The sequence below is a fragment of the Cellulomonas sp. ES6 genome (assembly GCF_030053835.1).
Classification (GTDB): domain Bacteria; phylum Actinomycetota; class Actinomycetes; order Actinomycetales; family Cellulomonadaceae; genus Cellulomonas.
In genome coordinates this window covers 2,331,152-2,388,822 of sequence record NZ_CP125655.1, presented here as the reverse complement: position 1 = coordinate 2,388,822, position 57,671 = coordinate 2,331,152, and the positions used below count along the sequence as shown (strand labels likewise).

Genomic DNA, 57,671 nt, shown 5'->3' with positions numbered 1-57,671 from the left:
GACCGCTGAGATGGCCGCGATCCTCGGCCGCTACGGCGACTGATCCTCGGCCCTAGGACGGCGCCCGCGCCTACGATCGGCTTTTTCGTCGGTCTCAGCAGCATCGGCGGCCGAATAGGTGAGGTCGCGCCGGGCCGCACTTTCACCCGCCACCGCGCGGGAGAATTCCTCAGCTGTCCGGCGGGGTGACCGAGGAGAGGGATACTCGTCGACCCGATCGACCGCTGGAGCCATCGTGACCGTCATCGCCCAGAAGCCGGCAGCCGCCGCTGTCACGCCGGCTCGCCCCTCCTCGCCCCGGCTCCCCGGGCTCCGCTGGATGCACACGGGTGTGGCGGTCGTGGCCCTGTGCGTGGTCGCCGGCACCTCGAGCGCCTCCGCCGTCGGGTGGGCTGCTGTCGCGGTGGGCGCGGTCGCCGTCGTCGTCCTGGCGGTGCTCCAGCAGCGCCGCGTCGCCGAGTCCCTCGAGCGCGTGCGCACCCTCGCCGCCGCGGCGTGCACCGGCGACCTCACCCGGGTCGCCGAGCTGCGGGCCGAGGGCGACCCCCTGGGTCTGGCCCCGCTCCTCGGTGCCGCGTTCGACCGTCTCGGCGGGTCGCTCGGCACCATCGCTCCCGAGGCCAAGCTCCTGACGATCGCCGGCGAGGAGCTCGGCATCATCGGCGAGACGATCAGCGACGGCGCGCGGGGCACGAGCGAGCAGGCCAGCACCATCGAGGCGTCCGCGCAGGGCGTGTCCCAGAGCATCGAGCTGGTCGCCGCCGCCAGCGAGCAGCTGCGCGCCTCGATCACGGAGATCGCCGGAACCACGTCGGCCGCCTCGCAGGTCGCGCGACGGGCGGTGGAGTCCGTCACGACCGCCGCGTCGACCATCACCACGCTCGGCGACTCGACCGCCCGGATCAGCGACATCATCCAGACCATCACCTCGATCGCCGGGCAGACCAACCTCCTCGCGCTCAACGCGACCATCGAGGCGGCCCGGGCCGGCGACGCCGGCAAGGGGTTCGCGGTGGTGGCCTCCGAGGTGAAGAGCCTGGCGCAGGAGACGGCGCGCGCCACCGAGGAGATCACCGAGATGCTCAGCCGGATCCAGGAGAACTCCGCCCAGGCGGTCACCGCCATCCAGGAGGTCAGCGGGATCATCGAGCAGATCTCCGAGTCCCAGCTGACGATCTCCTCCGCCGTCGAGGAGCAGAGCCAGACCACGCAGCAGGTCAGCCAGACCACGCAAGGGGTCTCGGTCGAGGTCAGCCAGATCGCGTCCGCGATCACGAAGGTCGTCGACCTGGCCCGCTCCAACGCCGAGGCGGCCGAGCACAGCCGGGTCGCCGTCGGCGAGATCGCGCGCATGGGAACCGCGATGACGCGGGAGACGGCGGACCTGCGGCTCCCCACCACGGGCGGCGAGGGCTACTTCGACATCTCCTGGGACCGGACGCTCAACCGGCTCTCCGACGTCTGCGTCGGGCTGTGGAGCGACGCCACCTGCGACGACTACGTCAGCACCCTCTCGGCCGCGTACCGGGAGAACCGGCCCGGCTGGACGTTCCTCGTCGACTTCAGCGCCCACCCCGCGCAGGCGGAGCGGGTCCAGCGCACCCACGAGGCGATGATGGCCGAGGCCGTGCGCAACGGGCTGACCTGGTGCGCCTTCATCGCCTCGAACCCCCTCGTGGCCATCCAGATGCAGCGGCTGTCGACGAAGACCGGGTTCCCGGTCACGTACGTCGCGACACGCGAGCAGGCGCTGGCCGTCCTCGCGGAGCACAGCAGGCACTGAGCCCGCCCGCCGACCGGTCTCACCACTCACCCCGATTCATCCGGAGTCATGGGTTGAACTTCAGTTTCGTGATGTCGACTCGGGGAGTCTTCACGTCGCTGGTCCTTGCACAAAGCCCCCGTCCAGCAGTTCGACCCGAGTGGACGACGGCGCTCGAGTTACGGTGCGCTCGGACGATAGCCCCGTGCGTGCCACTCGCCCGTTGACCTGTCGCGGCTCGTACCACCCCGACCGCGCGACCCGCTCGTCAAACCCTCCGGGCGGACGCAGACCGTCGGTCCCGGACAGGTTCGCTCGGGCCGACAGTGACAATCAAAGCCGACCTTCGGCCATCATGCGTCCCCGCCTCGTCAGCCGAAGCCACAAACCGTCTCCCATCGGCGCCCAACCGAAGCGTTCCAGTTCGCTCGTCGCTCGATCAGTCCATTCGGAGCGCGGGGGACTCCAGTCCTCGAAGCCGCTCGCTCCGAGTCTGCCCGGCACCATGAGGTCATCGGTGAAGAGCCGACTCAATACGCTTCGCGTCAGCCTTCTCGTGCTGGCGTCGATCAACCCGTGCGTCGAGTACCAGACGACCTCCTGCAGCGAGACCCAGTCAATGAGGCCCTGCTCCAGGAGATCAGCAACGGCTCGGTTCTCCTCTACCACGGGGCACCCGGCCAAGATGACCACAGCCCGCTATCGACTCGGATCACGTCAGTCACAGCGAGCGGCCCGACGACCACGGGTCAGCCCGGCGAAGGACAGGACTCAGGAGATCCCGCAGCTCCGAGCCTGGCCGCCCCGAGTCGGGAATCATAGGGACCCCGCTCACCGCGATGACACCTCGGACATCGTCGGGACCACGTTCGAAAGCGGACGCCGGCCAGTGCAGCACCGAACGGCACGCATGTGGACTCGACTCCCTGTGTGTCACGAGCCAGCGAATCGATTCGGCCATGGCGAGGTGCGGGAGCACGTTCCCCCCGTTCTCCTCAAGGTGCTCGTCGAGCAATGGAGTGAGGTGCCCGTCGTCATGACCCTCGTAGGCCACAAGCCTTCGGCGAGTTGCCCAGTCGACTCACACTCCAGAGACATTCCCGGAATGTCGGGAACTCGTGATGTCGATCGCCGGCACGGCGGAGCATGGGGACCGCCGAGGTACCTCCGTGACGGTGCGTGCAGGAGCACGACTGCTCACCGCGTCACAACGTAACCGGCGCTCCGGAGCAGGTCGGCGAGCCAAGCCAGCGCGAACGAAGTCGACCTCGCTGGGTCCTCGACGATCTGCTCGAGGTTCTCCACGCATGCGCTCAGCTGCCCGATCGTGAACGTCGAGGGCTCGGTGTAGGCGTCGTGGATCTGCTCCGGGGCGATGGCCCAGAAGAGATCTCTCTCCAAGAGGACCACGTCGCCCTCGACGCTCTCCAGATGGTCGAGCAGGATCTCGCTGGCGCGGCGCAGCAGATCCACGGATACCCGAACGCGCTCTGACATCAGTCACCTCCGAGGGCGTAGGCGGCGGTCTCGGAGCCGCCGCTGGCTCCGTGAGCACCAGCGGGCTGGGCATCCGAGTCCGGTGTTGAGGCCACGACAGCACCTGTGAACGGCGAGACCGAGGAGAGCCGAGCAACCGCTGCCTCCCGGAGGCCCTGCCGCCCACCACTCATTGGCGGCAGCCGCGTGCCGTACCGGACTCCAGAAGGGGAGCGAGAGAGGCGATTGCTCGCCGCGAGGATCACGATCCCTACGACGCGGCCCTCGGCGCCGAGGTCGAGGTTGATCATCCCCTTGTACGGCGAGCGGCTCGACGGCCACCGTCTCAGCGACTGCGCAAGTCCCTGGCTCGCGGGCGAGGTAGCGCAGTAGGGCGGAGGTACTGACGAACACAGATGGACGACGTTCAAGCCCGCTACCGCTCACGGGCGAGCCACGCAATCTCGCCTATGCTGGGATCACGGCCAAGCTGCCTCCAGTCGCGGAGCGCGCGCTCAATTCCCGACCGCACCGGCCACGGCGAAAAGGCGCCGGAGCCGTCTCCCAACTCACCGATGCGCACAGCTGAATGCGATAGCCCCTGGAGAACCGCTCGGGCAATCTCCCGAACAAGATCGTCGTCCGCCGGATTCAACCTGCGGCGAATATCCCATGGGATCACCCAGAGCCCGACGCAGTCTTCGTCGAGTTCTCGACTTATACTCTCCCCCACCGCAACGGCGATCGCCGCTTCATCCGGACTCATGGGTTGAACTTCAGTTTCGTGATGTCGACTCCCGAAATGTTTGCGTCGATCGTCGCCTCCATGTTCGGGCTACGCGACATGGTGGTCCGAAGTTGCACATAGCCCCGGCCATGTCGGCCCGGGTTGCGGCTTCTGCAGCAGTACAGCAGCCTCGCCTCGAGGTAGATCTCCCCCACGACGCGAGTCTGCGCCTTGACGTGAACCCCGCACGCACGACGTCGCGGTGTCCGGTGACGACAACCGGGCGGGGGCGTCGTAGACGTGGACCGCGGTGCTGTAGGCGTAGGTGGGTGTCGTCCCCGACGCCGGCACCGCACCCAGCAGGCTGTCCAAGACGGCCGGGACCACGGTCAGCAAAGCGGCGGCCAGACCGGGAGCCGAGCCGTGCCTGGCTGGGTCATCACCGCCGCACCATCACGGCTCGGCCAACGCTAGGAGATCCGGGCTGAGGAACCGACTCGCGTCGAGGACCTCGATCCCCACCAACCGACCCTCGGCATCAAAGTCGAGGTTGATCATGCCGTCGGTCTCGCGAGGATCAACAGGAACGGTCCGGGCGACGCCCCCTGCACGAACTTCGGCGGCCAGATAGATGTAGGCGGCGTCGACTCCGGCGTCATAGGTGACCCTCATGGTGTAGCCGCCTTCAGGTTGTCGATGTAGTTCGGACTGGCACCCCGGATCACTGTCGTGACCTCACCGTTCACGGAGCCAAGGAAGATCCGGGAGGCTGGATCGTAGAAGCCAGTCTTCCAGGCGCCTTTGTGGAAGTACGGGAAGGGCTGATGCGCCAACGTCGCCTCAGCGGCATCGCTAGAGATGCCTCGCTGCGTCATCCGCAACGCGGCGTGCTCAGACACCCCAAGCGATGTCGAGCCCGCTCGCAGGGACATAGTCGCTTCGCCCGCTGAGTTCACCGTGAACCTCGCCGCACCAGTCTCTGCGATTGTCCTTGACCCTACCCCCGCCGCCCGCGTCGCAGCCCCGGCGCCCCGGGCCCCTGCGGACAGCGCGGCCCGGCCCCCCGACGCCAGACCACCGACCCCCCAGGTGACGAGCGCCGGCCCGACGACCTCCCCCACGTCGTACGCCGGGCTGTACATGTCCTCCCCGTACGGGACGGGGATCAGTCGCAGGCGCGGTAGGGTCACCACCGGCCGCGGGAGCATCCGCTGACCCCATGAGAGAAGCGCCGACCACGTCTGGTACTGCATGGTCAGGAGCCCGTTGGCCGCGCCCGCCAAGAACGCCACCCGACCCTCAGGGCGCGTCACGTTCGACACCACGCGCTGCGCAACCGTCGCCGCCCCCGAGCCGGACCCCCCGCCCCCGGTCGCCTTCCGCGCCGCGGCAGCCGCCCGCGGCGAACCCCACTTCCCGTCGATCATCGGGATCAGCCCCGTGGGGTCCCACTTCGCGACCGGGTTGTTGTCCGCGTAGGAGTACGCCGCCCACTGCTGCGGCGAGGCCAGGTCCATCACCGGGTCCACCGAGACGAACCGCCCGATCGACGCGTCGTAGTACCGCGCGCCGACCTGCGTCAGCCCCGTGCTGTCCAGCACCTTGTCGAGGAAGCCGCGGTCCCCGGGCCACGTGCCGGCCGCCGCACCGCGCGCGTTGCCGTACGGGTCGGTGCGGCGCTGCGTGATGACCTTGGTGGTGTTGGCGATCGCCATCGTCGCCGTCTGGTGCGGGTCCGCGACCATCGAGCTGACCGTCGAACCCGACTTCCCGGTCCGCATCGCCACGACCTGGCCGTTGAAGCTGTAGTACCGGGTGCTGGTGACCGCGTTGGTCGACGTGGTCAGCCGCAGCTCCTGACCACCGGGCAGGTACACGGTGGTGACGCCACCCTGCCGGCGGATCAGACGCTCGCCGTCGGCCGTGTAGAGCGCCGACATCACCGTCGTCGACCCCTGCTTGACCGAGGTGAGCCGGCCTTCGGCGTCCCAGGCGAGGGTCTGCGACGTGGCACCGGCGACGGCGCGCGTGGTCGTGCTGCCGACGGCGTCGTAGGCGTAGGTGCTGGTCGCCGCACCCTGCGCACCGGACCGCGTGACCTTCGTGACCCCGTGCGGCCGGGCCGTCCCGGCCGCCGGGTACGTGTACGCCCACGTCGTGCTGCCTGCCGCGGCGTGCACGGTCTCGCTGGACCGGTTGCCGGCCGCGTCCAGCGCGTAGTCCTTCCAGTACGGCGCGGGGCCGCCGAGTGCGGCGGCGCTACGGGCGGCGCCGCAGTCCGCCGAGGCGGGGGTCCAGGCGGACGTGAGCTGGCGCAGGCCGTCGTACGCGAAGCACTGCGCGTCCACGGGCTTGCCCGTCGGCCGATCCACGATCGACGTCGGGTTGCCGGTGGCGTCGTACGTGTACGTGAGGTCCATGTCGATGCCGGCGACGCCCTCGCGCTCGACCCACGTCTTCTCCAGCCGACGCGTGCCCTCCTGGTACTGGTGGTTGACGAAGAACGCGTACGTGTTGCCGAGGTCCTGCCGCAGGGTCTCACCGGTGACGTCGTAGACCGTGTCCGCGACGTAGACGCCCCACCCGAGGCCACCCGCCATCCACTCGGCGCGCGAGAGCGCGTCGTAGCGGGTCGTGACGGTCTCCGCCCCGAGCCCTCCCGCGGCGGGCAGCTTCACGGTCTTGACCTGGCCGTCAGCCGTGTAGGTGGAGGACGTCGTGTACGTGCCGGCGAGAGCACCCTCCGCACTCGGCAGCGTCACCGACGTGCCGAGGGGCCGACCCCCGTCGTCGTAGCCCGTCACCGCCGAGACGTACGCGGCGCTCCCGGAGTAGCGCGTCGACGACGTCAGCAGCCCCTTCTGGAGGGTGTCGTACGTCCAGCGGGCCCGCACCGTGCCCGTCGCCGAGCCCTCGCGGAGCTCGGTCTGCCGGCCGAGCTGGTCCCGGACTGTGAAGAGCGTGGTCCCGCGGGCGTCCGTGGTCGACCGGACGAGGCCGGCGTCGTCGTACGTGCTCGTCGTCGTGCCCTTGTCCGGGTCCGTCGCCGACACCTGCCTGCCCCGCAGGTCGTAGGAGTACGTCCACGTGTTGCCGACGGCGTCCTTCGCGGAGGTCCGGTTGCCGGCCTTGTCGTAGCCGTAGGTCGCCGCCCGGTACGTGCCGGACGGACCGGCCCCGAGGTACTGCCGGAGCTCGGTGACCCGGCCGCGCGCGTCGCTGATCGTCGTCTGGGGGGTGCCCCCCTCGGGCGGGTCGACGCTGACCCTGTCACCGCCGTACGTCGTGGTGGTGCGCCAGCGCTCCTGCTCCCCGACGTCGGTGATCTCGACGGTCGTCCTGCCGACGCCGTCGTACACGTACCGCGTGCGCGACGGGACGGCCGTCGCGGAGACGGCGAGGGTCGAGCTCGGCGACCCGCTCGCGAACCAGGCGCCGTGGGTCTTCGCGACGAGACCCCGGCTGTCGTAGAACGACTCCGTGACGATGCGGCCCGGCGTGTCCCGTGCGGCCGACGGCACCTGCTTCTGCCGCGGCCGGAGCATGCCGTCGTAGAGCTCGACGCTGGTGAGGTACGTCTCGGCCGCCGTCAGCGTCTTCGTCGAGACGGCGTTCGGCGCGCTCTGCGAGATCGCGTACTCGTAGCTGACGTGCGGGGTGGCCGAACCCTGCGCGCGACCCGGCTTCCAGACGGCCGTGGTGCGGCCGAGCGCGTCGAGGGTCGCCGAGGTGACCTTGCCGTTGGGGTCCGTCACCGTGGTCGTCGCGCCCCAGGCCGGGTCGATCTGCGTCGTCGTGACACCCGCGGTCACCGGGCCCGAACCGTCCGGGTCGGGCGCCGTGACCGACGTCCCGGTCACCACGCCACCCGTCCCCGTGTAGGCGGTGGACGTGGCGCGCCCCATCGCGTCCGTGACGACCGTCGGGCGACCGAGCGCGTCGTAGGTCGTCGTGGAGGTCGTGGCGTACGTGGGCGTCGTGCCGGAGTAGGAGGCGACGACCTGGGTGGCTGACGGCAGCCCTCGCGTCGGGGTCGCCCCGAAAGCGGCGCCGTCGTACGAGGTCCGCTGGTCGGCGATCACGTCACGCGGTCGGACCGGCGTGGTCGCGCAGGGCACCGCGACGGTCTCGGACCGCCGCACCGTCCCGACCACGTGCGCCCCGGTGTTGCGCACGTACTCGACGCGGGTGCACCGGTCGTCGGCGGCGCTCGCGACGTCGCCCTGGTCGTCGACCTGCGTGACCATCCCGTAGGTCCCGTCGTACGAGGTGACGGTCCGGGTGGTGCGCCGGCCGCCCGGCAGCGCCGGTGCCGTGGTGCGGGACTCCACCGTCCCCGCCCGCACGAACGCGGCACGCCGACCGTCCGCCGCGACCGCGGTCGACCCCGAGACCCACGGCGTCGTGACCGTCGCGGAGACCTCCGTCCCGTCCAGGCCGTCGTAGACGACCTCCTCGCGGACGAAGCCGTTGAGGCGCTCGACGTCCGCGACGCCGTCGACGGTGACGGACCGCGTGCCGCCTCCGGCGAGCCTGTCCCCGTCCATGCCGCGGAAGTAGCGCGTGCGCTCGTGCGACCGCTGCTCGGAGGGGGACCCGGCGATCAGGTCGACGGTGGCGTAGCCGCGGAACTCGCTCCACGTGCGGCTGGCCGGCGGGGTGAACGGGCTGTCGTCGTAGTGCCAGGCGGGCTCACCCACGTACCGGTACGACGTCTCGACCGCCATGCTGACGGGGTCGTTCGGGTTCTGGAGGACGCTCTCCACGACGTACTTGTGGAAGTACTCCTGGATCTCCGGTCCGGTGCCCTCGGGGTGCCAGGTCACCGGGAAGCACCGGCGGGTGTTGCTGTCCGGCGAGGCCGGCACGTCGCCCGGCGCGCAGTCCTGGGGCGCGTAGTTCACGGAGACGGTCTCGCCGAACTCGGACCTGATCGCCGTCACGCGGTAGCGGTTCATCGGCGGCCCCGCGTCGCCCGTGGCGTCGACGCGGTTCGCCATCTGCATCCCGCGGAAGGTCACCTCCGGCAGGGTGATCGTGGACCCCACCAGCCCCCGGTGCGTGATCCCGTCCAGCCACAGCGCGGACTTGGTGCGGTCGCCTGTGTCCGGGAAGGTGTGGCGCAGCCCCCAGGAGTCGACGTCCTGGTAGGAGGCCCCGACCCGGACCTGCGTCGTCACCGTGACGAGCCGCTTGCGGGTGAAGAAGGTCGGCGACGTCTGTTCCGGGCAGCTCGACGTCGACGTGCAGATCAGGTCCGCCGGCACGTCGGGCCACGAGGACGCGGTCGCCGCCGTCAGCGCGCTCGGGTCGCAGGAGACTCCGTCGGTCGGCAAGCACCGTTCGCCGACGGTGAAGAGCACCCTCGCCGGAGCGGGCGACGACGACTCCGATCCCGCTCGCTGGCCGTACTCGATGCGGCTGAGGTACCCGCCGCGGACGTACGACGACACGGCCTGGTTGTTGTTCCTGCCGTAGGAGTTCGTCTCCTTCTCGTACACGTAGGTGGAGGTGTTCCCCGACGGGTCGACGACGTGGTCCAGGTTCCACCGCCACGCCTGCTGACACACCGACGCCGCGTAGCTCCCCGCGTAGCAGGGGTCACCCGGGTGGTTGCCGAACACCGGGACCGACCAGGCCGAGCTCAGCTGGGTCGCGTCCGACGCCGCGCGCTTGCCGCGCCCGAAGTAGTACTGCGTGCCGTCGGTCGTCGTCAGGCGCCAGTACTCACCGTCGTCGTCGTCGTTCCAGCCGCCGGTCAGGTGCTCGATGCGGGAGCCCTCATCGGTCTCGGCCCGCCACGCGCCCGTCGAGGCGTCCCTGACGAGCTCGGTGGCCGACCCGCCGAACACGAGCGTGGCGTTGTCGCTGAACCAGCAGAGGTCACCTGTCCGATGTGCCGCGTTCGTGGCCGAACCGCCCCTGTCCTCGGAGCACGGCTGGTACTTGCGCTCCACGTAGCCGGCGTCCAGGTCCCACCCGTCCCCGATCCAGGACGTCTGGTTGTTCGTCGACGCCACCCGACCGTCGAGCGAGCCCGACGAGTACGAGAGGGCCAGGTCAGGCTGCGGTCCCCCGGACGTCGGAGGCACGCGCATCGGGTACGACCAGCTGAAGGCACCGGTCTGACCGGAGACCTGCCAGGTGGCGGACGGGGACAGCGGCGTGGCCGACCAGTTCCCCGTCGAACCCGAGGACCCTGCTGTCACCGCCATGAGCCGAGCGCCCGTCGCGGCGACGGAGGCCGTGAGGGTGCCCTGCTCGACGTCGTTCGTCGCCTCCACCGGGACCCGGGTGCGACACCCGTCCGCCTCCGGGTCGTCCGCCGTGCAGTCCGGGAGCTCGACGAGCTGGACCCGCTCCGCCCAGTCCCCGCCGAAGGCGTCCGCGAACGCCGCGTAGTCGACGGTCAGCTCGACGGGCGCGCCGTCGGCCTCCGGCTCTGCGGTCAGGTCGAGGACCACGCCCTCGACGCCGAGGTCCCGGGCCGCTTCCCGGTCGAGGACCTCGACGGAGACCTCCGGCGGAGCCGGGGCCCCGCCGTCCGTCGCAGGAGCAGGCTCCGACGCGGGGTCGTCCACCCCGCCGACCACAGGGCTCTGCTCGGTCCCGCTCCCGACGGCACCCTCGTCGGTGTCGCTGCCGGTCACGGTGCCGCCCCCAGCGTCCCCACCCGCTGCGACGGGCTCCTCGGGCCTGGCGTCGGCCTCCACGCCCGGCTCCGGTGGAGCGCCCTCGGCCCACGCCAGGTCCACGACGGCACCATCGGCCGCCGGCGAGTCCCCGGCCAGCGTCGTCGTCGCGTCCTCGGGCCAGGCCCCGGCACCGAGGTCGGACAGCGGCATCTCGGGCAGCGGTTCGACCTCGACCCGGCCGTCCACGGTCGGCAAGGGCTCGGTCACGTCGAGCTCCTGCGCGACCTCCTCGCCGTGCGCCCGGCGCTCACCGTCCGAGGGCAACCTGTCGGATGCACGCGCCACATCCGGCGCCAGCACCACGAGCGAGGCCACCAGGGCCGCGGTCACTGTCCCGGCGACTCCACGCCGCACCCTGCCCCAGCTGCTCATCGTGCGCTCCCCTGCTGCGTCGGTGGTGAGTTCAGCCGGCCGGCTGGTTGCAGGCGCGGTTCACGGTCGTGTCGTCGACGGCGCCGGTCCAGGACCGCACCTCGCTCACTGCCCCGGTCCACGCCGCGACGCCCGCGGACCTGGTCCCGCCGAGCCGGAACGTCCCGGTCGCGGACCAGGCCGAGGCGTGCGGGACCGTGACGGGGCCGATGGGCTCGAGGTCGCCCGGCTCGTCGCCGACCGTGCAGACGAACAGGCGCAGGGCGTCCGCCCCGGCGTCGTGGACCCCGGTGACGAGCGTCCACTGCCCGGCCTCGACCGGGATGGTCGAGACCGCGGCGTCGAGCGCCGGCGTCGCCGCGTCCGTCCGCGGCATGGCGAACGACCAGCAGCTCCCGGGCCCGGAGGCGCAGGGCCGATAGCCCAGGTCGAACCCGGCCGTCGTCGTGCCGTCCTGGCTCAGCACCGAGGCGGCTCCCGAGGCCGTGTCAGCCCGCACCAGGGCGGAGACGGCGAAGCTCGCCGACGTCTGCACGGGGATGCGGACGCTCGTTCCGACCGTGCCCGTCCCTCCGAGCAGCAGGGCGCGGTCCGCCGGGTCGGAGCCGGCCTCCGCGTAGGAGCCGTCGACCCGAGTGGGCGCCGGGCTCAGGGTCAGCGGGAACGCGTCGCCCGTGGGGCTCAGGCTCGCGGCGCTCGTGCCCGTCGTCTCGTCGAGCGTCCAGATCGTGCTCGCCGGGAACGCCACAGTGAAGGTGTAGCTCTGCCGCGGGCTGGTCCAGCCCGCGCGGTCGACCGACTGGACGTAGAGGGTCTGCGAACCCGCGGCGGTCGGCGTGAAGGAGACCGTGGGGCTCGCCACCTTGGTCGAGCGGTCCAGGGCTGTCGAGTTGAAGGAGTACTTGTAGGACACGACGTCGGACGAGCCGCCGTTCGCGAAGGTGAAGGTGCCGGCGACACCCACTCCCCCGGCGGGGACGCCCGTCGCGTAGATCGACGACGTGACCTTCGGGGCAGCCGGCGCGACCGTGTCGATCTCCACCTCGCACGCGACGTGGGTACCACCCCGGACGCCGGGGTCCACGCCGTTGACCTGGACGCGGTACTTCTTCCCGTGCTGCATCCCGCCCAACCGGACGGACTGACCGGCCCCGGATGCCTGAGCCGCCGGGCGCGAGTGCCAGAGGATGGGCGTGCTCGTGCCGGCCGCGTAGACGTCGACGTTCGCCCGGACCGGGTCGCCGTCAGGGTCGGACAGGACGGCGTACAGGACCGGGTTCACCACCCGCAGCACCGGCCGCGACGATCCCGTCACGCAGGACGCCGCGGGGTCCGAGAAGCGCACGCCGGTGGGCGTCTTCGGCGCACGGTTGAAGCTGATCGACAGTCCCGCGTCGTTCCGGAACCGCTTCCAGTAGGCCATGCTCCCCTCGTCGACAGCGAGGCCCATCGTGAGCTGTGAGGAGTTCGCGTTGGCGACCGCCCTGCCCGCCTCGAGCGCGGAGAACTCCAGCCAGCGGACCGGTTGCCCGGCGCACGACGACTTGTGCGCCACCGTCAACGTGCTCTGCGGGATCCACGTCGGGCCGCCCGGCCACGGCGTCGACGAGCTCCAGTTGTCGACGCGGTACGCCGTCACCGGCCGGGCCGTGCAGTCGTACGAGTGCGTACCGACCACCGCGAAGGTCGCCCCGGTGACGTCGGCGACGTCCATCGCGCCGATCGACGACAGGCCGCCGAACTTCCACAGGATCCTGCTGCGGAACGTCGTGCTGCACGTCGTCGAGGTCGCCCGGCTGCACAGCCCGACGCCCTCGTCGGGGTTGAACCGGTAGGACTGGCCGTACACGTCGCGCACGGCGGTCCACTCGTTCAGAGAGCCGCTGATCGCCGGGTCGATGTACAGCGGCCAGACCGTCGCGTCGTCCGCGATCATGTCCGCGTCCGGCGTGATCGTCACGCCCTGAGGGTCCAGCTCCACCGGGAGCTGGCTCACCTCGCTCGCGAGCGAGGGCGCCCGCTCGAGGTCGACCTCGTCCCCGCTCGCACCTGTCTCCGGCATCGTGACCGCGTCGGTTCCGGGTCCCGCGAGCGACCTCCGGATCGCGGTGGGCGCCGGCAGTCGCGAGTCCCACATCGCGGGGGTGGGGCTCGAGAAGATGCGCTCGCCGCTCTCGTCCACCGCGACGAAGCCGCCGGCGTCCTCCTCCAGCGCCAGGCTCGCCGAGGTCTCGACGGGGAAGCTCAGCTGGGCCAGGCGGGGGTCGGCGGCAGCTGCGGCGTCCTCGACGCGCAGCACCTCGGAGAAGCCCGTTCCGTCGTCGTTGACGGTCACCACGAGGTCCACGCCGGGCAGCACCTCGCCGTAGGTGATCTGGTCGCCGTCCACGGCGGGCCGGGGCAGGTCGAACGGCACGTCGAAGTCGAGCGTGTGGCCGTCACGCTCGATCCGCGCCAACGGGGCGCCCGGCGTCCCGTCGCTGAACTCCATCGGGCGGACCGGGCTCGCCACCGTCAGCACCCCGTCACCCTCCACGACGCGGGTGTCGATCTCCGTCCACTCCCCGGCCACCTGCGTGCGGACCGCCGTCGCGGAGATGTCCAGCCGCCAGGTGCCGTCCGCCTGCGCGTAGAGCGTGTTCCACTCCGTCCGGGCGTCGAGCACCTCGACCTCCGTGTCGCACGACTCCGCGACGACGCGCGCCTCGTCGGTGTCCGCGGCCGCTTCGACGCACGGCACCTCGGTGGTCGGGCCCGTGCCCCCGGTGGCTACCGCGACCCCTGACGAGACGGACAGGGCGGTGATCACGGCGACGCTGGCAACCGCGATGCGCGACGACGACACAGCTCGAGACACGCTCGGACTCCCCTTGTGAACCCGTCGCTGCGCACGGCGGGACCCCAGCGACGAACGCGGACGCGCTCGTCCAGGCGGCCCTCCGACCTTCCCGGGACACCCGTGTCCCGGCGGCGAGGACGGAAGGAGAGCGGCGCGCTCGCACCATAACGACCGGGCGGGCGGCACCGGACAGGACGTGTCACGCTCCGTGCGAACCCGACCTGCGGCCGTTCCTCCGGTCGGTGCGCGAGAGCGCGTGCACCGCCGGTGCGGGCCGGCGGGCCGCTACGGCACGGGCTGCTGTCGCCGCTTCCTCACGCCTGCATGTCGACGAACCGCGAGTAGTGCCCCTGGAACGCCACCGTGATCGTGTCCGTCGGCCCGTTGCGGTGCTTCGCCACGATGAGGTCCGCCTCGCCGGCGCGGGGCGACTCGCGCTCGTACGCGTCCTCGCGGTGCAGCAGGATCACCATGTCGGCGTCCTGCTCGATGGAGCCGGACTCACGCAGGTCGCTCATCTGCGGCTTCTTGTCGGTGCGCTGCTCGGGGCCACGGTTGAGCTGGGACAGCGCGATGACGGGGACCTCGAGCTCCTTGGCGAGCAGCTTGAGCGCGCGGGAGAACTCGGAGACCTCCTGCTGGCGGGACTCGACGCGCTTGCCGGAGGACATGAGCTGCAGGTAGTCGATGAGCACGAGCTTGAGGTCGTGCTTCTGCTTGAGGCGCCGGCACTTGGCGCGGATCTCCATGAGCGACATGTTCGGCGAGTCGTCGATGAACAGCGGCGCCTCGGTGAGCTTGCCCTGGATGGCGGCGAGCTTCTGCCAGTCGTCGTCGCCCATCTGGCCGGTGCGCATCTTCTGCAGCGGTACGCGGGCCTCGGCGGACAGCAGGCGCATCGTGATCTCGGAGCGGCTCATCTCCAGGGAGAACACGACGGACGCCTGGTGGTTCTTGATGGACGCCGCGCGGGCGAAGTCGAGCGCGAGGGTCGACTTGCCGATGGCGGGTCGGGCGGCGATGACGATCATCTGCCCGGGGTGCAGGCCGTTGGTGAGGCGGTCGAGGTCGGCGAAGCCGGTGGGGACGCCGACCATGCCCTCGCCGCGGTGCCCGGCGGACTCGATCTCGTCGAGGGTGCCGGCGACGACCTCGCCGAGGCGGTGGTAGTCCTCGGTGGTGCGGCGCTCGGTGACGGCGTAGACCTCGGCCTGCGCGTTGTTGACGATGTCGTCGACGTCGCCGCCGTCGGTGGCGTACCCGAGCTGCACGATGCGGGTGCCGGCCTCGACGAGGCGGCGCAGGACGGCGCGCTCCCGGACGATGCGGGCGTAGTACCCGGCGTTCGCCGCGGTGGGCACCATCGAGATGAGGGTGTGCAGGTACGGCACGCCGCCGATGCGCCCGATCTCGCCGCGCTTGGTGAGCTCGTCGGCGACGGTGACGGCGTCGGCGGGCTCGCCGCGGCCGTACAGGTCGATGATCGCGTCGTAGATCGCCTCGTGGGCCGGGCGGTAGAAGTCGTTGCCGCGGATCTGCTCGACGACGTCGGCGATGGCGTCCTTCGAGATCATCATGCCGCCGAGCACGGACTGCTCGGCGTCGAGGTCCTGCGGGGGTGTCCGGTCGAACGCCGCGCGGCCGCCCGCGGGCGCCCCGTACTCCAGGTCCTCGATGGTCACGCGCCCCGCCCCGCCTTCATGTCGTCGCCCACGCCCCGCCGAACTCCCGTTCTACCGCCTGCCACCGACACCCCCGGCAGGACGGCGGACACCCGGACGGTTCGCGCGCCGACGCGAGGCTAGGCGCGACCGGAGGGGAGCGGCAAGCGAGTCGTCCACAGGGGGTGTGGGCGAGGGTGTGGAAGGCTGTGGACACGCACCGGGTGACTGTCCACAGGTCGTGGACACAGGTGTGGATGAGGCCGGACAGGCCCGCGACCAGGACGTTCTCACCGGCGCAAACGCCGTGAACCGATGTGGACAGGACGAAGTTGGGCCGGATTTCACGCCTCGGACACATGCTGTCCACCGTCGACCGTCAGATCCTCGCGCTCGCCGTGCCGGCGCTGGGGGCGCTCGTCGCCGAGCCGCTGTTCGTGCTCGTCGACTCGGCGATCGTCGGACGGCTGGGGACGACCGAGCTCGCGGGCCTCTCGCTGGCGTCGACGCTGCTGGTCACCGTCGTGGGGCTGTGCGTGTTCCTGGCGTACGCGACGACGGCGGTCGTCGCCCGGCGGCTCGGCGCCGGCGACCGCGCGGGGGCGCTGCAGGTCGGCGTCGACGGGCTGTGGCTCGGCGGCGGCCTGGGCGTGGTGCTCGCGGCGGCGGTGCTCGTCCTCGCGCCGTGGGCGGTCGGCGCGCTCGGTGCCACGGGGGACGTCGCCGACCAGGCCGTGGCGTACCTGCGCGCCTCCGCGCCCGGCCTCCCCGGGATGCTGCTCGTCCTCGCCGCGACCGGCGCCCTGCGCGGGCTGCAGGACACCCGCACGCCGCTCGTGGTGGCCGGCACCGGGGCAGCCGTCAACGCCGTGCTGAACGCCGTGCTCGTCTACGGGGCCGGGCTGGGCATCGCGGGGTCGGGGCTCGGCACGGCGATCACCCAGCTCGCGATGGGCGCCGCCCTCGTGCTCGTCGTCGTCCGCGGCGCCCGGGCCGCCGGGGCGTCCCTGCGGCCCGCGGCGGGCGGCATCCTCGCCGGCGCCCGCACCGGCACGCCGCTGCTGCTGCGCACGCTGTCGCTGCGCGCGGCGATCCTGCTGACCGTCTGGGTGGCGACCGGCCTCGGCCCCGTGGCGCTGGCCGGGCACCAGGTGGTCAACGCCGTGTGGGGGTTCGTGGCGTTCGCGCTCGACGCGCTGGCCATCGCCGCCCAGGCGCTCGTCGGGCACGCGCTCGGGGCCGCGGACGTGCCGCTCGTGCGGTCCCTGCTGCGCCGCACGCTGCAGTGGGGCGTCGGCGCCGGGGTGGTGCTCGGCGCCGTCACCGGGGGGCTGGGGTGGTGGCTGTCCGCGGCGTTCACGTCGGACCCCGAGGTGCGGCACGCGGTGACGGTCGCGCTGGTCGTCGCCGCGGTGCTCATGCCGATGGCCGGCTGGGTGTTCGTGCTGGACGGTGTGCTGATCGGGGCGGGCGACGGCCGGTTCCTCGCGGGGGCCGGGCTGGTGACGCTCGCGGTCTACGTCCCGGTCGCGCTGGCCGTCCGGGCGTGGGCGCCGGAGGGCTGGGCGGGGCTCGCGTGGCTGTGGGCGGCGTTCGCCGGGGTGTTCATGCTGGCGCGGGCGGTGACCACCGGGCTGCGCGCCCGCGGCGAGCGGTGGATGGTCACCGGGGCGTGACGTCGGGCCCGTCGGGCTCGTCGGGCCTGTGCGCCTCGGGTCCGGCCGGCGCGGCGGGTCCGCCGGACGCGGCCGCCCCCGGCGCCGCCGAGCGGATGCTCAGGACCATGAAGACGATCCCGACGGGCAGGAACGCGAACGCCGACGCCCGCATGGAGTCGTTCGCCAGGCCGGCGAGCCCGAGGACCAGGAACACGATCCCGATCGGCAGGAACGCGGCGTTCGGGTTGCCCGAGTCCTCGTCGTCGCCCGCCGGCGCGGGCGGGGGTGGCTGCTCGCTCATCCCGCGACGCTACCGAGCGCGCCGGGCCCCGACCTCCCCCGCGGGACGGATCCCGTCCGCCCCCGGACGCACGCACGCCCCGCCCCGGCGGACCGGGACGGGGCGTGCGGGTGGTGCTGGGTCAGGCCGCGACGACCTTGACGGTCAGCTTCGCGGAGACCTCGGCGTGCAGGCGGACCTGCACCTCGTACTCGCCGGTCGCCTTGATCGGCTGCGCGACCTCGACCTTGCGGCGGTCGATCGACGGGCCGCCGGCGGCCTTCACCGCGTCGGCGATCTCGGCGGTCGTGATGGCGCCGAACAGGCGGCCGGACTCGCCGGCCTTCGCCGTCACGGTCACCGGGTTGCCCTGGAGGGAGTCACGCACGGCGCGCGCCTCCTCGAGGGTCTCGATCTCGCGGGCCTTGCGGGCACGGCGGATCTGCGTGATCTCCTTCTCGGCGCCCTTCGACCAGGTGGTCGCGAGGCCGCGGGGGACCAGGTAGTTCCGGGCGTACCCGTCCTTGACGTCGACGACGTCACCGGGAGCGCCGAGACCCGTGACCTCGTGGGTCAGGATGAGCTTGGCCATCTTCGTGCTCCTTCTCAGCGCGCCGACGACGAGTACGGCAGGAGCGCCATCTCGCGGGCGTTCTTGACGGCCCGCGCGATCGCGCGCTGCTCCTGGACGGACACGCCGGTCACGCGGCGGGCGCGGATCTTCCCGCGGTCGGAGATGAACTTCCGCAGCAGGGCGGTGTCCTTGTAGTCGACCGACTCGATCTTCGCCGCCTTGAGCGGGTTCTGCTTCTTCTTGGGCTTCCGGACAACGGCCTTGGCCATCGTGGTGCTCCTCTTCTACGTCTGGAGCCCGGGGCGTTGCCATGCCCCGGGATGGGGTGTGCTGTGCGGGCACGGACGGGCGTGGGCCCGCCGGTGCCTCAGAGGTCGATCAGAACGGGGGCTCGTCGGAGTAGCCGCCCGCGCCGCCGCCCGCGGGCGTGGCCCACGGGTCGTCCTGCGCGGCCTGGCCGCCGCCGTTGAAGCCGCCGCCCTGGTTGAAGCCGCCACCGCCGCCACCGCCGCCGCTGAAGCCGCCGCCACCGCCGGACCGCTGGGTCCGGGTGACCTTGGCCGAGGCGTAGCGGAGCGACGGGCCGACCTCGTCGACCTGCAGCTCGTAGACCGTGCGCTTCTCGCCCTCGCGGGTCTCGTACGACCGCTGGACCAGCCGGCCGCTGACGATGACGCGGGTGCCCTTGGTGAGCGACTCGGCGACGTTCTCCGCCGCCTCCCGCCAGATCGAGCAGCGGAGGAACAGCGTGTCGCCGTCCTTCCACTCGTTGCTCTGGCGGTCGAACGTGCGCGGCGTGGACGCCACGGTGAAGTTCGCGACCGCGGCCCCGGACGGGGTGAACCGCAGCTCGGGGTCGGCGGTCAGGTTCCCGATCACCGTGATGGTGGTGTCACCAGCCATGCCAGCTCCTCGTTCTCGTCGAATGCTCGTCTCGGGCGGTGCCGCCCCTGCTCGGGGACGGTACGCGCGCGGTCTGACAGCTCTCAGGCGTCCTGGCGGAGCACCTTCGTGCGGAGGACGGCCTCGTTGAGGCCGAGCTGGCGGTCCAGCTCCTTGGCGGTGTCCGGCGTCGAGGAGAAGTCGACGACGGCGTAGATGCCCTCGGACTTCTTCTTGATGTCGTACGCCAGGCGGCGACGGCCCCAGATGTCCACCTTGTCGACGGAGCCACCGTCGGTCTTGACGACCGACAGGTACTTGTCGAGGGACGGAGCGACCGTGCGCTCCTCGATGTCGGGGTCGAGGATGATCATGATCTCGTACTGACGCAGGCTCATACCCACCTCCTCTGGTCTCGGCGGCCACGGTCGTTCCGTGGCAGGAGGGTGTCGTGCGTCGCTGCGTCCGCACCGGCGTCGATCGGCGACGCCGGGTGGGCACAGCAGCGCACCAGTCTACCGGTTCCCGAGGGCCGCGCGGTACGGCCCCGGGGGTGGTCAGCCGCCGGCGGGATCGCCCGCGGCGTCGCCGGCAGGCGGTTCGCTCGGCTCGGGGTCGTTGCCGGGCGGCGGCTCCTGCGTCGCGGGCGGCTCCTGCGGCTTCGGCCCCTTCGACACGCGCAGCGTCACGGTCGACCCGGGCGCCACCTGGGCGCCCGGTCCCGGGCTCGCCGCGAGGACGGTGCCGACCGGGGACGCGTCGAACACCTCCTTGACCGCCGGCACGAGACCCGCGTTCACGATCGCGGCCTGCGCGTCGCCGGACAGCATGCCGACGAGGCCGTCGGGCACCGGCACAGTCGAGGGCTGCTCCGGCTCGGGTGCCTGCGTCTCGACCGGCGCCTCCGTGGTCGGCGGCGCGGTGGGGAGGCGGTCGGCGTTGACGTTCGCCCGCGGGGGGAACGGCGTCGGCGTCGAGTAGTTGTCGAGCTGGAGCACCGGCGTCATGTAGTCGGCCCACAGCGCGGCCGGCCACGTGGACCCCGTCACCTGCGTCACGCCGCCCCACGGCGTGATCTCGGCGACGTCCTTGCCGTTCTCCCCGACCTGGCTGAGCGCCACGGCGGTGGACAGCTGCGGCGTGAAGCCGACGAACCACGCCGACTTGTTGTCGCTCGAGGTGCCCGTCTTGCCCGCGATGTCGCGGCCGATCGGCTTGATGTACGTCGACCCCGAGCCGGCCTGGACCACCTGGGTCATCGCGTAGGTGGTGTCGGCCATGACGCCGGCGTCGAACGGCTGCGTCGGCTGGGTCTGGCCCGAGTACGCGACGTCGCCGTCCGGGTAGGTGGCCTCCGCGACCATGTAGGGCTTGTGGTAGGTGCCCTGCGAGGCGATGGTCGCGTACGCGGACGCCATGTCGAGCGGGCTGACGTCGTCGGTGCCGAGCACGTTCGACGGCAGCGCGTTGACGGGCGAGGTGACGCCGGCGCGCTCGGCGACGTCGGCGGTCTTCTCCGGCCCGATCTCGAGGTTGAGCTGGGCGTACACGGTGTTCACCGACTGCTCCGTGGCCTTGACCAGGTCGATCGTGCCGAAGTCCTGGAAGCCGAAGTTGTTGACCTTCCAGCCGTCGAACTCCTGCGGCGAGTAGCCCTGGTAGGTGTCGGTGAGCGCCTTGCCGTTCTCCAGGGCCGCGATCAGCGTGAACGGCTTGAACGTGGAGCCGGCCTGGGCCTTGCCGCGGGTGGCGCGGTTGATCTGGTCGGCCAGGAAGTCCGGGCCGCCGTACATCGAGACGATCGCGCCGGTGGTCGGGTCCACCGACACGATGCCGACCTTGAGCGCGTCGGCGGGCCTCTCGCCGTCGGAGAGCCCGCCGCTGCGGAGCTTCTCGACCGACGCGACGGCCTGGTCCTGCACCGGCCGCTGGATCGTCGTCGTGATGCGCAGGCCGCGGCGCTGCAGCATCTCCTCGGTGATCGAGCCCGTGGCGGTGAGCTCCTGCGTCACGTACTCGAGCAGGTACCCGTTGGGGCCGGCGAGCCGGTCGCTGCGCTCGTAGGGGATCGTCTCGGGGAACGTCAGCGCGTCGCGGTCGGCCTCGGTGACGTAGCCGTCGCGCTCCATGCCGTCGAGGACGTAGTTCCAGCGCTGCTCGGCCTTCTCGGGGCTGACGGCGGGGTCCCAGTTGTTCGGTGACGGGATGAGCCCGGCGAGCATCGCGGACTGCGAGAGGTCGAGCTCGGCGGCGGGCTTGCCGAAGTACACCTGGGCGGCGGCGTCGATGCCGTAGGCGTTGCGGCCGAAGTAGATCGTGTTGAGGTAGCGGCCGAGGATCTGCTCCTTGGTCTCCGTCTGCGCGATCTTGATCGCCAGCAGGGCCTCCTTGGCCTTGCCGAGGTAGTCCGTCGTCGTCTGGCCGACGTAGTAGCGCTCGACGTACTGCTGGGTCAGCGTCGAGGCGCCCTGCGTCTCGCCGCCGGTCACGTTGTTGATGAGGGCGCGCGCCATGCCGCGCAGGTCGATGCCCTGGTTCTCGAAGAACGTCTTGTCCTCGGCGGAGACCACGGCCTGCCCGATGTACTCCGGGAGGTCCTCGTAGTCGACGAGGTTCCGGTTCGGCCCCTGGTACGTCCCGAGCTCGGTGCCGTCGGAGTAGTAGACGGTCGAGGCCTGCTCCTCGGCGAAGTCGTCCGGGGCGGGCACGTCGGTGAGCGCGTAGGCCGCGACCGCGAGGCCGAGGCACAGGAAGACGAGGGCGAGGATGCTGCCGACCACGAACCGCCACGAGGGCAGCCAGCGGTGCAGGCCGCGGTAGCCCCGGCGCGGGTAGTCGATGATCCGCCGCCGGCCGCCGCCCCGGGCGGTGCCGGTGGCCGCGGTCCGGGACGCACCGCCGCGCGGCGACGTCCGCGCGGGGGCGGTCGAGGACCGTCGGGTCGAGCCTGCCAACGCACTGCCTTCCTGTGGACCGGTGAGGGGGCGTCGAGCGGCAGGAGCCGGCCGGGCCCGGATCAGTATGCGCGAGCCGGTGGGGTCGGCCCTGGGCGGGGTCCCCCGGGCCCGCGGACCTTCACGTGATCGCCACGAGGCCTGCCGCTGGGCTTCCCGACCCGACGAGGATCCTCGCAGCACCGGCCCCGCGGAGCACGTGAGCCGCGCGGGAACCACCGCATCGGGGGTCCCCGACGCGCCGGCCGTGACGTCGCTCTTGCCCGGATCGCCCGGATCGCCCTAGGCTCCCCGATGTATCAGTTCGATACATCGTCGTGCGAACGAGCGGGAGGAGGGTCCGGTGCGCGCCAAGTCCGACGTGCTCGAGTCCGCGATCCTCGGCCTGCTCCACGACTCCCCGATGCACGGGTACGAGCTGCGCAAGCGGCTCAACCTGCTGCTCGGCTCGTTCCGCGCGCTGTCCTACGGGTCGCTCTACCCGGCGCTCAAGTCGCTCGTCGCGCGCGGCCTCATCGCGGGGTCCGACCCGCAGCAGGCACCCGCGCACGGCCTCGCCGGCAAGCGCGCCCGGATCGTCTACCAGCTCACCGCCGAGGGCAAGGAGCAGTTCCAGCACGTGCTGGCCTCCTCCGGCCCGGCCGCGTGGGAGGACGAGAACTTCGGCTTCCGGTTCGCGTTCTTCGGGCAGACCGACGCCGAGACGCGGCTGCGGATCCTCGAGGGCCGGCGCACCCGGCTCACCGAGCGGCTGGAGACGATCCGCGAGTCCGTCACCCGGACCCGCGTCCGCATGGACGAGTACACCCTCGAGCTCCAGCGCCACGGGCTCGAGCAGGTCGAGCGCGAGGTGCGCTGGCTCGACGACCTCATCGACCACGAGCGCAGCAACCGCGGCGCCCGTCCCCAGGGCGACGGCCACCCGGCCGCCACCCGCACGAACGCTGTCGAGGATGACTCCATCGTCGCGGCACAACCCCCTCAGAAGGAGCGAGGATGACTGCCATCCGCGTTGCGATCGCGGGCGTGGGTAACTGCGCCTCGTCGCTGGTCCAGGGCGTGCACTACTACGCCGACGCCGAGCCGGGCACCAAGGTGCCGGGCCTCATGCACGTGCAGTTCGGGGACTACCACGTCTCCGACCTGGAGTTCGTGCTCGCGTTCGACGTCGACGCCAAGAAGGTCGGGTTCGACCTGTCCGAGGCGATCGTCGCGTCCGAGAACAACACCATCAAGATCGCCGACGTCCCGCCGCTCGGCGTGACCGTCCAGCGCGGCCCGACCCTCGACGGCATCGGCAAGTACTACGCCCAGACCATCGAGGAGTCCGACGCGGAGGCCGTGGACGTCGTCCAGGCGCTCAAGGACGCGAAGGTCGACGTGCTCGTCTCCTACCTGCCGGTGGGCTCCGAGGAGGCCGACAAGTTCTACGCCCAGGCCGCCATCGACGCGGGCGTCGCCTTCGTCAACGCGCTGCCCGTGTTCATCGCGTCCGACCCCGAGTGGGCCGCGAAGTTCGAGGCGGCCGGCGTGCCGATCGTCGGCGACGACATCAAGTCCCAGGTCGGCGCGACCATCACGCACCGCGTGCTCGCCCGCCTGTTCGAGGACCGCGGCGTCATCCTGGACCGCACGTACCAGCTGAACGTCGGCGGCAACATGGACTTCAAGAACATGCTCGAGCGCGAGCGCCTGGAGTCCAAGAAGATCTCCAAGACGCAGGCCGTCACCTCGAACCTCGAGGACGGGCCGCTGGCCGGCAAGAAGGACGACCGCAACGTCCACATCGGCCCGTCGGACTACGTCGCCTGGCTCGACGACCGCAAGTGGGCGTACGTGCGCCTCGAGGGTCGCGCGTTCGGCGAGGTGCCCCTGAACCTCGAGTACAAGCTCGAGGTCTGGGACTCCCCGAACTCGGCCGGCATCATCATCGACGCGGTCCGCGCCGCGAAGATCGCGAAGGACCGCGGCATCGGCGGCCCGATCCTGTCGGCGTCGACCTACTTCATGAAGTCCCCGCCGGTCCAGCACGAGGACCAGTACGGCCGGGAGCTCGTGGAGAAGTTCATCCGCGGCGAGATCGAGCGCTGACCCGGAGCGCAGCGCAGGAGCAGCGCGACCACGCGGTCGAGCGCTGACCCGGGACGAGGGGCCCGGCACCACATCGGTGCCGGGCCCCTCGCGCGTCCCCGGGGACGACGCGTCGTCAGGACGCTGCGATCTCCGCCCGCAGCGCCCCGAGCAGCGTCTCCAGGTCGTCCGCGAGCGCCTCCGCCTGCGCCTGCGTGGCGGTCGCGGACAGCGTCCACACCGTCGCGGGCGCGCCGTCGGCGCCGGGCCGGGCGACGAACTCCTGCACCTGGGTGAGCCGCACCGGCTCCCCGTCGATCGTCGTGGTGAAGCGCACCTCCTGCGCGAGCGCGGGCGTCGTGGCGTCCCCGGCCTGCTCGCGCCGGTGCAGCGCGACGTCCTGCTCGGTGGCCTGGATCGCCCGGAGCGCCTCGGCGCCGAGCGTGAGCACCAGCCCCGGGTCGGAGGACCGCTGCACCCCGACGGTGACGTTCGCGGTGAAGCCGGCGTCCGGCACGTCGTGGGCGGCGGCGAACGCGATGCCCGGTGTGCCGAGTCGGTCCGGCGGGATGGTGCGCCACCCGTCGGGCAGCGTGCCGGCGTCCTGGGGGTCGGTGGTCATGGGTCTCCTCGGTCGGCTGGCCGCGTCCGAGTCTAGGAGGACGCCCGTTAGCCTGGCCGGGTGCAGGTGGTCTCCGATCTGAAGCAGCTGTGGCCCCTGGTCGACTTCCGGCGGCTGCTCGCGGTGCGCCTGGTGAGCCAGTGCTCGGACGGCCTGTTCCAGGCGGGCCTCGCGACGCTGTTCTTCTTCTCGCCCGAGAATGCGACCACCGCGACCGGGGTGGCCGCGGCCTTCGCGGTGCTGCTGCTGCCGTTCACGGTGGTGGGGCCGTGGGCCGGCGTGCTGCTCGACCGGTGGCGCCGGCGGCAGGTGCTGCTGGTCGGCAACCTCGTCCGCACGGGCCTGACGCTGCTGACGGCGCTGGTGATGGCGACGGCCGGCGTCGGGCCTGCGGTGTACGTGCTGGCGCTCGTGACGCTGTCGGTCAACCGGTTCCTGCTGTCGGCGCTGTCGGCGTCCCAGCCGCGGGTCGTCGCGGGGCCGCTGCTGCTGACGGCGAACTCGATCACCCCGACGCTCGGGACGGTGTCGTCCGGCCTCGGCTGGGGCCTCGGCTTCCTGCTCGGCCTGGTCCTGCCCGGGGGCACCGCCCGCGACGTGGCGTCGCTGGTCGCGGCCGCGGCTCTCATGACGACGGCCTCCCTGGTCGCGACCCGGCTCGGCAAGGACCTGCTCGGCCCGGACGCCCGGGCCGACGCGTCCGAGGTGCGCCGGGCGCTGGGCACCCTGGCCCGCGGCCTCGTCGGCGGGGCCCGCTACCTGGTCCGGCGCGGCACGCCCGCCCGGGCGCTCGGCGTCATGGCCGTGCACCGGTTCCTGTACGGGGCCGTGTTCATCGCGAGCCTGCTGATCTCGCGCAACCTGCTGTCCGACCCCGCCGACGCGCGGGCCGGGCTGGTCACCTTCAGCACCGTCGCCGCGGCGACCGGGGTCGGCTTCGCCCTGGCGATCGTCGCGACGCCGATCGTCTCGCCCCTCGTCGGGCCGCAGGGCTGGATCTCGATCTGCCTGGTGCTGGCCGCCGCGACGCAGGCGCTCCTCGCGGTCACCGTCGCGTTCCCGGCGGTCCTCGCCGGGTCGTTCGTGCTGGGCCTGGCGGCGCAGGGCGCCAAGATCGCGGTCGACACGATCGTGCAGCGGGACACCGCGGACGAGTTCCGCGGCCGGGCGTTCGCGCTGTACGACGTCCTCTACAACGCGGCGTTCGTCGGCGCGGCGGCGCTGGCGGCGGTCGCGCTGCCGGACACCGGGTGGTCGCGCGGGGTGTTCGCCCTGATCGCGCTGGCCTACCTGGCGACGGCCGCGGTGTACCGGACGCGCACGACGGTCCCGGAGCCGGTGCCGGCCGCGGCCTGACGGCGGCTGCCCGGCGGAGGTCGGGCAGCGGCGGGCCGGCGGCGGCGGCCAGGCGACTGCCGGCGGTCAGCCCTGGCGCCCCGCCCACCAGGCGAACAGCTCCTCGCGGGCCGCCTCCTCGCCGAGCGGGCCGCGCTCCATGCGCAGCTCCAGCAGGTACCGGTACGCCTCCCCGACGACGCGGCCCGGCCCGACGCCGAGCGCCGCCATGATCTGCGTGCCGTCGAGGTCCGGGCGGATCGCCGCCAGCTCCTCCTGCTCCCGCAGCTCCGCGATCCGGCGCTCGAGGTCGTCGTACGCCTCGGACAGCCGGCGGGCCTTGCGGACGTTGCGGGTCGTGCAGTCCGAGCGGGTCAGCCGGTGCAGGCGCTCGAGCAGCGGCCCGGCGTCCGTCACGTAGCGGCGGACCGCCGAGTCCGTCCAGGCGCCGTCGCCGTAGCCGTGGAACCGCAGGTGCAGCTCGGTGAGCCGGGCCACCGCCTGCACGGTCGCCTTGTCGAAGTGCAGCGCGCGCAGCCGCTTCGCGACGAGCTTCGCCCCGACGACCTCGTGGTGGTGGAACGACACCCCGCCGCCGGACTCGAACCGCCGGGTCGCCGGCTTGCCGATGTCGTGCAGCAGCGCGGCGAGCCGCAGCACCAGGTCCGGGCCGGGGACGGCGCCGTCCGGGCCGGTCTCCAGGGCGATCGCCTTGTCCAGCACCGTGAGGGAGTGCTCGTACACGTCCTTGTGGCGGTGGTGCTCGTCGATCTCCAGCCGCAGCGCCGGCAGCTCCGGCAGCACCTGCTGCGCGAGACCGGTGTCGACCAGCACCCGCAGGCCCGGCCGCGGCTGCGGCGACAGCAGCAGCTTGACCAGCTCGTCGCGGACGCGCTCGGCCGAGACGATGGAGAGCCGCTCCGCCATGTCCGTGGCGGCCGCGAGCGCCGCCGGGTCGACCGCGAACCCGAGCTGCGCGGCGAACCGGGCGGCGCGCATCATGCGCAGCGGGTCGTCGTCGAACGACTGCCGCGGGTCGACCGGGGTCCGGAGCACGCCGCGCGCCAGGTCCTGCAGGCCGTCGAACGGATCGACGAACGCCAGGCCGGGCAGGCGGATCGCCATCGCGTTGACGGTGAAGTCGCGGCGCGACAGGTCGCCCTCGAGCGTGTCGCCGAAGACGACCTCCGGCTTGCGGGACGTCGGGTCGTAGGCGTCGGTCCGGTAGGTCGTGACCTCGACGACCACGTCCGGTGCCCCGCGGCGCCCGTGCCGGCGGGCGCCGATCGTGCCGAACGCGCGCCCGATGTCCCAGTGCGCGTCCGCCCAGCCGGCCAGCAGCCGCTCCGTCTCGTCGGGCGTCGCCGAGGTCGCGAAGTCGAGGTCGGCGCTCGGCCTGCCGAGGAAGGCGTCGCGCACCGGACCGCCGACCAGGGCCAGCTCGTGACCCGCGGCGCGGAACAGCTCGCCCAGCTCCAGGGCCGCCGGGGCGAGCCCGGCGATCACCCCGAGCGCGCGCTTCTGCAGCGCGACCAGCGCCTCGGGGTCGGCGGTGCCCGCGGCGGCGGGGCGGGGGGTCAGGTCCTCGGACGGCACGACGCCCAAGCCTGCCAGATCGGCGCGGCGGCGGCCCCCGTCCACAGGTCCTCCACGTACGCGCGGCCGGTCGCAGGGGCGGAGTCGTTACAGTGGCCTGCATGCCCGAGCCCGCGAGCGCCCTGCCACCGGAGGGTGTGCCCGCACCGCCCGGGGGCCACGCGCTGCGGATCGACCCGCGGACGACCCGGGTCCGGCACACCCAGCTGCCCGTCGTCGAGGAGACCTCGGCGGGCGGCCTCGTGGTGCGCCTGGAGGGCGGCGTCCACGTCGCGGCGGTCATCGCGCGCCGCAACCGCGCGGGCCGGCTCGAGTGGTGCCTGCCGAAGGGCCACCTCGAGGGCGAGGAGACGCCGGAGGAGGCAGCGGTCCGCGAGATCGCGGAGGAGACCGGCATCGTCGGGCGGATCGTCCGGCGGCTCGGCGTCATCGACTACTGGTTCACAGGCGACGACCGGCGGGTGCACAAGATGGTGCACCACTACCTGCTCGGCGCGGTCGGCGGTGAGCTGACGGTCGAGGGCGACCCCGACGGGGAGGCCGAGGACGTGGCCTGGGTGCCGGTCCTCGAGCTGCCGGCGCGGCTGGCCTACCCCAACGAGCGGCGGCTGGCCGAGACCGCGCACGTGGTCCTGGTCGGCCAGGCATGAGGCTGCGGGGCACCGGGCGCCGGGCGCGCAGCGTCGCCGCCGCCCTGGTCGCGTCCGCCGTGCTCGCGCTGCCGGCCCTGTCCGCGGCCCCCGCCGTCGCCGCGCCGGGGACCGGTGCCGCCCCGGCCGCGTCCGTGCCCGCCGCCCCCGCCACGGACGACCTGCCCGTGTCCGTCTCCGTGACCGACGTGGCGCCGCAGGTGCTCGAGCCCGGCGAGGACCTCACCGTGACCGCCCGGCTCCGGAACGAGGGCGACGAGGTCGTCGAGCGTCCCCGCGCGTCCGTCCGCATCTACCGGTACCGGATGTCCTCGCGCGACGAGCTGACGCGCTGGGCCGCGAGCGGCGCGTCCAGCCCCGTCGGCGACGTGGCCGCGACCACCGTGCTCGACGACCCCCTCGAGCCCGGGCAGCAGGTGACCGTCGAGGTCACGGTGCCGGCCTCCGCGATCGGGCTGCTCCGCACCGCCGACGCCTGGGGTCCGCGCGGCATCGCGCTCGACGTGTCCGACGGCTCCTCCCGCGTCGGCATCGAGCGCACCTTCCTGCTCTGGCAGTCCGCGCAGGACGTGCCCGCGACGCGGCTCGGCGTGCTCGCACCGGTCGTGGGGCCGGCGACCGACCCGGCGAGCGCGGCGGTGGCGGCGGACGAGGGCGACGACGCGGGCGACGGGGGCGACGAGCCCGGCGCCACGGGCCCGCCCGAGGCGACCGGCTCCCCCAGCCCGACCGCCACGGCGACGGGTGGCGCGGGGACCGGGTCGGGCGCCGACGACGCGGGTGGTTCCGACGTCGCCGGCGACGCCGACGACGCGCTCACCTCCCTGACGTCGGCGGGAGGGCGGCTGAGCCGGCTGCTCCAGGCCACCGGCGAGCACTCCTCGGTCACCTGGGCCGTCGACCCGGCGCTCGTGGACGCCGCCGCCGCCGGGTCGCGGGCGGACCGGGCGTGGCTCTCCGCCCTCGAGGACGCGTCGGGGTCGCGGGAGGTGCTGCGGCTGCCGTGGGCCGACCCCGACCTGGCGGCGATCGCCCACGCGGGGGACCGGGACCCGGACACGGACCTGCTGCGCATCGCCCAGGACGTCACCGGGTCCACCGCGGACAGCCCGCTGTGGTCGGACGCCGAGCCCGTGCTGCTCGCCGCCGACGACGTCCCGGATCTCGCGACCGCCGACCGGGCGGCGGGCTCGGCGCCGGGCGTGCCGCTCGTCGTCGGGTCGTCCGCGCTGCCGCCCCTCGGCCTCGCGCCCGTCGGCGCGCGGGCCTCCGTGACGACCGCGAGCGGCGCGGTCTCCGCGCTGGTCCCCGACGCGACCCTCAGCGCCCTGCTCACCACCCCCTCCGCGGTGCAGCCGGGCGCGACGGCCGCGACCACCGCGCAGCGCGCCCTCGCCGAGACGGCCGTGCTCGCCCGCACCGGCGACGACGCGGGCGTCGACGTGCTCGCCACGCTGCCGCGCGACTGGGAGCCCTCCGCGACGCTCACCTCCGCGGCGCTCGACGCACTCGAGGCCGCCGAGTGGGTCGACACCGTCGGCGTGGGCGAGCTCGCGGCGGGCACCGACACCGCGTCCGAGCGCGGGGACCTGCCGGCGACGAGCCGTACCGGCACCGAGCTGACGCCCGCGTGGGTCAACGCGCTGGCCGCCGACTGGCGCGCCGCCGGCGAGTTCGCCAGCGTGGTGGAGGACCCCGCCGCCCTGCTCACCGGGCTGGACGCCGCGCTCGTCGCACCGCTCGCCGTCGCCTGGCGCGACGACCCGGACGGGCGCGCCACCGCCGTCGCGGACGCCCGGCGCGAGGCCACCGACCGGCAGTCCGGTCTGGTCGCGGTGCTCAACGAGCAGTTCACCGTCATCTCGTCGTCCGCGCAGATCACCGTCGCCGTGCGCAACGAGCTCGACCAGGCCGCCCGGGTGCGCGTCGAGCTGCGCCCCCACAAGGGCTGCCTCGACACCGCGCGGTCCGACCTCACGACCGTCCCGCCAGAGCAGGAGACCTCCGTCGTCCTGACGCTGCGGGCCAGCGCGAACTGCGACGTGGAGGTCGACGTCAGCCTGGTGTCCGCGGGCGGGCGCGAGCTCGCGACGCCCGTGCAGTTCTCCGCGCGCGTCGCCCCGACCATCGAGAGCGTCGGCAGCTGGGTGGTCGGCGTGCTGCTCGCGGTGGCGCTCGCCTTCGGCATCTGGCGCACGGTGCGCCGCGGGCAGACCGCGCGGCGCGGCGCGCGCGTCGTGCCGGAGCCCGTGCCCGGGACGCCCGGCACCCCGCACGACGGCGGACCCGACGACGTACCCGACCGACCCGGACGACAGGACCCGTCATGACCACCCCGGCCCCCGGGGCCGCAGGGGCCGACCCGGACGGCACCGCCGCCGGCGGCACCTCCGCCACCGATCCCGCAGCCGGCGACCCGGCCGCGGACGCCCCCCCGCTGCCGGCCCGCAGCGGCCTCGGCCGCTCGTCGCTCATCATGGCGTCCGGCACGGCGGCGTCCCGCGTGCTCGGCTTCCTCAACACCGCCCTGCTGGGCTGGGCGATCGGCCTGACGGGCAGCGTGGCGAACGCCTTCTCCGTCGCCAACAAGCTGCCGAACACCCTGTACCTGCTCATCGCGGGCGGCGTGCTCAACGCGGTGCTCGTGCCGCAGGTGGTGCGGGCCTACCGCCGGCCGGACGGGCACCACTACGTCGACCGGCTGCTGACCGTCGGCATCGTCGGTCTCGGCGGGCTCACGATCGTGCTCACCGCCGCCGCCCCGCTGTGGGTGCTGCTGTACTCCGAGTTCCCCGACCCGCGCGTCACGGCCGTCGCCACGACGATGGCGTTCTGGTGCATCCCGCAGGTCTTCTTCTACGGGCTGTACTCGCTGCTGGGCCAGGTGCTCAACGCGCGCGGCTCGTTCGGGCCCTACATGTGGGCGCCCGTGGTGAACAACGTCGTGTTCATCGCCGGCCTGCTCCTGCTGGTCCGCACGTACGGCCCGGTCGACGAGCACACGCCCGTCCGGGAGTGGACGGGAGCCCAGACCGCGGTGCTGGGCGGGGCGGCGACCGTCGGCATCGTGGCGCAGGCGCTCGTGCTGCTCGTGCCGCTGTACCGCAGCGGGTTCCGCTACCGGCCGCGCTGGGGCCTGCGCGGCTCCGGGCTCGGCTCGGCCGGTCGCGTCGCGAGCTGGACGTTCCTCGGCCTGCTCATCGGCCAGGTCGGCGTCTGGCGCATCAGCGTCGTCGCCTCGTCGGTGACCGGGGAGGGCCTGGCCGGCAACGCGGTGTACGACCGGGCGTTCCTGCTGTTCATGCTGCCGCACTCCCTCGTCACGGTGACGCTCGCGACCGCGCTGTTCACGCGGCTGTCCGGGCGGGCGGCCGCCGGCGACGCCGCGGGGGTCCGCGCGGACCTGTCGCTCGGCCTGCGCACCGTGGGCGTGTTCACGGTGCTCGCGACGACCGGGATCACCGTGCTGGCGGTCCCCCTCGTCCGCGCGATGTTCCCCACGCAGACCGACACCGCTGTCCACTCGCTCGCCGTCGTCGTGGTCGTGCTGCTGCTCGGGCTCGTCCCGTTCGGGATCTGGTCGCTGTGCCAGCGCGTGTACTACGCCTACGAGGACGCGCGCGGGATGATCCCCGTCCAGGTCGTCATGGCCGTCGTCGTCGTCGGGGGCACCGAGCTGGGGCGGGCGCTGCTCCCCGACCGGTACTGGGTCGCCGCGGCGTGCGCGTCCATGGCGCTGTCGTACCTGGTGGGCGCCGCCGCCGCGCTCGTCTCGGTCCGGCGACGGCTCGGCGGGCTCGACGGCCGGCGCGTCCTGGTGCTGCACCTCAAGGCCGGTGCGGGCGCGGTGCTCGCGGCCGCGGCGGGGCTCGGGCTGCTGGCCGCGCTCGGCCCGGTGCAGTCCCTCCGGGACGCCGTGGTCGCGTGCGTCGCCGGCGCGGTGCTGATCACCGCGGTGTACGTCGGCACGCTCGCGCTGCTGCGGGTCGGCGAGCTGGGGGTGCTGCTGCGGCCGGTGCTCCGCGTGGTGCGCCGCGGGCGCTGACCCGGCCCGTCCGCCCGTCCCCGCCGCCCACCCGACCGCCTGGGGACGACGCCGTCCCCAGGGACCCCCGCGGATCCGCCGCCGCACGGGCGGCCCGTCTAGCATGACGGGGAGCCCGCGCCGGTGACGGCACGGACGACCGGCGGCGGACCCGCCGACCCGACGACCGGACGGAGGACCAGGTGGCGCAGTCCCGACCCGGGGACCCCGGACGTCCCGGCGACCCCGTGGGCCGGTTCGGGAGCACCGTCGCCGGGCGGTACCGGCTGGACGAGCCCCGCCACGGGAACCTGCCCGGCGCCGAGCGCTGGACCGCCACCGACCAGATCCTCGCCCGGCGGGTCACCGTGACCCTCGTGACCGGGCCGCGCGCGGCCGCCGTGCTCGACGCCGCGCGGCGGGCCGCCCTCGTCGTCGACCCGCGCCTGGCGCGCATCCTCGACGTCGGGACCGCCGACGGCACGGGCTACGTCGTCACGGAGGCGGTCGACGGACGCAGCCTCGCGGCGCTCGCCGCCCGCGCCCCCCTCGCCCCCGACCAGGCGCGCGCGGTCGTCGGCGAGGCGGCCGCCGCCCTCGAGGTCGCGCGCCGGAGGGGCGTCCACCACCTCGCGCTGCGCCCCGAGTCCGTGGTGCTCACCTCCGGCAGCCGCGTCGTGGTCGAGGGGCTGGCGGTCGACGGCGAGCTGCTCGACGCGGCGGGCGGCGGCGCGCACGCCATGAGCCGCACCGACACCGTCGGGCTGGTCCGGGTGCTCTACGCCGCCCTCACCGGCCGGTGGCCCGCCGCCACCACCACGGCGGCCGTGCCCACGTTCGACGAGTGGGCCGCCGGGGAGGCCGACGCGCCCTCCGTCCCCGTCGACCACGACCTGCCGGCCGCGCCCGACCACGACGGCTCCCCCGCGGCGCCCGCCGACCTGGTGCCCGGTGTGCCCGCGGACCTCGACACGCTCTGCGTCGTGACGCTCGGGCCGCACGACGACGGGCCGCACAGCCCCGGCGAGCTCGTCCGCGAGCTCGAGCCGTGGCGTGCCGTGCGCGCCGACGAGGTGTTCCGCGCCGCGGACTCCGCGCGCTGGCCCTCCCTGACCGACTCCCCCGCACCACCGCGCCCGGACGGTGGCACGCCCACCGGCACGACCACCGCACCTCCGACGGGAAGCAGCCCGATGAGCGACGACCAGCAGCGCACCAGCCCGACCGCGGATGGCGACAACCCGGCCGAGGGGGCGCCCGCGGCGTCGACCGGGGCGGGCCGGACGGCCGGGGCCGGCGCCGGTGGGGTCGCGGCTGCGGGCGGGGCCGGCGCTGCCGCCGCAGCCGGTGCGGGCGCAGCCGCGACCGGGACCGGCGACGCCGTGGGCGCGGGCGCGGCCGGAGCCGGAGCCGGAGCCGGGGCTGGTGCGGCCGGAGCCGGCGCGGGCGCGGCCGGTGCCGGCGCGTCGGCCGGTGCGGCCGCGTCGGCGGGCGCCGGCGTGGCGCGCCAGTCCGTTCGTTCCGCGTTCGGTGCGGCCCAGGGGCCGGGCACCCGGCGCCCCGGGACGCCGCCGCCCGCCGTCCCCGTCGGCTCGCGCGCGTCCGGGCCCACCTCCGAGGTCCCGTCGGACGCCGGCGGGACGAACCCGCCGTCCGTCCCGCCGGCCCGCTCCGGGTCGGCGGCCGAGCCCGCGCCGGCGTCCGGGCCGGAGATGCCGCCGGCCATCCCGCCCGCCGGTCGCGGCACCGCGTCCGCCGACCGCGACGCGGCGTCCACCGCGACCCGTCCCACGAGCACCCCCCCGGAGCGCACCGGCTCCGCGACGGCTGCCGGGGACCGCGAGGCCGGCCGCGAGCAGGGCGACCAGCGCGACGACCGCCCCGCCGCGGGGGACGCGGCCGTCGCCGGGCTCGCGGCAGCCGCGGCGGCCGCCTCGCCGCGACCGGCGTCGGCGGCACCTGCTGCCGGCACCGCGAGCAAGGCCGACGCCGGCGGCACCTCCGGGGCGGCAACCCCCGCCACCCCCGCCACCCCGGTCCGCCGGGCCACCTCGGCGTTCGCGACGGTGACCCCCGACCCGCAGCCGGCGCCCGACACCCCCGCGGCCCGTGCCCCCGAGCCGGAGCCCCTCGACGCCGCGGACGCCCCCGGCGGCCCGGGAGCAGGCCACCCGGACTGGGACCTGCCGTTCGCCGCCGACGAGCCCGCCCGCGGACCGGGCCAGCGGCGGTTCGACCCGACGCGCTGGGTGCTCGGGCTGGTCGCCATCGGCGTGGTCGTCGGCGTCGTGATCGCCATCGGCAACGTGCTGCGCCCCTGGGACGGCGGCGGGGACGACTCCGCCGGCGCCGTCCCGGTCGCCACCCCGACGGTCACCGCACCGCCCGCGCAGGACGACGCGGCCGACGACGACGGCGCCGGCGACGACGAGGAGGCGCCCGCCACGGACCCGCCGGTCATCGCCACCGTCACCACCATCGACCCGTCGGACGACGACGGCGAGCACGAGGAGCTCGTGGGGCGGCTCACCGACGGGGACCCGGCCACGGCCTGGTACACCCACACCTACAACCGCCCGGACTTCGCGGGCTTCAAGGACGCCGTGGGCCTGGTCATCACGCTGCAGCAGCCCGCCACGGTCAGCGCGATCACGCTCGACGTCAACGGGTCCGGCGGCAACGTCGAGGTCCGGTCCACCGACGGCGCCAACCCGACGGCGGGCGACGTCCTCGCGGCCGGCCCGCTCTCCCCGCAGACCGTCCTCACCCTCGCCCAGCCGACCGAGACGCAGAGCGTCGTGCTGTGGTTCACCGCGCTGGCGCAGGCACCGGACGGCGCGAACAAGATCGAGATCTCGACCCTCTCCGTCTCCTGACCGCAGGCCCGCCCGGGCCAGGAACAGACCGGTCCGCCGATCTGTTCTCCCGGCATCAGCTCGTCCCCCGACCCGAGGAAGCACCGTGACCGAGACCCCCGTCCGCGACATCGTCATCGTCGGTTCCGGCCCTGCCGGGTACACCGCCGCGATCTACGCGGCGCGCGCGGGCCTGGCCCCCTACGTGGTGGCGGGGTCGGTGACCGCCGGCGGCGCGCTGATGAACACCACCGACGTGGAGAACTTCCCCGGGTTCCCCGACGGGATCCTGGGCCCCGACCTCATGGACAACCTGCAGAAGCAGGCCGAGCGGTTCGGCGCCGAGGTGCTGTGGGACGACGCGGTCGAGCTCGACCTGGCCGGGCCGGTCAAGACGGTCGTGACCGGCGGCGGGGAGACCGTGCGTGCCCGCGCGGTGATCCTGGCGACCGGGTCGGCCTACCGCGAGCTCGGTCTGGACGACGAGAAGCGGCTGTCCGGGCGCGGGGTGTCGTGGTGCGCGACCTGCGACGGGTTCTTCTTCCGCGACCAGGACATCATCGTGGTCGGTGGCGGGGACTCCGCGGTCGAGGAGGCCACGTTCCTGACCCGGTTCGGCAAGTCGGTGACGATCGTGCACCGCCGCGACCAGCTGCGGGCCTCCAAGATCATGGCCGACCGCGCCACGAACGACCCCAAGATCTCCTTCGCGTGGAACTCCGAGGTCGTGGCCATCCACGGCCAGGACAAGGTCACCGGCGTGACGCTGCGCGACACCGTCACCGGGCAGACCCGCGAGCACGGCGCGACCGGGGTGTTCGTCGCGATCGGGCACGTCCCGCGCACCGAGCTGCTCGCCGGGCAGGTCGACCTGGACGAGAACGGGTACATCGTCGTCGAGGGCCGCTCCACCCGGACCAACCTGCCCGGGGTGTTCGCCGCCGGTGACGCGGTCGACCACACCTACCGGCAGGCCATCACCGCCGCCGGGTCCGGGTGCGCCGCCGCCCTGGACGCCCAGCACTACCTCGCCGCCCTCGGCGACGTCGACCCCGCCTCCCCCACCGACATCCCCGCCGCCGTCGAGCACGCCGACGTCGACGCCGGCGAGGCCCTCGCCGCCCAGGGCGCCGACACCGCCGCGGGCGCGGCAGCCGCGGGGCACTGACGGGCGTGGCCGCCCCGCTCGCGGTGACCGCGGGCACCTTCGACCAGGAGGTGCTGCGGTCGCCGCTGCCGGTCGTCGTCGACTTCTGGGCGGACTGGTGCGTGCCCTGCCGCATGGTGACGCCGGTGCTGGAGGAGCTCGCGCGCACCTACGAGGGCCGGCTGCGGTTCGTCTCGGTCGACACCGAGGCGGAGCAGGACCTCGCCGCCCGCTACGGCGTGGTGTCGATCCCGACCCTGTACGTCTTCCACCAGGGTGAGCTGGTCCGCACGCTGGTCGGCGCGCGCGAGAAGCGCGCCTACGCCGCCGAGCTGGACGCCGCGCTGGAGGACGTCGCCGCCGGGTGACGACCGGCCCCTCCGGGTGGGGAGGTTCTGCGCGTGCGCGGCGCGCCCGCTGTGGACGGGCCACCGGGCGGCCCGAGTGGCGTGGCACACTCGGACGATGACCGCTCTTGAGCGGCCCGACGGCACGGCGTCGGGCCCCCACCCGACCCCGGCCGCCGGCACGCGGCTCGACCGCTGGCTCGGCTCCTACGCCGAGCGGACGCACGGCATGCGCGCCTCGGAGATCCGCGCGCTGTTCGCGGTCGCGAACCGTCCCGAGGTGGTGTCGCTCGCCGGTGGCATGCCCTGCCTGGACGTCCTCCCGCTGGACGTCATCGGCGAGCTCGCGCAGCGCGTCGTCGCCACGCGCGGCACGACCGCCCTGCAGTACGGGTCCGGCCAGGGTGACGAGACGCTGCGCGAGCAGATCCTCGAGGTCATGCGGCTCGAGGGCATTGAGGCGCACCCGGACGACGTCGTCGTCACGACCGGGTCGCAGCAGGCGCTCGACCTCGTGACGCGGCTGTTCATCGACCCCGGCGACGTCGTCGTCGCGGAGGCGCCCTCCTACGTCGGCGCTCTGGGGGTGTTCCGCGCCTACGAGGCCGACGTCGTCCACGTCCCGCTCGACGCGCACGGCATCGTCCCGGAGGCGCTGGAGACGACCCTCGCCGAGCTCTCCCGGCAGGGGCGGCGCGTCAAGTTCCTCTACACGATCCCGAACTTCCACAACCCCGCGGGCGTGACGCTCTCCACCGAGCGCCGCCCCCGGATCCTCGAGATCGCCGACCGGTACGGGGTGCTCGTCATCGAGGACAACCCGTACGGCCTGCTCGGGTTCGAGGGCGAGCCGCTGCCCGCCATGCGCGCCAGCAGCGAGGACGGGGTGATCTACCTCGGCTCGTTCTCCAAGACGTTCGCGCCGGGCTACCGGGTGGGCTGGGCGGTCGCCCCCCACGCTGTCCGCGAGAAGCTCGTCCTCGCCTCCGAGTCGGCGATCCTGTGCCCGTCGAACGCCTCGCAGCTCGCGATCAGCGGCTACCTGGCCACCTGCGACTGGAAGGGCCAGGTCAAGGCGTTCCGGGAGCTGTACCGCGAGCGCCGGGACGCGATGATCGGCGCGCTGGCCGAGCACCTGCCCGACGCGACCTGGACGGTCCCCGACGGCGGCTTCTACACCTGGGTGCGGCTCCCCGACGGGCTCGACGCGAAGGCGATGCTGCCGCGCGCCGTCACCGCCCGCGTGGCGTACGTGCCCGGCACCGCGTTCTACGCCGACGGGCAGGGCACCGACCACGTCCGGCTGTCGTTCTGCTTCCCCACGCCGGAGCGCATCCGCGAGGGCGTGCGGCGGCTCGCAGGCGTCGTGTCGGCGGAGAGCGAGCTCGTGTCGCTGTTCGGCACGGGCGGCGGGCCCCGCGGCGACGACGTGCAGTCCCCGGGCCCCGACCTGGCCTGACCCAGGGGCCCGACCCCGGTTGCTCTCCCGCCGCCAGGCCGGCATCGCGACCCACCGTTGCCGGTACGGTCGGTGCGGGTGGGCAACCGGATCCCCGCCCGTCCCCCACCCGCTCCAGGCCGTCGCAGCGGCCACCCCGTCCCGGAGGACCCGACCCCGTGCCGCACGCAGCCGCCCCCACCACCCCGCGCGTCGTCGTCCTGGCCGGCGGCCTCTCCCACGAGCGCGACGTCTCGCTGCGCTCCGGACGGCGCGTCGCGGAGGCGCTGAGGTCCGCCGGGGTCGAGGTGTGGGTGCACGACGTGGACGCCGACCTGGTCCCCGCCCTGACCGAGACGCGGCCCGACCTCGTGTGGCCGCTGCTGCACGGCGCCGGCGGCGAGGACGGTTCGGTGCGGGACGTCCTGGAGCTGCTGGGCGTCCGGAGCCTCGGGACCGGGCCGCGCGCGAGCCGGGTGGCCTGGAGCAAGCCGATCGCCAAGACGTCGGTCACCCGTGCCGGCATCGCGACGCCGCAGTTCGTGACGCTCCCGCAGAGCCTGTTCCGGGAGCTCGGTGCCGGGCGCGTCATGGACGCGGTCGTCGCCCGGCTGGGGCTGCCGCTCGTGGTCAAGCCCTCCCGCGGGGGCTCCGCGCTGGGCGTCACGCTGGTCCGCTCCGCCGACGACCTGCCCCGCGCCATGGTCGCGTGCTTCGCGTACGGCGACACGGCGCTGATCGAGCGGGCCGTGGAGGGCACCGAGGTCGCGGTGAGCGTCGTCGAGCTGGACGGCGAGCCCGTCGCGCTGCCGGCCGTCGAGGTCGTCACGGACGGGCCCTACGACTACGACGCGCGGTACAACCCCGGGCGGACCGAGTACTTCGCGCCGGCGCGCCTCAGCGAGGAGCACGCCCGCCGGGCCGCGGACGTCGCCGTGGCGGCGCACCAGGCCCTCGGGCTTCGTCACCTGTCCCGGACGGACCTCATCGTCGACGCCGACGGCCAGCCCTGGTTCCTCGAGGTGAACGTCGCGCCCGGCATGACGGAGACGTCCCTCTTCCCGCAGGCCGCCGAGGCCGGCGGGCACCACCTGCCGACGCTGTACCGCCGGCTCGTCGAGGCGGGGCTCCAGGACGACGCCTGAGCCGTCCGTGCGGGCTCCGGGCCCGCACGGCGCGACTCAACCGCGGAAGATGCCCGGGTCGTCGGGTGCCAGGCTCGCGAGGATGCGGTTCAGGTCCTGCACCGACGCGAACTCGACCGTGAGCCGACCGCGCCGCTTCCCGAGGTCCACCTTGACGCGCGTCTCGAAGCGGTCGGAGAGCCGTCCGGCCAGGTCGTCGAGGGCCTCGTTCCGGATGCCCGCACGCGGCTGCTGCCGCTGACGGCGGCCCGCGCCGTCGCCGCCCAGCGCGACGATCTCCTCGACGGCACGGACGGACAACCCCTCGGCGACGATGCGCTGCGCGAGGCGCTCGATGGCCGCGCCGTCCCCCAGCCCGAGCAGCGCCCGCGCGTGGCCGGCGGACAGCACGCCCGCGGCCACGCGCCGCTGGACCAGCGGGGGCAGCCGCAGGAGGCGCAGGGTGTTGGAGATCTGCGGGCGCGACCGGTGGATGCGCTGCGCCAGCTCGTCGTGCGTGCACCCGAAGTCGTCCAGGAGCTGCTGGTAGGCCGCGGCCTCCTCGAGCGGGTTGAGCTGCGAGCGGTGCAGGTTCTCGAGCAGCGCGTCGCGCAGCAGGTCCTCGTCGTCCGTCCGGCGCACGATCGCCGGGATGGTGTCGAGTCCGGCCGCCTGCGTCGCGCGCCAGCGCCGCTCCCCCATGATGAGCTCGTAGCCGTCGCCGACAGGGCGCACGACGACCGGCTGCAGCACGCCGATCTCCCGGATGGACCCGACGAGCTCCTCGAGGGCGTCCTCGTCGAAGACCGTGCGGGGCTGCTTCGGGTTGGGGCTGATGGCGCCGACGGGCAGCTCCGCGAAGGTCGCGCCCGGGACCGGGAGCAGCCCGTCGGTGTCGTCGGATGCGTCCTGCGGCGCGGGGGCCGCCGGGTCCGGACCGCCCGCGGCGGCGGCGACGTCCGCCCCGTCCGAGGATGCACTCGACCCCTGCTCGGCCCCCGTCCGCGGGTCCGCCTGAGCCGGCGCACCCGAGGCTGCGGCCGCGTCGGAGGTCGTATCGTCGCTGGTCAGAGCGTTGTCACCCTCGTGAACGGGCCGCTCGCCGGACCGGTCGGGGAAGAACACGTCGACCGGCCTGCTCCCGCCGTCCGTGCTGCGCGTCTCCTGGCCGGTCGGGATCAGGGCACCCAGACCGCGCCCGAGCCCCCGTCGCTTCTCGCTCACGCGTCCTCCTTCGTCCCGGCCGCGGTGCTCCCGCGCTCGGCGAGCTCTCGTGCTGCCTCCAGGTAGGCGAGCGCACCGCTCGAGCCCGGATCGTATGTCAGGACCGTCTGCCCGTAGGAGGGCGCCTCGGAGACGCGCACCGATCGCGGGACGGTGGTCCGCAGCGTCTGCTGCGGGAAGTGCTCACGGACCTCCTGCGCCACCTGCTGGGCGAGGTTCGTCCGGCTGTCGTACATGGTGAGCAGGATGGTCGAGACGTGGAGTCCCGGGTTCAGGTGCGCCTGGATCAGCTCGATGGACTTCAGGAGCTGGCTCAGGCCCTCCAGCGCGTAGTACTCGCACTGGATGGGGATCAGCACCTCGTCCGCCACGACGAAGGCGTTCACCGTGAGCAGGCCGAGGCTCGGCGGGCAGTCGACGAGCACGTAGTCGATGCGCGGTTCGCCCCGCTCCTCGCGCTGCTGCAGGTAGGTCGACAGCGCCGAGCGCAGCCGGGTCTCACGGGCCACCATGGAGACGAGCTCGATCTCGGCACCCGACAGGTCGATCGTCGCCGGTACGCACCACAGGCGGGACACGTCGGGGCTGGGGTGGACCGCGGTCTCGAGGGGCGCCCCGTCGACGAGCACGTCGTACACCGAGGTCACGCCGGCGTGGTGGTCGACGCCGAGCGCCGTCGACGCGTTCCCCTGCGGGTCGTTGTCGATGACCAGCACGTGGAGGCCGCCCTGGGCGAGGGCCGCGGCAAGGTTGACCGTGGTCGTGGTCTTGCCGACGCCACCCTTCTGGTTGGCGATGGTGATGACGCGCGTCCGGTCCGGCTTGCTGAACACCCGGCCGCGGAGCTCGATGCGGCGGCGGGCGTCCTGTCGGAGCTCGGCCATCAGCGGGGTGTCCTCGTCAGCCGGCGGGAGGCTCTCGATCAGCGCCGCTCGGCGCCGCTCCTCCGCGTCGTCCCGCCACGGTCCGGGTTCGGTCGTCACCGGCGCTGTCCCTTCGCCGCGCGGCGCGACTGCCGCGACTTGCTCTCTGTTCCACGTGAAACACGGCCGGCAGCGGGCTCGCCCGGACCCGCCTTCTCGACGACGACCACTGTCGTCGGGTCCAGGCCCGGCAGCGTCGGGGCGACCAGGACCTCGGGCACTCCTCCCCCGAGCCTGCGTCCGATCTCCGCCGCGGCGTCCACCTCGGCCTGCGCCCGGCTGCCCTTGAGCGCGACGAGGCGCCCGCCCACCCGCAGGAGCGGCAGGGTCCACCCGTAGAGCCTCTCCAGCGCCGCCACCGCGCGGGCGGTGACGGCGTCCGCCTCGAGCGCGCCGACGTCCTCCGCCCGTCCCCGCAGCACCTGGACGTTGCCGAGGCCGAGCCGCTCGACGACCTCCGTCAGCCAGTCGACCCGGCGCTCCATGGGCTCGAGCAGGACCACCTCGGCGCCCGGTCGCATCGCCGCGACCACCACGCCCGGCAGGCCGGCTCCGCTGCCCACGTCCACGATGCGGCCGCGCTCCGGGAGGAAGGCGACGACCGCCGCCGAGTTGACCAGGTGACGCTCCCAGAGGCGCGAGACCTCCCGAGGCCCGACCAGCCCGCGCAGGACGCCGTCGTCCTGGAGCATCGAGTGGAACCGCTCGACGGCCGGCCAGCCGCCGCCGAACAGCACAGGCAGACGGGGATCGCCGGCGAGAGGGTCGCGCTGCTCGTCCGGCTCGGCCGTCCGGCTCACCGACGCGTCGGCGCGCTCGGTTCGCTCGTCGGGCGCAGGTGCCGACTCAGGCCGCACAGGACTCCCCAGGGACGGTCTCGCGGTGGGTTGCGCGGGTGCTGATGACTCGGCGCGCAGGGACGTTCTACCGTACCGCGCCGCGCGGGGTCGACCGGCCGCGCGTGGCGATGTTCCACGTGGAACCAAGCCGAGACGCGCCTCGTTCGGGCGCCCTGCGTGCCTCGTGTGCCGCGCGACCCTCGCGACCATCGGCACGAGTCCTGCCCCGTCGGAGGCTGCGGCCCCGGCGATCTTCGGGGGGTCGAGGTCCAGGCCGGGCGGTGTCAGCCGTCATCCGGGATCACCCTGCCCGTCCGTCACCGCTCACGCACGGCGGCCAACGCCTGATCGGGGTCGCCGCGGCCGCGCGGTGACGCGGCTGCTGGCGGCTTCGGCCACGGGTTCTCATAGCCGCGGGTTTCTCCCCTTGGCCGGTCCTCTCGACCGTGGGTTCTCCCGGTCGCGGACTCTCCCGGTCACGGCTCCTCCCGGTCACGGGTCCTCCCGGTCACGGGTCCTCCCGTCGCCGGTCCTCCCGGTCTCCCGGTCGCCGAACCTCCCGGCGGCCGAGTCCTGGCCGCGGGGCGGCGCTCGTCGCGTCGACTGCCGGGCACGTCTGAGGCCGGTCGCCACCGGGAGGGGTGCGCGTGCATGCGAGTGAGACCCCGCACCGACAACCCGCGCCCTTCGTGCGTCGTCCGAGCACGCTCCATGACCGGCCTACAGCGGTGGTTTCACGTGGAACGTGGGAGCCAGCACGACAGCTGCGCGATCACACCGACGTCCGGTCAGGGACCCGCTCGGCGGCGACGGTGGCGAGGCCGGATGCTGCGCGCTGTTTCACGTGGAACAGTCCCCGACGCTCGGTCGCGGGCCCGGCCACACGCTGGATTCGGCGTCGCGTCCCGCCGCAGCGGCACCCCGCTCGCACGAGGCACCGGCCAACCGACCTTCGCGGCGTGCGCGCAGACCACGATCTGTCTCCTCTCGATGGGCAGGCCCCCTCCCCCACCTCCGCGGAACGCGGTCCGGGCCGGCGGCATGGGCGCGCACCCGGTTCGGCCTCTACCGCATGGCGCCTCTCCGACATGGGGACGCCTCCGATTCGTGGGGCACCTCCAGTTCGTGGGGCACCTCCAGTTCGTGGGGCGCCACCAGTTCGTGGGGCGCCACCAGTTCGTGGGGCGCCACCAGTTCGTGGGGCGCCACCAGTTCGTGGGGCGCCACCAGTTCGTGGGGCGCCACCAGTTCGTGGGGCGCCACCAGTTCGTGGGGCGCCACCAGTTCGTGGGGCGCCACCGGTCCGTGGGGTGTCCCCGGTCCGTGGGGTGTCCCCGGGCCATGTGGCAGGTCCGGCCCGCGCGGCATCCGAACTCCGGTTCATTCCTCGCCCGGTGCACGCTCTCTTCCCCCGCAGCCGGGCAGGTGCGGCTCTGCTCTCGCGCCTCGCTCAGGGCCCAACCGTGCGGCCGCTCGGGCCCGTGCGGCACCACTACGTGGTCCGCCACCACCGGTTCAGGCCGCACCACCGCCTCGCTCAGCACCACCGGCTCGTGCCGCACCACCGGCTCGTGACGTACCACCCCTTCTCCCAGCACCACCGGCTCATCCGACACCACGGCCTCGACCTGCCCCACCGGTTCGTGGGGCATCTCCTGGTCGTCGGGTGCGCCCTGGTCGCGGGGGTCCTCCGGCGCAGACGTCGACTCCGTCCTCAGTACGTCCGCCGTCGCTGGGCGGCAGGCCGGCACCGCGGTGGACGCTCGAGGTTGTGCGCCCTCGCGCCTCACGAGCCCTCGCCCGTTCGCGTGGCTCCGCCCCCTGATGTCTCGGCCCCCACGCCGCCGCCGTCATCGCTTCGTGGTTGGCGCCCCGTCGCGTGCGTCTCGCAAGGACCTTCCGCTCCTGCCGTCCGAGCGACTTCACGCCATCGCGGCATCACACTCCGCCACGTTCGCTCGGGTCCAGTTTCACGTGGAACGGCGCGGTCAGAGGCGCCACGTCGGCGTCGGCGTGAGCGAGCCGTCGCAGAGCTCGTGTTTCGCGTGGAACGACCACGACCCCGCAGTGGCGACCCAGAGGGCACCGATCCGCGACATGGCTATCCGGCCGGGCACCCGACACGCTCTCAATCGATGCCTCGTGGCGACGCCCGCCCGGGCACCCACTGCGGTTCGGGAGCCTGAGCCGTTCCGCGGACGGCGCTCCGTGAGGCACGCACGCCGGTTTCACGTGGAACAGCGGGCCACTCTGCGAGAGAGGCGTCAAGCTCGCCCTCCGTCACAAGCCCGCCACCGTGGCAAGCAGGAGAGGACCGCAGGTGCAGCCCACCGAGCGGTCGACGTCTCCCCGGCGGGACGCATCCCTGCCGAGCGGCGAATCACCCGCGGCCTCCCCCGAGCACGCGAGGTCGGCGATGACAAGACGGAGTCGCACCGGCATGTGTGCCAGCGCCAGCGGTCTCCGCCCGTCGACCTCGATGCCAGCAGTCGATCTCCACACAGGCACCCTGACCGGCTCCGCAGCTCCCGCACAGCTGCCTCGACCGACGACCCGCGCGAACAGCGCAACAGGTCTGCGTTCCACCGGCCGCCCGCCCCCACCGATCCCGCCGGCGCCTCAGTGCCCGCCTCGGAGCGACGCGCACGCGCCGGACGGCGCCCCCGCACCCGACCACGCGCCCCGACCGGGCTCAGGAGCCGGACCGCTGGACATGACCGAAACCCGCCGCGCACACACATGCCGCCACTCGAAGTCCCGAATCAGCGCTTCGTCCAGAGCCTCTGAGAGCGTGCCGCGAGGACGCACGAGAGGCCGATCCCGAACGGGACCGGCCTCTCATCGCTTCCTGACGAACTCCGACCGCTGCCGCGCCGGGTCCGATCGCGCTCACTCCGCGGGCTTGACCACCACGTACCGCGCCGGCTCGACGCCCTCCGAGTCGGACGTGAGGCCCGCGGCGGCGACCGCGTCGTGCACGACCTTGCGCTCGAACGGGTTCATCGGCTCGAGCGACACCGGGGCGCCGCTCTCCCGCACCTCCGCGATGGCCCGCTCGGCGACGGTGACGAGCTCGGCCTTGCGCGCTGCACGGTAGCCGGCGATGTCGAGCATGAGCCGGCTCCGGTCGCCGGTCTTCGCCTGCACCGCGAGCCGCGTCAGCTCCTGCAGCGCGTCCAGCACCTCGCCGTCCTGGCCCACGAGGCGGCGCAGTGCGCGCTCGCCGCCCTCCTCGGCCACGATCTCCACCGCCGCACGGCCGTGGTCGACGTCGATGTCGATGTCGCCGTCGAGGTCGGCGATGTCCAGCAGCTCCTCGAGGTAGTCGGCGGCGATCTCGCCCTCCTCCTCGAGGCGCGAGCCCGCGCCGGCCTCGTCGGGGGCGTCGGTGGGTGTCGTCATGTCAGCTCCTTGCTGGGGACAGGGGCGCGCCGGGGGCGCGAGGTCTCAGTCGTCGGTCGAGCCGTCGGGGCGGGCGGACCCGGACGCGCCGGTCGACGGCGAGCCCTTGCCACCCGCGGCCGTGCCGCCCTTGCTACCGGACCCGCCGGAGCCCGTGCGCTTCTTCTTCGCCGCAGGCGCGGTGCCGGCGCCGCCGGCCGTGCCCGCACCCGAGGCCTTCGCACCGGCCGGCCGCGCCGGGCTGCCACCGGACGTGGTGCCCGCACCGGCCGACGGCGTCACCGTCGGGCGAGGCGCGGTGCCTCCGGCCGCGGGCCGCTTCTTCGCGCGGTCCTTGCGCACGGGCTGCTGGCGCTGACCGCTGACGGGGCGCTCCTCGATCGTGAGGACGTCGCCGTCCTCCTCGATCGACACGCCCTTGGCGGCCGCCCGCTTGGCCTGGCGCGCCTTGAGGGCCGCCTCGGCCTGCGAGCCCGGCGCCGGCATGCGACGGATCGTGTAGAACTGCTGGCCCATCGACCACAGGTTCGTGGTGGTCCAGTAGATCAGCACACCGATCGGGAAGTTCACGCCCGAGAAGGCGAAGATCAGCGGGAAGACGTACATGAGCAGCTTCTGCTGCTGCGCCATCGGGCCCTCGAGGGCGGCCGGCGGCATGTTCTTCATCGTGAGCTGGCGCTGCGTGGTGAACGTGGTCAGCGACATCGCGACCACCAGCAGGATGGTGACGATCCGCACGTTCGTGGCCGCGTCGCCGAACTGCGTCGCGTTCATGAAGGTCGCCGACAGCGGAGCGCCGAGGATCGTCGCGCTCTCGGCCTGGGCCGCCAGCTGCTGGTTCAGCGGGCCGAGGTTGGCGCGCGGGTAGTCCCCGGCGGCGAGCTGCGGCAGCGAGTTCAGCACGCGGAACAGCGCGAAGAAGATCGGCGACTGGGCCAGGATCGGCAGGCAGGACGAGAACGGGTTGGTGCCGTGCTTGCGGTACAGCTCCATCGTCTCGCGGCTCATGGCCTCACGGGACGCCGGGTCGGTCTTGCCCTTGTACTTCGCCTGGATCTTCTTCATGTCCGGCGCGAGCATCTGCATGCCGCGGGACGCCTTGATCTGCTTGAAGAACAGCGGGATCAGGATGATCCGCATGACGATCACGAGGCCGACGATCGACAGCGCCCACGCCGTCCCGCCCGCCGGGTCGAGCCCGATCCAGTCGAAGAACGAGTGGAACTGGACCATGATCCAGGCGACCACGACCATGATCGGGTACAGCAGGCCGTCGAACCAGCTCATCGGGGAACTCTCCAGGTGATCAGTGCGCGGAGGCGACCGCGCCGTGCGGGTGTCGACGGTGCGACCCCGCCGGTGGAACGTCGTCGACGCCGCCCGGGTTCCACGGGTTGCAGCGCAGGATCCGCCAGACCGCCAGCCGCGTGCCCTTGAGGACGCCGTGCCGCTCGAGGGCGATCACGGCGTACGCGGAGCACGACGGGTAGAACCGGCAGGTCGGCGGGGTGAGCGGCGACAGGAACCGCTGGTAGACGCGGATCAGCAGCACGAGCAGGCGCCGCGGAGCGCGCACCACGGCTCGCGCCGCGCGGGCGAGCGCACGGGACGCGGGACGGGCGGACCCGGGCACGGGCGGGGCTGACGAGGTCATCGCCGGTCCCCCGCACGCCCGGTCAGCCGCCGCGACGCGCTGCGCACGGCACCGTCGAGGTCGTGCCCGAGCGACGCGTAGTCGGCCGCGGCGGCGGGCGCGAGCGCCCGGACCACGACGTCGACGTCGGCGGGCAGCCCGTCGAGCCGCTCCGCGGTGAGCGCACGGAGGCGCCGCTTGACCCGGTTCCGGGTCACGGCGTTGCCCACCCCCTTGGACACGACGAAACCGACCGCCGGACCAGGTCCGGGGTCGGTTCGCGTCACGAGGTGCACCACGAGCGTGTTCCGCCCGGCACGTGCTCCGTTGCGGACGGCCCGCGCGAAGTCGGCGGACCGTCGCATCCGGTGCGCGGCGGGCAGCACCGCGTCGGCGGTGGTGTCAGGCCGACAGCTCGGCGCGACCCTTGCGCCGGCGGGCGGCGAGGATCGCGCGGCCGGCACGGGTCCGCATGCGCAGACGGAAGCCGTGGGTCTTGGCGCGACGCCGGTTGTTCGGCTGGAAGGTCCGCTTGCTCACGATGGTCTCCAAGTACTTCGGTGCATCGGCCGGACGTCCGGCCAGGTCTGTGTGCCCGTGCTCGACTGCTCCGGTACCCACGTCGTCGACGCGGCCGACGTCGGGGCACGCCAGCAGGAGCCATCAGGAAGGCTGGTCAACGTTACGACGCCCGCGCACGGGGGTCAAACCGCGACGGAGCCGGGTGCGGGCCGCGGCGCCCACCCCGTCGGGCCCACCCCCTCCCGCCGGGCTGCGACGGCCACTAGCATCGACGCTCGATGCGTCCCGCAGCGACCGGTCCCCACCCCGTGGACAGAGTCGTCCGGTCCTGTGGACAACGCCGCACCTGAGGGGGCCTCCAGCCGCCGCGACGGCCGGGATCCGGCGTGAACCCGCGTGACCCACAGGTGTGGACAAGTCTGTGGACGCACGGACGGGGCGTGCGACACTCGACCACGCGACTCACGACGGCAGCGACGAGGTACAGGTGTCAGGACAGGACGATCAGCTGGGCCAGGTCTGGTCGGCCGCCATGGCGCAGCTCGAGGTGAGCCCCGACATCACCCCCCGTCAGCTCGCGTTCGTGCGGCTGGCGAAGCCGCTCGGCCTGCTCGACGGCACGATGCTGCTGGCGGTCGGCAACGACCTCACCAAGGACTACCTGGAGACGCGCGTCCGCCAGGAGGTCACGGAGGCGCTGGCCGCGGCGCTCGGCCGCGAGGCCCGTTTCGCCATCACGGTCGACCCGTCGCTCGACGGCGGCGGCGAGGCGCTCACCGCCGGCCCGCCCCCGGCACGGCCGGCGGACCAGGACGGCGACCCCGGCCCCGGCCCGGCCACGGCTACCGAGGTCAGCGTGCCGGAGCCGGCCCGCCCCGAGCCGTTCCGTCGCGAGCCCGCCGGCCCCACCCCGAGCGTCGAGCCGGCGCGGCTCAACCCGAAGTACCTGTTCGAGACCTTCGTCATCGGCTCGTCCAACCGCTTCGCGCACGCCGCGGCGGTGGCCGTCGCCGAGGCACCCGCGAAGGCGTACAACCCGCTGTTCATCTACGGCGACTCCGGGCTCGGCAAGACGCACCTGCTGCACGCGATCGGCCACTACGCGCGCAACCTGTACCCGTCGGTCCGCGTGCGCTACGTGAACTCCGAGGAGTTCACGAACGACTTCATCAACTCCATCGGCGAGGGCAAGGCCGGCGCGTTCCAGCGCCGCTACCGCGAGGTGGACGTCCTGCTCATCGACGACATCCAGTTCCTGCAGGGCAAGGAACAGACGATGGAGGAGTTCTTCCACACCTTCAACACCCTGCACAACGCGAACAAGCAGGTCGTGATCACCTCCGACCTGCCGCCGAAGCAGCTCAACGGCTTCGAGGACCGCATGCGGTCGCGGTTCGAGTGGGGCCTCATCACGGACGTGCAGCCGCCGGACCTCGAGACGCGGATCGCGATCCTGCGCAAGAAGTCCGCGAACGACAAGCTGCAGGCGCCCGACGACGTGCTGGAGTACATCGCGTCGAAGATCTCCACGAACATCCGCGAGCTCGAGGGCGCCCTCATCCGGGTGACGGCGTTCGCGAACCTCAACCGGCAGCAGGTGGACCTCTCGCTGGCGGAGATCGTGCTGAAGGACCTCATCACCGACGAGGACCAGGCCGACATCACGGCGACGGCGGTCATCGGCCAGACCGCGGCGTACTTCGGCCTGACGATCGAGGACCTGTGCGGCTCGTCGCGCTCCCGGGTGCTGGTCACGGCCCGGCAGATCGCCATGTACCTGTGCCGGGAGCTCACGGACCTGTCGCTGCCGAAGATCGGCCAGGCGTTCGGCGGCCGCGACCACACGACCGTCATGCACGCGAACCGGAAGATCCGGGAGCTCATGGCGGAGCGCCGCTCGATCTTCAACCAGGTCACCGAGCTCACCAACCGCATCAAGCAGGAGAGCCGCGGCTGAGCCGTCGCCGCCGTTCCCCACGACCCTCACCAGGACCCCCGCCCGGACGCCCGCGCGGGGGTCCTGCGCGTCCCGGGCCGGAGGTCCCGTGTCTCAGCCTCAACCAGAGCACGAAGGAGCGGTGGGACGATTACTCACACCTGTGGACGAGTCTGTGGATACCGGTGGATGACCCCCTCAGTTCGTGTGGACGCGTCCTACGGGTTCTGGGGACGCAGAAGGACGCCGCGGGCTCCGTCCCCGTCCGGCTGCGTCGTCCCCAGCGGGTCCACAGCGTTCGTGCACATGCCGATCGGGCGTCTGACCTGGGACGACGTCGTCGGTCCCCAGGTTCCACAGAAGCGAAGACGACGACGACCGTTACCCAAGGAGAAGATCCACAACCCGTCAGTGCTCTGCCGGGCGCTCCGCGGACCGTCCGCCCCTGCACCGGCCCCGGACCGCTCACGGGCTCCTGCGTCCCACCCTGGGGACGACGTCGGGGCGGCCGGATCCGTCGTCAGGAGGCTCCCGGACGAGCCCGCCGTCGGCCGGCACCCGACCGCGCACGCCACGACCGCCCTCCGGTGCCGTCCTGACGAACGCCAGAGGCCCGCGACGCTCATCCACAGCCCCCGTTCGTCGGTACCGGAGGCCTGGTCACTCGCGTAGTGTTCGGGGGACCCCTGAGCGCCCTCGACGCGCCCCGCGGGGGTCGCCGAGCACCGAGCAGCACCAGCAGGGATCCTCCGATCCCCCGACCGAGAGGGTGGGGCATGAAGTTCCGCGTCGAACGCGACGTCCTCGCAGAAGCCGTCACGTGGATCGCCCGCAGCCTGCCCACCCGTCCCCCGGTCCCCGTCCTGGCCGGCGTCCGCATCGAGGCGGACACCGACGGCACGCTCCGTCTCGCGAGCTTCGACTACGAGGTGTCCGCGCGCTCCGAGATCCCTGCCGACGTCAGCGAGCCGGGCACCGTCCTGGTGTCGGGGCGCCTGCTCGCCGAGATCTCCCGCGCCCTGCCCGCCAAGCCGGTGGACGTGTCGCTCGACGGCACGAAGGTCTCCGTCACCTGCGGCGCCAGCCGCTTCACCCTGCTGACGATGCCCGTCGAGGACTACCCGCAGCTGCCCGCCATGCCCCCGCTCAGCGGCACGGTGGACGGCGACGAGCTCACCCGCGCGGTCGCCCAGGTGACCGTCGCGGCCAGCCGTGACGACACCCTCCCCCTGCTCACCGGCGTGCGCGTGGAGATCGAGGGCGAGAAGGTCACGCTCCTGGCGACCGACCGCTACCGCCTGGCGCTGCGTGAGATGACGTGGAAGCCCGCCTTCCCGGACGCCTCGGAGGTCGCCCTCGTCCGCGCCCGCACGCTGTCCGACGCCGCGAAGTCGCTCGGCGCCTCCGGCTCGGTGACCGTCGGCCTCGCCACCGGCCAGGGCGTCGACCTCATCGGGTTCGAGGCCGGCGGCCGCCACACGACGTCGCTGCTCGTCGACGGCGACTACCCGGCCGTGCGCCGGCTGTTCCCGGACGAGTCGCCCATCCACGCCGTGGTCAACACCCAGCTGCTGGCGGACGCGGCGAAGCGCGTCGCCCTCGTGGCCGAGCGCAACACGCCGATCCGCCTGACGTTCACCGAGGGCCAGGTCGTCCTCGATGCCGGCCAGGGCGACGACGCGCAGGCGTCCGAGGCGCTCGAGGCGACGCTCGTCGGCGAGGACATCGCCGTGGCGTTCAACCCGCAGTTCCTGCTCGACGGGCTCGGCGCGCTCACCACGTCGTTCGTGCGGCTGTCGTTCACGCACCCCAACAAGCCGGTGGAGTTCACGGGCCAGGAGTCGCTCGAGGGCGAGGACCTCAAGGACTACCGCTACCTGCTGGTCCCCATCCGCTTCGCCTCCTGACGCCGGGCCGGCCGCAGGCCGATCGCAGGCCGGTGTGACCGGCGAGGCACCCGGCATCGGTCGTCAACACCGGGACGCCGCAGGACAATGGCGGACGAACACCACGTCCTGGACCTGCCCGCAGGGGCGGGGGACGTGCGGGCGACGAGAGGTGGAGCGATGCGGATCGGCCTGGTGGGTCTGGGCAGGATGGGCGCGAACATGCGCGACCGGATGCGGCGCGCAGGGATCGAGGTCACGGGGTACGACCGGAACCCGGAGGTCTCCGACGTCGCGTCGCTGGCCGACCTGGTCGCCGCCCTGCCCGAGGGCGACCGCGTCGTCTGGGTCATGGTCCCGGCCGGTGAGGTCACGCACGGCGTGATCGAGGAGCTCGCGGGCCTGCTCGGCGCCGGCGACCTCGTCATCGACGGCGGCAACTCGTACTTCGGCGACGACAAGGGGCACGCCGCGCAGCTCGGCGAGCGGGGGATCCACTTCGTCGACGTCGGCGTCTCGGGCGGCGTGTGGGGGCTCGCCAACGGCTACGGCCTCATGGTCGGCGGTGACGCCGAGCAGGTCGCGCGCGTGATGCCGGTGTTCGACGCGCTGCGCCCCGAGGGCCCCCGCGAGGAGGGCTTCGTGCACGCGGGCGCGGTGGGTGCCGGGCACTACGCGAAGATGGTGCACAACGGCATCGAGTACGGCCTCATGCAGGCGTACGCCGAGGGCTACGAGCTGCTGGCGGCCAAGGACATCGTCACGGACGTGGCCGGCACCATGAAGGCCTGGCAGCGCGGCACCGTCGTGCGGTCCTGGCTGCTGGAGCTGCTGGTCAAGGCGCTCGAGGAGGACCAGGACTTCGAGGCGATCGACGACTGGGTCGCGGACTCGGGCGAGGGCCGGTGGACGGTCGACGAGGCGATCGAGGCCGCGGTCCCGCTCCCGGTCATCACGGCCGCGCTGTTCGCCCGGTTCCAGTCCCGCCAGGAGGAGTCGCCGGCCATGAAGGCCGTCGCCGCGCTGCGCCAGCAGTTCGGCGGGCACGCCGTCCGTGCCGCGGGCGCCCCGATCTCCGGCGACGCCCCGTCGGGCGTGCGCTCGGAGGGCTGACGCCGCGTCGATGTACGTCTCGCACCTGTCCCTGACGGACTTCCGGTCGTACCACCAGGTCGACCTGACCTTCGAGCCGGGGATCACCGCGCTCGTCGGGCCGAACGGGCAGGGCAAGACGAACCTCGTCGAGGCGATCGGGTACGTCTCGACGTTCTCGAGCCACCGCGTGCCGACCGACGCCCCGCTCGTGCGGGCGGGCGCGCCGGCGGCCGTGGTGCGCTCGCGCATCGTCCGCGCGCAGGACGACGGGTCCGAGCGGGCGCTGGTGATCGACATCCAGCTCGGGTCGGGCCGGTCCAACCGCGTGAAGCTCAACGGCGCGCCGTCGCGGGCCCGCGACGTGGTCGGCGCGCTGCGGTCGGTGCTGTTCGCGCCGGAGGACCTCGCGCTGGTCAAGGGGGACCCGGACGGCCGCCGGCGCTTCGTGGACGAGCTGGCGGTGCAGGTCACGCCGCGGCTCGCGGGTGTGTTCTCCGAGTACGACCGCGTGGTGCGGCAGCGCACCGCGCTGCTGAAGTCGGCGGCCGGCTACCGCGGCTCCCGCGCGAACCTCGACCTGAGCACGCTGGACGTCTGGGACGCGAAGCTGGCGGAGCTCGGGGCCCGGGTGGTCGTGGCCCGGCAGGCGGTGGTGACTGCCCTCGACCCGTACGTGGGCGACGCGTACGAGCGCGTGAGCGAGGGCCAGGGGGCGGCCCGCGTGGACTACCGGTCGTCGCTCGCGTCGACCCTCGGGGCCGGGGAGGACGCCGACCCCGCTCCCCGGGCACCCGGCGCCGGGCCGCACGCCGGCGCGGGTCACGCCGAGGTCGAGGCGCAGATGCTCGAGGCCCTGGCGCGCGTCCGCCCGAAGGAGCTGGAGCGCGGCGTCTGCCTGGTCGGCCCGCACCGCGACGACCTGACGCTCGTGCTGGGCGACCTCCCGGCGAAGGGCTACGCCAGCCACGGCGAGTCCTGGTCGTTCGCCCTGGCGCTGCGGCTCGCGTCGTACGACCTGCTCACGCACGGCCCGCGCGCGGGGACGGACGACGACCCGGCGGCGCTCTGGGTCGCGGACAGCGGGCCGGACGGCGAGCCGGTGCTCATGCTCGACGACGTGTTCGCCGAGCTCGACGCCCGGAGGCGGGCGCGCCTGGCGGAGATGGTCGCCGGGGCGCGGCAGGTGTTCGTCACGGCGGCGGTGCCGGGCGACGTCCCGGACCGCCTGGCGGGCGCGCGGTTCGACGTGCTGGCGTCGGAGGTCGCCCGTGTCGTCGCCTGACGTCCCGGGCGGGACCGCCCCCGAGGACCCGGCCGGAGGGCCGGCCGCCGGTGACGCACCCGACGCCTCGACCGGCTCCCCCGTGCTCGACCCCGCCGTCCCCGTGTGCGAGCAGCTCGACGTCACACCGCCCGCCCAGATGGCCCGCACCTCCCTCGCGCGGTTCCGTGCGGTCGCCCGCTCGAAGGGGTACCGCCCCGGCGAGCAGGCGCGCGGCCGCTCGCCCCTGTCGCCGGCCGAGCGCGGGGGCCCCGGCCTGCACCCCCGCGACCCGCAGACGGTGTCCAGCACGATGGCCTCGCTGTTCCGCGACCGCGGCTGGGTGCAGGAGGTGTCCGTCGGCGGGGTGATCGGCCGCTGGCGGGACGTCGTGGGCGACCAGATCGCCGACCACTGCACGCCGGAGACGTTCACCGAGGGGGTGCTGGTGGTGCGGACGGACTCCTCGGCGTGGGCCCAGCAGCTCAAGCTGCTCGCGCCGCAGCTGGTCCGGCGGCTGTCGGAGGACGTCGGCGAGGGCGTGGTCCAGGAGGTCAGGGTGCTGGGACCGGCCGGTCCGGGCTTCGGCCGCGGCAGGCGCTCGGTGCGCGGGCGCGGCGCGCGGGACACCTGGGGCTGACCCCGCGGGACGGGCCCGCGGGAACGCATCCACAGGCCCGCGGTTCGACGGGGGTTCCGGCGCGGGGCCGGGTACACTGTGGAGTGACATCCTGGCGCGTCTGCGCCGGTCCAGGACGCACGATCTCCGTCGTCGTGGAGTGATCCGCTCTCCCGCCGGGCAGAGGGGCGCCTCCGCCGCGTGTGAGAACTGAGGAGCACCACCGCCCGTGGCTGACCAGAGCCCCTCCACCGGACCTGCCGTCGACGACCCGAACGCACCGGCGAGGGCGGTGGACGGGACTCCCGCCTACGACGCCTCCGCGATCACGGTGCTCGAGGGCCTCGAGGCCGTCCGCAAGCGTCCCGGCATGTACATCGGCTCCACCGGTGAGCGCGGCCTGCACCACCTCGTCTACGAGGTCGTCGACAACTCGGTCGACGAGGCGCTCGCCGGCTACTGCGACCACATCGAGGTCACGCTGCTCGCCGACGGCGGCGTGCGCGTGGTCGACAACGGCCGTGGCATCCCCGTCGCGATCCACCCGACCGAGGGCCGCCCGACGGTCGAGGTCGTCATGACCATCCTGCACGCGGGCGGCAAGTTCGGCGGCGGCGGCTACGCGGTCTCCGGCGGTCTGCACGGCGTCGGCATCTCCGTCGTCAACGCCCTGTCCACGCGGGTCCAGACCGTCGTCAAGCGCGACGGCTACACGTGGGAGCAGGACTTCGAGGACGGCGGCAAGCCGGCCGGCGAGCTCCGCCGCGGCGAGCCCACGCAGGAGACCGGCACGTCGCAGACGTTCTGGGCCGACCCCGGCATCTTCGAGACCGTCGACTACGACTTCGAGACGCTGCGCTCGCGGTTCCAGCAGATGGCGTTCCTCAACAAGGGCCTGCGGATCACGCTCACGGACGAGCGCCCGCAGCACGCCGACACCGAGGACGAGGTCGCGGGGAGCGACGACGCGGCCCCGGCCGCCGCCCGCACGGTGGTCTACAAGTACGACGGCGGCCTGGTCGACTACGTCAAGCACCTGAACTCCGCGAAGAAGGTCGACCTGGTGCACCCCGAGGTCATCGACTTCGAGGCCGAGGACACCGAGCGCAAGATCTCGGTCGAGATCGCGCTGCAGTGGACGAGCGCGTACTCCGAGTCGGTGCACACGTACGCCAACACGATCTCGACCACCGAGGGCGGCACGCACGAGGAGGGCTTCCGCGCGGCGATGACCTCGCTGGTCAACCGCTACGCGCGCGACAAGGGCATCCTCAAGGACAAGGACGACAACCTCACGGGCGACGACATCCGCGAGGGCCTCACGGCGGTCATCTCGGTCAAGCTCGGCGAGCCGCAGTTCGAGGGCCAGACCAAGACCAAGCTCGGCAACACCGAGGCCAAGACGTTCGTGCAGCGCGTCGTCAACGAGCAGCTCGGCGACTGGCTGGACTCGCACCCGACCGAGGCGCGGGACGTCATCCGCAAGGCCATCCAGGCCAGCCAGGCACGCATCGCCGCCCGCAAGGCGCGCGAGGCCACCCGCCGCAAGGGCCTGCTCGAGTCGAACTCGATGCCCGGCAAGCTCAAGGACTGCCAGTCCAACAACCCGGCCGAGTGCGAGATCTTCATCGTCGAGGGCGACTCCGCCGGCGGCTCGGCGGTCCGCGGGCGCAACCCGCAGACCCAGGCGATCCTCCCGCTGCGCGGCAAGATCCTCAACGTCGAGCGGGCCCGCCTCGACCGGGCGCTCGGCAACGCCGAGGTCCAGGCGCTCATCACGGCGTTCGGCACGGGCATCGGCGAGGACTTCGACCTGTCGAAGCTGCGGTACCACAAGATCGTGCTCATGGCCGACGCCGACGTCGACGGCCAGCACATCCGCACGCTGCTGCTGACGCTGCTGTACCGGTACATGCCCGAGCTGATCCTCAAGGGCCACGTGTACATGGCGCAGCCGCCGCTGTTCCGCATCAAGTGGTCGAACGCCCCGCACGACTACGTGTACTCCGACCGGGAGCGGGACGCCGTGCTCGCCGACGGCCAGGCGAACGGCAAGCGGATCCCCAAGGACAACGGGATCCAGCGCTACAAGGGTCTGGGCGAGATGGACTACTCGGAGCTCTGGGAGACCACCATGTCCCCCGAGCACCGCACCCTGCTGCAGGTCACCCTCGACGAGGCGGCCGCGGCGGACGAGATCTTCTCCGTGCTCATGGGCGAGGACGTCGAGTCCCGCCGCTCGTTCATCCAGCGCAACGCGCGCGACGTGCGGTTCCTCGACATCTGACCTGCCCGACCCGCCCGGCCGGCTGCGTGCGTGCCGGGCCCCGTCCCACCGAAGGACCCTGACCTGTGACAGAGCTGACCGGCGACAACATCGAGCACGGCCGCATCGACCAGGTGGACCTGCAGCTCGAGATGCAGCGGTCCTACCTGGACTACGCGATGGCCGTCATCGTGGGCCGCGCGCTCCCGGACGTCCGCGACGGCCTCAAGCCGGTGCACCGCCGCGTCCTGTACGCCATGTACGACGGCGGCTACCGCCCGGACCGCCAGTTCTCGAAGTGCTCGCGCGTCGTCGGCGACGTCATGGGCAAGTACCACCCGCACGGCGACACGGCGATCTACGACGCCCTGGTCCGCCTGGTGCAGGACTGGTCGCTGCGGTACCCGCTGGTCGCCGGCCAGGGCAACTTCGGCTCCCCCGGTGACGACCCGGCCGCCGCCCCGCGGTACACCGAGTGCAAGATGGCCCCGCTCGCCATGGAGATGGTCCGGGACATCGACGAGGACACCGTCGACTTCCAGGACAACTACGACGGCCGCACCCAGGAGCCGTCGATCCTGCCGTCGCGGTTCCCGAACCTGCTGGTCAACGGCTCCGCGGGCATCGCGGTCGGCATGGCGACCAACATCCCGCCGCACAACCTGCGCGAGGTCGCGGAGGGCGTGCGCTGGCACCTCGACAACCCCGAGGCGTCCAAGGAGGAGCTGCTCGCGGCCCTCCTCACGCGCATCAAGGGGCCGGACTTCCCGACCGGCGCGACGATCCTCGGCCACAAGGGCATCGAGGAGGCGTACCGCACGGGGCGCGGCTCCATCACGATGCGCGCGGTCGTCGAGGTCGAGGAGATCCAGGGCCGCATCTGCCTGGTCGTCACCGAGCTGCCGTACCAGGTCAACCCGGACACCCTCGCGAAGAAGATCGCCGACCTGGTCCGCGAGAACCGCGTCCAGGGCATC

Annotated in this window: 42 protein-coding genes (2 of these 42 running past the window's edge); 21 read left to right on the top strand and 21 right to left on the bottom strand. The window is 73.3% G+C overall.

Features of this window, described 5'->3' with window-relative positions; all coding sequences use genetic code 11:
* A protein-coding gene (locus tag P9841_RS11205; protein WP_283318764.1) for a hypothetical protein crosses the window boundary here: on the top strand, nucleotides 1-43 show its 3' end. The gene continues 236 nt to the left of window position 1, outside the view; only the last 43 of its 279 coding nucleotides appear in the window; the start codon falls outside the window, past its left edge; its stop codon occupies nucleotides 41-43.
* Between the two features lie 192 nt (nucleotides 44-235).
* Nucleotides 236-1,783, top strand: a complete 1,548-nt coding sequence (locus P9841_RS11200) for a methyl-accepting chemotaxis protein (protein WP_283318763.1) — start codon at nucleotides 236-238, stop codon at nucleotides 1,781-1,783.
* 1,176 nt (nucleotides 1,784-2,959) lie between these two features.
* Here the strand turns inward: P9841_RS11200 and P9841_RS11195 are convergent.
* The 5 genes from P9841_RS11195 to dnaB form a co-directional block, all read right to left on the bottom strand.
* Complete coding sequence (locus P9841_RS11195; RefSeq protein WP_283318762.1) at nucleotides 2,960-3,259, bottom strand: hypothetical protein; 300 nt, start codon at nucleotides 3,257-3,259, stop codon at nucleotides 2,960-2,962.
* A 1,159-nt stretch (nucleotides 3,260-4,418) separates the two neighbouring features.
* On the bottom strand, nucleotides 4,419-4,637 hold the full coding sequence (locus P9841_RS11190) for a DUF2283 domain-containing protein (RefSeq protein ID WP_283318761.1): 219 nt from the start codon (nucleotides 4,635-4,637) through the stop codon (nucleotides 4,419-4,421).
* Nucleotides 4,634-10,867, bottom strand: coding sequence for an RHS repeat-associated core domain-containing protein (locus tag P9841_RS11185; protein WP_283318760.1), 6,234 nt, complete (start codon nucleotides 10,865-10,867; stop codon nucleotides 4,634-4,636). The genes P9841_RS11190 and P9841_RS11185 overlap by 4 nt, the downstream gene beginning before the upstream one ends.
* A gap of 196 nt (nucleotides 10,868-11,063) precedes the next feature.
* Entirely contained in the window at nucleotides 11,064-13,841 is a 2,778-nt protein-coding gene (locus P9841_RS11180) for a LamG-like jellyroll fold domain-containing protein (RefSeq protein ID WP_283318759.1), read from the bottom strand.
* A gap of 344 nt (nucleotides 13,842-14,185) precedes the next feature.
* Nucleotides 14,186-15,553, bottom strand: coding sequence for a replicative DNA helicase (dnaB, locus tag P9841_RS11175; protein ID WP_222170859.1), 1,368 nt, complete (start codon nucleotides 15,551-15,553; stop codon nucleotides 14,186-14,188).
* Nucleotides 15,554-15,891: 338 nt separating this feature from the next.
* Here dnaB and P9841_RS11170 point away from each other — a divergent pair, with 338 nt between their 5' ends.
* Nucleotides 15,892-17,208, top strand: coding sequence for an MATE family efflux transporter (locus P9841_RS11170; protein ID WP_283318758.1), 1,317 nt, complete (start codon nucleotides 15,892-15,894; stop codon nucleotides 17,206-17,208).
* Here the strand turns inward: P9841_RS11170 and P9841_RS11165 are convergent.
* The 6 genes from P9841_RS11165 to P9841_RS11140 form a co-directional block, all read right to left on the bottom strand.
* Complete coding sequence (locus P9841_RS11165; RefSeq protein WP_283318757.1) at nucleotides 17,195-17,491, bottom strand: hypothetical protein; 297 nt, start codon at nucleotides 17,489-17,491, stop codon at nucleotides 17,195-17,197. The genes P9841_RS11170 and P9841_RS11165 overlap by 14 nt on opposite strands.
* A gap of 121 nt (nucleotides 17,492-17,612) precedes the next feature.
* On the bottom strand, nucleotides 17,613-18,062 hold the full coding sequence (gene rplI / locus P9841_RS11160) for a 50S ribosomal protein L9 (protein ID WP_222170862.1): 450 nt from the start codon (nucleotides 18,060-18,062) through the stop codon (nucleotides 17,613-17,615).
* 14 nt (nucleotides 18,063-18,076) lie between these two features.
* Nucleotides 18,077-18,313 (bottom strand): 30S ribosomal protein S18, encoded by a 237-nt coding sequence (rpsR, locus tag P9841_RS11155; protein ID WP_013772910.1) that lies wholly within the window; start codon nucleotides 18,311-18,313, stop codon nucleotides 18,077-18,079.
* Nucleotides 18,314-18,422: 109 nt separating this feature from the next.
* The gene (locus tag P9841_RS11150; RefSeq protein ID WP_283318756.1) at nucleotides 18,423-18,947 is read right to left on the bottom strand and encodes a single-stranded DNA-binding protein; all 525 of its coding nucleotides are present in this window, start codon (nucleotides 18,945-18,947) and stop codon (nucleotides 18,423-18,425) included.
* Nucleotides 18,948-19,030: 83 nt separating this feature from the next.
* Complete coding sequence (rpsF, locus tag P9841_RS11145; protein WP_146834523.1) at nucleotides 19,031-19,324, bottom strand: 30S ribosomal protein S6; 294 nt, start codon at nucleotides 19,322-19,324, stop codon at nucleotides 19,031-19,033.
* A gap of 159 nt (nucleotides 19,325-19,483) precedes the next feature.
* The gene (locus tag P9841_RS11140) at nucleotides 19,484-21,880 is read right to left on the bottom strand and encodes a transglycosylase domain-containing protein (protein WP_283318755.1); all 2,397 of its coding nucleotides are present in this window, start codon (nucleotides 21,878-21,880) and stop codon (nucleotides 19,484-19,486) included.
* A 343-nt stretch (nucleotides 21,881-22,223) separates the two neighbouring features.
* Between P9841_RS11140 and P9841_RS11135 the strand changes: the two genes are divergently transcribed.
* Complete coding sequence (locus P9841_RS11135) at nucleotides 22,224-22,880, top strand: PadR family transcriptional regulator (RefSeq protein WP_222170865.1); 657 nt, start codon at nucleotides 22,224-22,226, stop codon at nucleotides 22,878-22,880.
* Nucleotides 22,877-23,971, top strand: coding sequence for an inositol-3-phosphate synthase (locus P9841_RS11130; RefSeq protein ID WP_283318754.1), 1,095 nt, complete (start codon nucleotides 22,877-22,879; stop codon nucleotides 23,969-23,971). The genes P9841_RS11135 and P9841_RS11130 overlap by 4 nt, the downstream gene beginning before the upstream one ends.
* Before the next feature lie 115 nt (nucleotides 23,972-24,086).
* On the opposite strand, the gene P9841_RS11125 is transcribed toward P9841_RS11130, so the two are convergent.
* Nucleotides 24,087-24,572, bottom strand: a complete 486-nt coding sequence (locus P9841_RS11125; protein WP_283318753.1) for a hypothetical protein — start codon at nucleotides 24,570-24,572, stop codon at nucleotides 24,087-24,089.
* Between the two features lie 60 nt (nucleotides 24,573-24,632).
* On the opposite strand from P9841_RS11125, the gene P9841_RS11120 reads away from it, so the two are divergent.
* Nucleotides 24,633-25,928 carry an MFS transporter gene (locus P9841_RS11120; RefSeq protein WP_283318752.1) on the top strand — a complete coding sequence of 432 codons (1,296 nt, stop codon included), beginning with the start codon at nucleotides 24,633-24,635 and terminating at the stop codon, nucleotides 25,926-25,928.
* Nucleotides 25,929-25,994: 66 nt separating this feature from the next.
* Here P9841_RS11120 and P9841_RS11115 read toward each other — a convergent pair whose 3' ends face one another.
* Entirely contained in the window at nucleotides 25,995-27,443 is a 1,449-nt protein-coding gene (locus tag P9841_RS11115) for a CCA tRNA nucleotidyltransferase (RefSeq protein WP_502848893.1), read from the bottom strand.
* Nucleotides 27,444-27,604: 161 nt separating this feature from the next.
* On the opposite strand from P9841_RS11115, the gene P9841_RS11110 reads away from it, so the two are divergent.
* From P9841_RS11110 to P9841_RS11075, 8 genes are all read left to right on the top strand, one after another.
* Nucleotides 27,605-28,153, top strand: coding sequence for an NUDIX hydrolase (locus P9841_RS11110; RefSeq protein ID WP_283318751.1), 549 nt, complete (start codon nucleotides 27,605-27,607; stop codon nucleotides 28,151-28,153).
* Nucleotides 28,150-30,483 (top strand): DUF6049 family protein, encoded by a 2,334-nt coding sequence (locus P9841_RS11105; protein ID WP_283318750.1) that lies wholly within the window; start codon nucleotides 28,150-28,152, stop codon nucleotides 30,481-30,483. The genes P9841_RS11110 and P9841_RS11105 overlap by 4 nt, the downstream gene beginning before the upstream one ends.
* The gene (gene murJ, locus P9841_RS11100; RefSeq protein WP_283318749.1) at nucleotides 30,480-32,198 is read left to right on the top strand and encodes a murein biosynthesis integral membrane protein MurJ; all 1,719 of its coding nucleotides are present in this window, start codon (nucleotides 30,480-30,482) and stop codon (nucleotides 32,196-32,198) included. Before P9841_RS11105 ends, murJ begins: the two co-directional genes overlap by 4 nt.
* Before the next feature lie 182 nt (nucleotides 32,199-32,380).
* On the top strand, nucleotides 32,381-35,053 hold the full coding sequence (locus P9841_RS11095; RefSeq protein WP_283318748.1) for a hypothetical protein: 2,673 nt from the start codon (nucleotides 32,381-32,383) through the stop codon (nucleotides 35,051-35,053).
* Between the two features lie 85 nt (nucleotides 35,054-35,138).
* The gene (gene trxB / locus P9841_RS11090; RefSeq protein WP_283318747.1) at nucleotides 35,139-36,200 is read left to right on the top strand and encodes a thioredoxin-disulfide reductase; all 1,062 of its coding nucleotides are present in this window, start codon (nucleotides 35,139-35,141) and stop codon (nucleotides 36,198-36,200) included.
* 5 nt (nucleotides 36,201-36,205) lie between these two features.
* Nucleotides 36,206-36,547: a thioredoxin gene (gene trxA, locus P9841_RS11085; protein WP_283318746.1), complete on the top strand. Its 342-nt coding sequence runs from the start codon at nucleotides 36,206-36,208 to the stop codon at nucleotides 36,545-36,547.
* Between the two features lie 97 nt (nucleotides 36,548-36,644).
* On the top strand, nucleotides 36,645-37,985 hold the full coding sequence (locus P9841_RS11080; protein ID WP_283318745.1) for an aminotransferase-like domain-containing protein: 1,341 nt from the start codon (nucleotides 36,645-36,647) through the stop codon (nucleotides 37,983-37,985).
* A gap of 158 nt (nucleotides 37,986-38,143) precedes the next feature.
* Nucleotides 38,144-39,109: a D-alanine--D-alanine ligase family protein gene (locus tag P9841_RS11075; RefSeq protein WP_283318744.1), complete on the top strand. Its 966-nt coding sequence runs from the start codon at nucleotides 38,144-38,146 to the stop codon at nucleotides 39,107-39,109.
* Nucleotides 39,110-39,145: 36 nt separating this feature from the next.
* Here P9841_RS11075 and P9841_RS11070 read toward each other — a convergent pair whose 3' ends face one another.
* The 8 genes from P9841_RS11070 to rpmH all read right to left on the bottom strand — a co-directional run bounded on the left by P9841_RS11070 (nucleotide 39,146) and on the right by rpmH (nucleotide 47,649).
* Nucleotides 39,146-40,312: a ParB/RepB/Spo0J family partition protein gene (locus tag P9841_RS11070; protein WP_283318743.1), complete on the bottom strand. Its 1,167-nt coding sequence runs from the start codon at nucleotides 40,310-40,312 to the stop codon at nucleotides 39,146-39,148.
* The gene (locus tag P9841_RS11065) at nucleotides 40,309-41,196 is read right to left on the bottom strand and encodes a ParA family protein (RefSeq protein ID WP_283321922.1); all 888 of its coding nucleotides are present in this window, start codon (nucleotides 41,194-41,196) and stop codon (nucleotides 40,309-40,311) included. The genes P9841_RS11070 and P9841_RS11065 overlap by 4 nt, the downstream gene beginning before the upstream one ends.
* A 95-nt stretch (nucleotides 41,197-41,291) precedes the next feature.
* Nucleotides 41,292-42,035, bottom strand: a complete 744-nt coding sequence (gene rsmG, locus P9841_RS11060) for a 16S rRNA (guanine(527)-N(7))-methyltransferase RsmG (RefSeq protein WP_283318742.1) — start codon at nucleotides 42,033-42,035, stop codon at nucleotides 41,292-41,294.
* Between the two features lie 2,928 nt (nucleotides 42,036-44,963).
* Nucleotides 44,964-45,476, bottom strand: coding sequence for a Jag family protein (locus P9841_RS11055; protein ID WP_283318741.1), 513 nt, complete (start codon nucleotides 45,474-45,476; stop codon nucleotides 44,964-44,966).
* Nucleotides 45,477-45,521: 45 nt separating this feature from the next.
* Entirely contained in the window at nucleotides 45,522-46,763 is a 1,242-nt protein-coding gene (gene yidC, locus P9841_RS11050) for a membrane protein insertase YidC (protein ID WP_283318740.1), read from the bottom strand.
* 19 nt (nucleotides 46,764-46,782) lie between these two features.
* Complete coding sequence (gene yidD / locus P9841_RS11045; protein ID WP_283318739.1) at nucleotides 46,783-47,130, bottom strand: membrane protein insertion efficiency factor YidD; 348 nt, start codon at nucleotides 47,128-47,130, stop codon at nucleotides 46,783-46,785.
* Nucleotides 47,127-47,495 carry a ribonuclease P protein component gene (gene rnpA, locus P9841_RS11040; protein ID WP_283318738.1) on the bottom strand — a complete coding sequence of 123 codons (369 nt, stop codon included), beginning with the start codon at nucleotides 47,493-47,495 and terminating at the stop codon, nucleotides 47,127-47,129. The genes yidD and rnpA overlap by 4 nt, the downstream gene beginning before the upstream one ends.
* A 16-nt stretch (nucleotides 47,496-47,511) precedes the next feature.
* The gene (gene rpmH, locus P9841_RS11035) at nucleotides 47,512-47,649 is read right to left on the bottom strand and encodes a 50S ribosomal protein L34 (protein ID WP_010849920.1); all 138 of its coding nucleotides are present in this window, start codon (nucleotides 47,647-47,649) and stop codon (nucleotides 47,512-47,514) included.
* 514 nt (nucleotides 47,650-48,163) lie between these two features.
* On the opposite strand from rpmH, the gene dnaA reads away from it, so the two are divergent.
* From dnaA to gyrA, 7 genes are all read left to right on the top strand, one after another.
* The gene (dnaA, locus tag P9841_RS11030; RefSeq protein ID WP_502848890.1) at nucleotides 48,164-49,588 is read left to right on the top strand and encodes a chromosomal replication initiator protein DnaA; all 1,425 of its coding nucleotides are present in this window, start codon (nucleotides 48,164-48,166) and stop codon (nucleotides 49,586-49,588) included.
* 755 nt (nucleotides 49,589-50,343) lie between these two features.
* A complete protein-coding gene (gene dnaN, locus P9841_RS11025; RefSeq protein ID WP_283318736.1) occupies nucleotides 50,344-51,474 on the top strand; it encodes a DNA polymerase III subunit beta in 1,131 nt (376 codons plus the stop codon).
* Nucleotides 51,475-51,633: 159 nt separating this feature from the next.
* The gene (gene gnd, locus P9841_RS11020) at nucleotides 51,634-52,566 is read left to right on the top strand and encodes a phosphogluconate dehydrogenase (NAD(+)-dependent, decarboxylating) (protein WP_283318735.1); all 933 of its coding nucleotides are present in this window, start codon (nucleotides 51,634-51,636) and stop codon (nucleotides 52,564-52,566) included.
* A 10-nt stretch (nucleotides 52,567-52,576) separates the two neighbouring features.
* The gene (gene recF, locus P9841_RS11015) at nucleotides 52,577-53,830 is read left to right on the top strand and encodes a DNA replication/repair protein RecF (RefSeq protein ID WP_283318734.1); all 1,254 of its coding nucleotides are present in this window, start codon (nucleotides 52,577-52,579) and stop codon (nucleotides 53,828-53,830) included.
* Nucleotides 53,817-54,449 (top strand): DciA family protein, encoded by a 633-nt coding sequence (locus tag P9841_RS11010; RefSeq protein WP_283318733.1) that lies wholly within the window; start codon nucleotides 53,817-53,819, stop codon nucleotides 54,447-54,449. The genes recF and P9841_RS11010 overlap by 14 nt, the downstream gene beginning before the upstream one ends.
* A 208-nt stretch (nucleotides 54,450-54,657) precedes the next feature.
* Nucleotides 54,658-56,715 carry a DNA topoisomerase (ATP-hydrolyzing) subunit B gene (gene gyrB / locus P9841_RS11005; RefSeq protein WP_502847497.1) on the top strand — a complete coding sequence of 686 codons (2,058 nt, stop codon included), beginning with the start codon at nucleotides 54,658-54,660 and terminating at the stop codon, nucleotides 56,713-56,715.
* 65 nt (nucleotides 56,716-56,780) lie between these two features.
* Nucleotides 56,781-57,671, top strand: the 5' portion of a protein-coding gene (gene gyrA, locus P9841_RS11000) for a DNA gyrase subunit A (RefSeq protein ID WP_283318732.1). 1,722 nt of this gene lie beyond the right edge of the window; 891 of the gene's 2,613 nt are visible here — the first part of the coding sequence; its start codon is at nucleotides 56,781-56,783; its stop codon lies beyond the right edge, outside the window.

What these genes read in the sequence shown, in the direction of transcription:
- P9841_RS11195 (WP_283318762.1), bottom strand. Translation starts at nt 3,259, where the DNA reads ATGTCAGAGCGCGTTCGGGTATCCGTGGATCTGCTGCGCCGCGCCAGC.
- P9841_RS11190 (WP_283318761.1), bottom strand. Translation starts at nt 4,637, where the DNA reads ATGAGGGTCACCTATGACGCCGGAGTCGACGCCGCCTACATCTATCTG.
- P9841_RS11170 (WP_283318758.1), top strand. Translation starts at nt 15,892, where the DNA reads ATGCTGTCCACCGTCGACCGTCAGATCCTCGCGCTCGCCGTGCCGGCG.
- P9841_RS11165 (WP_283318757.1), bottom strand. Translation starts at nt 17,491, where the DNA reads ATGAGCGAGCAGCCACCCCCGCCCGCGCCGGCGGGCGACGACGAGGAC.
- rplI (WP_222170862.1), bottom strand. Translation starts at nt 18,062, where the DNA reads ATGGCCAAGCTCATCCTGACCCACGAGGTCACGGGTCTCGGCGCTCCC.
- rpsR (WP_013772910.1), bottom strand. Translation starts at nt 18,313, where the DNA reads ATGGCCAAGGCCGTTGTCCGGAAGCCCAAGAAGAAGCAGAACCCGCTC.
- P9841_RS11150 (WP_283318756.1), bottom strand. Translation starts at nt 18,947, where the DNA reads ATGGCTGGTGACACCACCATCACGGTGATCGGGAACCTGACCGCCGAC.
- rpsF (WP_146834523.1), bottom strand. Translation starts at nt 19,324, where the DNA reads ATGAGCCTGCGTCAGTACGAGATCATGATCATCCTCGACCCCGACATC.
- P9841_RS11130 (WP_283318754.1), top strand. Translation starts at nt 22,877, where the DNA reads ATGACTGCCATCCGCGTTGCGATCGCGGGCGTGGGTAACTGCGCCTCG.
- P9841_RS11125 (WP_283318753.1), bottom strand. Translation starts at nt 24,572, where the DNA reads ATGACCACCGACCCCCAGGACGCCGGCACGCTGCCCGACGGGTGGCGC.
- P9841_RS11110 (WP_283318751.1), top strand. Translation starts at nt 27,605, where the DNA reads ATGCCCGAGCCCGCGAGCGCCCTGCCACCGGAGGGTGTGCCCGCACCG.
- P9841_RS11105 (WP_283318750.1), top strand. Translation starts at nt 28,150, where the DNA reads ATGAGGCTGCGGGGCACCGGGCGCCGGGCGCGCAGCGTCGCCGCCGCC.
- murJ (WP_283318749.1), top strand. Translation starts at nt 30,480, where the DNA reads ATGACCACCCCGGCCCCCGGGGCCGCAGGGGCCGACCCGGACGGCACC.
- P9841_RS11080 (WP_283318745.1), top strand. Translation starts at nt 36,645, where the DNA reads ATGACCGCTCTTGAGCGGCCCGACGGCACGGCGTCGGGCCCCCACCCG.
- P9841_RS11065 (WP_283321922.1), bottom strand. Translation starts at nt 41,196, where the DNA reads ATGGCCGAGCTCCGACAGGACGCCCGCCGCCGCATCGAGCTCCGCGGC.
- P9841_RS11055 (WP_283318741.1), bottom strand. Translation starts at nt 45,476, where the DNA reads ATGACGACACCCACCGACGCCCCCGACGAGGCCGGCGCGGGCTCGCGC.
- yidC (WP_283318740.1), bottom strand. Translation starts at nt 46,763, where the DNA reads ATGAGCTGGTTCGACGGCCTGCTGTACCCGATCATGGTCGTGGTCGCC.
- yidD (WP_283318739.1), bottom strand. Translation starts at nt 47,130, where the DNA reads ATGACCTCGTCAGCCCCGCCCGTGCCCGGGTCCGCCCGTCCCGCGTCC.
- dnaA (WP_502848890.1), top strand. Translation starts at nt 48,164, where the DNA reads ATGGCGCAGCTCGAGGTGAGCCCCGACATCACCCCCCGTCAGCTCGCG.
- dnaN (WP_283318736.1), top strand. Translation starts at nt 50,344, where the DNA reads ATGAAGTTCCGCGTCGAACGCGACGTCCTCGCAGAAGCCGTCACGTGG.
- gnd (WP_283318735.1), top strand. Translation starts at nt 51,634, where the DNA reads ATGCGGATCGGCCTGGTGGGTCTGGGCAGGATGGGCGCGAACATGCGC.
- recF (WP_283318734.1), top strand. Translation starts at nt 52,577, where the DNA reads ATGTACGTCTCGCACCTGTCCCTGACGGACTTCCGGTCGTACCACCAG.